Annotated in this window: 28 protein-coding genes and 1 riboswitch; of the genes, 15 read left to right on the top strand and 13 right to left on the bottom strand. The window is 70.8% G+C overall.

Features of this window, described 5'->3' with window-relative positions; translation table 11 throughout:
* The first annotated feature begins 18 nt into the window (after nucleotides 1-18).
* From K8638_RS41520 to K8638_RS41500, 5 genes are read left to right on the top strand one after another with little or no spacing between them, the layout of a single operon-like run.
* Nucleotides 19-20,622, top strand: a complete 20,604-nt coding sequence (locus K8638_RS41520) for a non-ribosomal peptide synthase/polyketide synthase (protein ID WP_370644242.1) — start codon at nucleotides 19-21, stop codon at nucleotides 20,620-20,622.
* Nucleotides 20,623-20,656: 34 nt separating this feature from the next.
* Nucleotides 20,657-21,871 carry an aminotransferase class I/II-fold pyridoxal phosphate-dependent enzyme gene (locus K8638_RS41515; RefSeq protein WP_223760317.1) on the top strand — a complete coding sequence of 405 codons (1,215 nt, stop codon included), beginning with the start codon at nucleotides 20,657-20,659 and terminating at the stop codon, nucleotides 21,869-21,871.
* 18 nt (nucleotides 21,872-21,889) lie between these two features.
* Nucleotides 21,890-22,741 (top strand): CoA ester lyase, encoded by an 852-nt coding sequence (locus K8638_RS41510; RefSeq protein WP_223760316.1) that lies wholly within the window; start codon nucleotides 21,890-21,892, stop codon nucleotides 22,739-22,741.
* Complete coding sequence (locus K8638_RS41505) at nucleotides 22,738-23,265, top strand: MaoC/PaaZ C-terminal domain-containing protein (protein ID WP_223760315.1); 528 nt, start codon at nucleotides 22,738-22,740, stop codon at nucleotides 23,263-23,265. The genes K8638_RS41510 and K8638_RS41505 overlap by 4 nt, the downstream gene beginning before the upstream one ends.
* Complete coding sequence (locus tag K8638_RS41500; protein WP_223760314.1) at nucleotides 23,252-24,253, top strand: NAD(P)H-quinone oxidoreductase; 1,002 nt, start codon at nucleotides 23,252-23,254, stop codon at nucleotides 24,251-24,253. The genes K8638_RS41505 and K8638_RS41500 overlap by 14 nt, the downstream gene beginning before the upstream one ends.
* Here the strand turns inward: K8638_RS41500 and K8638_RS41495 are convergent.
* The 4 genes from K8638_RS41495 to K8638_RS41480 form a co-directional block, all read right to left on the bottom strand.
* Nucleotides 24,250-25,356 (bottom strand): ornithine cyclodeaminase family protein, encoded by a 1,107-nt coding sequence (locus tag K8638_RS41495; RefSeq protein ID WP_223760313.1) that lies wholly within the window; start codon nucleotides 25,354-25,356, stop codon nucleotides 24,250-24,252. The two genes, K8638_RS41500 and K8638_RS41495, sit on opposite strands and share 4 nt — an antisense overlap.
* 112 nt (nucleotides 25,357-25,468) lie before the next feature.
* Nucleotides 25,469-25,894 carry a hypothetical protein gene (locus K8638_RS41490; RefSeq protein WP_223760312.1) on the bottom strand — a complete coding sequence of 142 codons (426 nt, stop codon included), beginning with the start codon at nucleotides 25,892-25,894 and terminating at the stop codon, nucleotides 25,469-25,471.
* 9 nt (nucleotides 25,895-25,903) lie between these two features.
* A complete protein-coding gene (locus tag K8638_RS41485) occupies nucleotides 25,904-26,665 on the bottom strand; it encodes a DUF2092 domain-containing protein (protein ID WP_223760311.1) in 762 nt (253 codons plus the stop codon).
* 104 nt (nucleotides 26,666-26,769) lie between these two features.
* Nucleotides 26,770-27,387, bottom strand: a complete 618-nt coding sequence (locus tag K8638_RS41480) for an outer membrane beta-barrel protein (protein WP_223760310.1) — start codon at nucleotides 27,385-27,387, stop codon at nucleotides 26,770-26,772.
* 235 nt (nucleotides 27,388-27,622) lie between these two features.
* Here K8638_RS41480 and K8638_RS41475 point away from each other — a divergent pair, with 235 nt between their 5' ends.
* Together K8638_RS41475 and K8638_RS41470 are read left to right on the top strand one after the other, a co-directional pair.
* Nucleotides 27,623-28,771: a hypothetical protein gene (locus K8638_RS41475; RefSeq protein WP_223760309.1), complete on the top strand. Its 1,149-nt coding sequence runs from the start codon at nucleotides 27,623-27,625 to the stop codon at nucleotides 28,769-28,771.
* Nucleotides 28,772-28,785: 14 nt separating this feature from the next.
* Nucleotides 28,786-29,676, top strand: a complete 891-nt coding sequence (locus K8638_RS41470) for a bile acid:sodium symporter family protein (RefSeq protein WP_223760308.1) — start codon at nucleotides 28,786-28,788, stop codon at nucleotides 29,674-29,676.
* Nucleotides 29,677-29,692: 16 nt separating this feature from the next.
* On the opposite strand, the gene K8638_RS41465 is transcribed toward K8638_RS41470, so the two are convergent.
* The 3 genes from K8638_RS41465 to K8638_RS41455 all read right to left on the bottom strand — a co-directional run bounded on the left by K8638_RS41465 (nucleotide 29,693) and on the right by K8638_RS41455 (nucleotide 33,696).
* Nucleotides 29,693-30,673, bottom strand: coding sequence for a hypothetical protein (locus K8638_RS41465; RefSeq protein ID WP_223760307.1), 981 nt, complete (start codon nucleotides 30,671-30,673; stop codon nucleotides 29,693-29,695).
* Between the two features lie 242 nt (nucleotides 30,674-30,915).
* On the bottom strand, nucleotides 30,916-32,067 hold the full coding sequence (locus K8638_RS41460) for a chemotaxis protein (protein WP_223760306.1): 1,152 nt from the start codon (nucleotides 32,065-32,067) through the stop codon (nucleotides 30,916-30,918).
* 105 nt (nucleotides 32,068-32,172) lie between these two features.
* Complete coding sequence (locus K8638_RS41455) at nucleotides 32,173-33,696, bottom strand: arylsulfatase (protein ID WP_223760305.1); 1,524 nt, start codon at nucleotides 33,694-33,696, stop codon at nucleotides 32,173-32,175.
* Between the two features lie 190 nt (nucleotides 33,697-33,886).
* A riboswitch (guanidine-III (ykkC-III) riboswitch) is annotated at nucleotides 33,887-33,947 on the top strand.
* A gap of 17 nt (nucleotides 33,948-33,964) precedes the next feature.
* Here K8638_RS41455 and sugE point away from each other — a divergent pair.
* The 4 genes from sugE to K8638_RS41435 all read left to right on the top strand — a co-directional run bounded on the left by sugE (nucleotide 33,965) and on the right by K8638_RS41435 (nucleotide 37,832).
* Nucleotides 33,965-34,294 carry a quaternary ammonium compound efflux SMR transporter SugE gene (gene sugE, locus K8638_RS41450; RefSeq protein WP_223760304.1) on the top strand — a complete coding sequence of 110 codons (330 nt, stop codon included), beginning with the start codon at nucleotides 33,965-33,967 and terminating at the stop codon, nucleotides 34,292-34,294.
* Between the two features lie 60 nt (nucleotides 34,295-34,354).
* Entirely contained in the window at nucleotides 34,355-35,527 is a 1,173-nt protein-coding gene (locus tag K8638_RS41445; protein WP_223760303.1) for an MBL fold metallo-hydrolase, read from the top strand.
* 134 nt (nucleotides 35,528-35,661) lie between these two features.
* Nucleotides 35,662-35,979 (top strand): type II toxin-antitoxin system RelE/ParE family toxin, encoded by a 318-nt coding sequence (locus K8638_RS41440; RefSeq protein ID WP_223760302.1) that lies wholly within the window; start codon nucleotides 35,662-35,664, stop codon nucleotides 35,977-35,979.
* Between the two features lie 320 nt (nucleotides 35,980-36,299).
* Complete coding sequence (locus K8638_RS41435) at nucleotides 36,300-37,832, top strand: methyl-accepting chemotaxis protein (protein WP_223760301.1); 1,533 nt, start codon at nucleotides 36,300-36,302, stop codon at nucleotides 37,830-37,832.
* A 6-nt stretch (nucleotides 37,833-37,838) separates the two neighbouring features.
* Here K8638_RS41435 and K8638_RS41430 read toward each other — a convergent pair whose 3' ends face one another.
* A complete protein-coding gene (locus K8638_RS41430; RefSeq protein ID WP_223760300.1) occupies nucleotides 37,839-39,341 on the bottom strand; it encodes an MFS transporter in 1,503 nt (500 codons plus the stop codon).
* Nucleotides 39,342-39,555: 214 nt separating this feature from the next.
* Here K8638_RS41430 and K8638_RS41425 point away from each other — a divergent pair, with 214 nt between their 5' ends.
* Genes K8638_RS41425 through K8638_RS41415 form a run of 3 tightly spaced genes read left to right on the top strand, consistent with a single transcriptional unit; the run spans nucleotide 39,556 to nucleotide 41,681 of the window.
* On the top strand, nucleotides 39,556-40,554 hold the full coding sequence (locus K8638_RS41425; RefSeq protein ID WP_223760299.1) for a polyprenyl synthetase family protein: 999 nt from the start codon (nucleotides 39,556-39,558) through the stop codon (nucleotides 40,552-40,554).
* Nucleotides 40,551-41,147 (top strand): GbsR/MarR family transcriptional regulator, encoded by a 597-nt coding sequence (locus K8638_RS41420; RefSeq protein WP_223760298.1) that lies wholly within the window; start codon nucleotides 40,551-40,553, stop codon nucleotides 41,145-41,147. Before K8638_RS41425 ends, K8638_RS41420 begins: the two co-directional genes overlap by 4 nt.
* Before the next feature lie 12 nt (nucleotides 41,148-41,159).
* Complete coding sequence (locus K8638_RS41415) at nucleotides 41,160-41,681, top strand: gamma-glutamylcyclotransferase (RefSeq protein WP_223760297.1); 522 nt, start codon at nucleotides 41,160-41,162, stop codon at nucleotides 41,679-41,681.
* A 184-nt stretch (nucleotides 41,682-41,865) separates the two neighbouring features.
* Here the strand turns inward: K8638_RS41415 and K8638_RS41410 are convergent, their stop codons facing one another.
* The 4 genes from K8638_RS41410 to K8638_RS41395 all read right to left on the bottom strand — a co-directional run bounded on the left by K8638_RS41410 (nucleotide 41,866) and on the right by K8638_RS41395 (nucleotide 46,887).
* A complete protein-coding gene (locus K8638_RS41410; RefSeq protein ID WP_223760296.1) occupies nucleotides 41,866-42,072 on the bottom strand; it encodes a hypothetical protein in 207 nt (68 codons plus the stop codon).
* Between the two features lie 588 nt (nucleotides 42,073-42,660).
* Nucleotides 42,661-44,130 carry an MDR family MFS transporter gene (locus K8638_RS41405; RefSeq protein ID WP_223760295.1) on the bottom strand — a complete coding sequence of 490 codons (1,470 nt, stop codon included), beginning with the start codon at nucleotides 44,128-44,130 and terminating at the stop codon, nucleotides 42,661-42,663.
* 100 nt (nucleotides 44,131-44,230) lie between these two features.
* A complete protein-coding gene (locus K8638_RS41400) occupies nucleotides 44,231-44,722 on the bottom strand; it encodes a (2Fe-2S)-binding protein (RefSeq protein WP_223760294.1) in 492 nt (163 codons plus the stop codon).
* 2 nt (nucleotides 44,723-44,724) lie between these two features.
* On the bottom strand, nucleotides 44,725-46,887 hold the full coding sequence (locus tag K8638_RS41395) for a molybdopterin cofactor-binding domain-containing protein (RefSeq protein WP_223760293.1): 2,163 nt from the start codon (nucleotides 46,885-46,887) through the stop codon (nucleotides 44,725-44,727).
* 174 nt (nucleotides 46,888-47,061) lie between these two features.
* On the opposite strand from K8638_RS41395, the gene sthA reads away from it, so the two are divergent.
* Nucleotides 47,062-48,459, top strand: a complete 1,398-nt coding sequence (gene sthA / locus K8638_RS41390; protein ID WP_223760292.1) for a Si-specific NAD(P)(+) transhydrogenase — start codon at nucleotides 47,062-47,064, stop codon at nucleotides 48,457-48,459.
* 67 nt (nucleotides 48,460-48,526) lie between these two features.
* Here the strand turns inward: sthA and K8638_RS41385 are convergent, their stop codons facing one another.
* Entirely contained in the window at nucleotides 48,527-49,879 is a 1,353-nt protein-coding gene (locus K8638_RS41385) for a hypothetical protein (RefSeq protein WP_223760291.1), read from the bottom strand.
* Nucleotides 49,880-50,629: the final 750 nt, after the last annotated feature.

Below are 50,629 nucleotides of genomic sequence, written 5' to 3'. Positions count from 1 at the left end.
GTGTGCGCGCCGGGTGAGGTGGGGGAAATCTGGGTGGGTGGGCCCAGCGTGGCCGGTGGGTACTGGCAGCGGCCGTATGAGTCGCAGAGCGTCTTCGAGGCGTACACGGCACGCGGCGAGGGGCCCTTCCTGCGCACCGGGGACCTGGGCTTCCTCGAAGGCGGCGAGTTGTATGTCACCGGGCGGCGCAAGGAGTTGCTCATCCTGCGTGGCCGCAACCTCTACCCGCATGACCTGGAGCTGACGGTGGAGGGGAGCCACCCGGCGCTGCGTCCCGGGTGTGGCGCCGCCTTCAGCATCGAGGTGGAGCGCGAGGAGCGGCTGGTGGTGGTGCAGGAGGTGGACACGCGCAAGCTGACGACGAGCCTGGAGGACGTGGCGGGCGCGATTCGCCAGGCTCTGGCGGAGAGGCATGAGGTGCTGCCGCATGCGCTGGTGCTGATCGAGCCCGGCAGCCTGCCCAAGACGTCCAGCGGCAAGGTGCAGCGCTACGCCTGCCGGGCGGCGTTTCTCATTGGAGAGCTGCGCGAGGTGTATGCATGGCGAGGCTCTGCGCCTGTTGGGGCTGCTGGAGTAATGGCGGAGTATGCGGAGCGCACGGCGCCGCTTGCCGAGGCGAGCGTTCCTCGTTCGGAGTCGGCCGGGGGGGCTGGCGCCCATGGCTCGGCGCCGGTGCAGGCGGCGCTGGAAGCACGCGTGCTCGCGCGAGTGGCGGCCCGGCTGGGCGTTCGCGCGGAGACGCTGGATGTGTCAGCACCACTGACGCGCTTCGGTCTGGATTCCCTGGCGGCCGTGGAACTGGCGCACGCATTGGAGAAGGAGCTGGGCGTGGCGCTGCCGGTGGAGGTGGTGCTGGCCGGCAGGAGCATCTCCGAGCTGGCACGGGAGATTGGCACCTGGCGCGACGCAGCGGGAATGCTCCCGCCCATTGCCCGCGTGCCACGCACCGGTGCGCTGCCGCTGTCCTTCGCGCAACAGCGGCTGTGGTTCCTCGACCGGATGGAGCCGGGCAGTGCCTTCTACAACGTGCCCGTCGTCTCCAGGCTGGAAGGCCGGCTGGACGCGTCGGCGCTGGAGCGCGGCCTCCAGGCGATGGTGCGGCGGCATGAGGCGCTGCGCACCGTGTTCGCCGAGGAGAGGGGAGAGCCCGTCCAGCACATCCGGGACTCGTTGCCCCTCTCCCTGGCGCAGGTGGACCTGCGCGGCCTGCCCGAGGAGGCTCGGGAGGCGGAGGCCCTTCGACTCACTCGGGAGGAGGCGCGCCGCCCCTTCGACCTCGCGCGAGGGCCCCTGCTTCGCGCCACGTTGCTGCGGCTGGGCGAGCAGCGGCACGTGCTGTTGCTGACGCTGCACCACATCATCGCCGACGGCTGGTCCATGCGCGTGCTGGTGCGCGAACTGGCCGAGCTCTACGAGGGCTACTGCACCGGACGCACGCCGGTGCTGGAAGAGCTGCCCTTGCAGTATGCCGACTTCGCGGTCTGGCAACACCAATGGCTGCGTGGGGAGCAACTCGAGGAGCTGCTCGGTCATTGGCGGGCGCACCTCGCCGGAGCGCCTCCGGTGCTGGAGCTGCCGACGGACCGCCCCCGTCCCAAGGTGCAGTCCTACCGTGGGGCGCACGTGGTGCGGCACGTGGGGCGGGCCACGTGGGAGCGGGTGAAGGCGCTGGCCCAGCGCGAGGACACCACGCCTTTCGTCGTGCTCCTGGCCGGATTCCAGGTGCTGCTGCATCGCTACTCCGGCCAGGACCACGTGGTGGTGGGCATGGACACCGCGTGCCGGGACCGCCAGGAGACGGCCGGCCTCGTCGGTCTCTTCGTCAACCAACTCCCCCTGCACGGAGACCTCTCGGGGTCGCCATCCTTCCGTGATTTTCTGTATCGGCTGACCGGCGCGGTGCTGGGGGCCCGGGCATACCAGGACCTGCCCTTCGACGAGCTGGTGCGCGACCTCAACCCGGAGCGCAGCCTCGCCCATGCACCGGTGTTCCAGGTGAAGCTGGTGCTGCAGGACGCCACGTCCGCGCCCCTTCGGCTGCCGGGCCTGTCACTGGAGAGCGCCCTGGGCGACACGGGCGCCACCAAGCTCGACCTCACCCTCTCCGTCACCGACACTGCCAGCGGCCTGGAGTTGCTGTGCGAGTACGCCACCGACCTCTTCGACGCGGACACCGTCGGCCGCATGCTGGAGCAGCTCGGCACCCTGCTGGCGGAGGCCGCCGCCGCGCCGGAGCGCCGTGTTGACGAGCTGCCCCTGCTCTCAGAGCAGGAGCGCCACCGGGCCCTCGGCGAGTGGCGCCAAACCGCGCCCGCCACTCCGGACGCATGCGCGCACCACCTCTTCGAGGAACAGGTGCACCGCACGCCCGAGGCCCCGGCTGTCTCCTTCGGCGAGCACACGCTGACGTACCGGGAGCTGGACGCGCGTGCCAACCAGCTCGCCTGGCACCTGCGCTCGCTGGGCGTCGGACCCGACGTGGTGGTGGGCGTGCACCTGGAGCGCACCCCGGAGCTGGTGGTGGCGCTGCTGGGCGTGCTCAAGGCCGGTGGAGCCTTCCTTCCGCTGGACACGGCCTACCCGCCCGCCCGGCTGGAGCTGATGCTGCGCGAGGCCCGGGTGCCCGTGCTCGTCACCCGTGAAGCGCTCGCGGACACGCTGCCCTCCCATGGTGAGATGCTGGTCCTCGTAGACGCGGAACAGGCCGCCCTGGAGCGCCAGCCGCGAACGGCGCCGGCGGTGGAGGTCTCACCCGCGCACCTTGCGTACGTCATCTTCACTTCCGGCTCCACCGGCACACCCAAGGGGACGCTGCTTCAGCACCGCGGCCTGGGGAATACCGTGCGCGCCGCCAGGGAGGCGCTCGGCCTTCGCGCGGGCAGCCGGGTGCTGCAGCTCGCGGCCATCGGCTTCGACGCCTCGGTCTGGGAGATCTTCCCCGCGCTCAGCTCCGGCGCGGAGCTCTGCTTCGCACCTCCAGAGAAGCTGCTGCCCGGGCCGCCGCTCCAGCAGGTGCTGGCGGAGAAGCGCATCACCGTCATCACGGCGACGCCCACCGTGCTGACACCGCTCGCGCCCGAGGCGCTGCCAGCGCTGGAGGTCGTGGTCTCCGCGGGTGAGGCGTGCACGCCGGAATTGGCCGCCCGCTGGAAGCCCGGACGCCGACTCTTGAATGGCTACGGTCCCACCGAGGCCACGGTCTGCGCCACCATCGACCTGGACGTGGACCCGAACCGTCCGTCCATTGGCCGCGCCCTCACAGGGGCCCGAGTGTACGTGCTGGACGCGCGGATGGAGCCGGTGCCGAGAGGCGTGCCGGGTGAGCTTTACGTAGGCGGCCCGGGGCTGGCGCGGGGCTACCTGCACCGCCCCGAGCTCACCGCCGAGTGCTTCGTGCCCGACCCGTTCGCCACGACTCCCGGAGAGCGGCTGTACCGCACGGGAGACAAGGTGCGGGCGCTGGCGGATGGACGGTTGGAGTTCCTGGGGCGGCGCGATGCACAGGTGAAGGTGCGCGGCGTGCGCGTGGAACTGGGGGAGGTGGAGGCGGCGCTGGCTCAATGCCCCGGTGTGCGTCAGGCCGTGGTGGCACTGCGCGAAGACTCGGGCGAGGCGCGGCTGGTGGCGTACGTCGTCGCCGAAGAGGCACTGGAGCCCGCGACGCTGCGGCGCTTCCTCAAGGAGCGGCTCCCGGAGGTACTGGTGCCCTCCGCTTATGTGACGTTGCACGCACTGCCCCTCACGCCGGGCGGCAAGGTGGACCGCCAGGCGTTGCCCGCGCCCGAGTCCGCGCGGCCGATGAAGGAGGACTCCTTCGTGGAGCCTCGCTCGGAACTGGAGCACCGCATCGCCACGGTCTGGGCACGGGCGCTCGGGGTGACGCGCGTGGGCCTGCACGATCACTTCTTCGATGACCTCGGCGGCAGCTCGCTGCTGGTGGTGAAGGCCAGCACGCAACTGCGCGAAGCGCTCGGGAGGGAGGTGCCCGTCACCCACTTCTTCGAGCACCCCACCGTGCACGCGCTGGCCGCTCGGCTGGAGCGGGAGCTCGCCGTGGCTTCCAGTTCCGAGCCCGAGCCGCGACCGCCGGCGTCTCGTTCTTCCGAGCACGAGGACTCCCACGACATCGCCATCATCGGCATGGCGGGGCGCTTCCCTGGCGCGCCGGACATCCGCGCCTTCTGGCGGAACCTGCGCCAGGGCGTGGAGTCCATCTCCCGCTTCACCCCGGAGGAACTGGAGCCGTCCCCGCTGTTCCCGGACTCGCTGCGGAGCCACCCGGACTTCGTCCCCGCCGGCGGAGTGCTGGAGGGCTCGGATGGCTTCGACGCGGGCTTCTTCGAGGTCTCCCCGCGCGAGGCACACTGGATGGACCCGCAGCAGCGGCTCTTCCTCCAGTGCGCATGGAACGCGCTGGAAGATGCGGGTTACGACCCGGAGCGCTTCCGGGGGCTCATCTCGCTCTATGCGGGCGCGGGCACCTCGGGCGTGCACATGATGTCGCTGCTCGGGCAGACCCAGAAGGACCCGGCCTCGCTGTTCGAGGCGCTGGGGACCACCACGGGCGAGAACGTCGCGACCAAGGCGGCCTACAAGCTGAAGCTCGCCGGTGAGAGCCTCAACGTCTACACGGCGTGCTCCACCGGACTGGTGGCCGTCCACCTGGCCTGCCTGAGCCTGCGCACGCGCCAGTCCGACCTGGCACTGGCCGGCGCGGTGAAGGTCTCGCTCCCGCAGCGCACGGGCTATCTCTTCCAGGAGGGGATGATCCTCTCGCCCGACGGGCACTGCCGCGCCTTCGATGCGCGTGCTCGCGGAACCGTGCCCGGCAGTGGCCTGGGCGTGGTGGCGTTGAAGCGGCTCGCGGACGCCATGCGCGATGGCGACCACGTCTACGCGGTCATCAAGGGCTCCGCGCTCAACAACGACGCGGCCGCGAAGGTCAGCTACACGGCGCCCAGCGTGCAGGGACAGCGCGAGGTAATAACGCGGGCACTGGCCTCGGCCGGCGTGGACGCCTCCAGCATCGGCTACGTGGAGGCGCATGGCACGGGCACGCCGCTCGGAGACCCGATAGAGATCGCCGCGCTGACCCGCGCGTACCGGGCGCACACGGACCGCACCAGCTACTGCGCCATCGGCTCGGTGAAGACCAACATCGGGCACCTGGACACGGCCGCGGGCATCGCCGGCCTCATCAAGGCGGCCCTCGCGCTCCACCACGGAGAGCTGCCTCCGAGCCTCCACTTCGAGCGGCCCAACCCGGAGATCGACTTCGAGAAGAGCCCCTTCTTCGTGAACACGGCCCTGCGTCCCTGGGAGCGCGGGGAGGGCCCGAGGCGGGCCGGGGTGAGCTCCTTCGGCATTGGCGGCACCAACGCGCACGTGGTGCTGGAGGAGGCGCCGCCGCGCGCGAAGGGGCAGGGCAGCCGGCGCAACCGGCAGCTCGTCACGCTCTCCGCGCGAAGTGCTCCCGCGCTGGATGCGATGGCCCGAGAGCTGGCCGCCCATGTGGAAGCCCACCCGGGAGTGGACCTCGCGGACCTGGCGTTCACCCGGGCCGTGGGGCGCAAGGCGTTCGAGTTCCGCCGGACGGTGATTGCGAAGGACGCGGCCGGGTTGCTGCGTGCGCTACGGGGACCCGGCAGGGCCTCCGAGGTCCAGGACCTGGAGGCGGCCCGCTCCGCCCGGGTCGCCTTCCTCTTCCCGGGACAGGGCGCGCAGTCGGTCCGTATGGCCGCCGGTCTCTACACGTCCGAGCCCCTGTTCCAGCGCGAACTGGATGCCTGCCTCGCGCTGCTTCCCGGGGCAGGACTGGCGGAGGACCTGCGCCCGGTGCTCTTCCCGGAGCAGGGAATGGAAGCCCCAGCGGAGGCGAAGCTCTCCGAGCCGCGTCTCTCACTGCCCGCGCTGCTGGCGGTGGAGTACGCCCTGGCGCGGCTGTGGATGAGCTTCGGTTTCAAGCCCTCGGCACTGCTGGGGCACAGCTTCGGTGAGTACGCGGCGGCGTGCCTGTCCGGGGTGCTGTCCCTGGAGGACGCGCTGCGCCTGGCCGTCATCCGAGGCGAGCTGCTGTCGCGGCTTCCGCCCGGCGGCATGCTGGCGGTGGGGCTCTCCCCGGAAGAGGTGATGCCCCTGCTGCCGGACGAGCTGGATCTCGCCGCGCTCAATGGTCCCGACCGCTGCGTGGTGTCCGGTCCCCGCGAGGCGCTGGAGGAACTGGAGCGCACCCTGGACAGGGACGGCGTGGGCATGGTGCGCATTGCCGCGGCGCACGCGTTCCACTCGCGCGCCGTGGAGCCGCTGATGCCCGCGCTGGAGCGGGCCGTGGCGGGCCTGACGCTGCGCGCGCCCACCATCCCATATGTCTCCAGCCTCTCGGGGACGTGGATCCGTCCCGAAGAGGCGACGTCGCCGCGCTACTGGGCACGGCAGATGCGCGAGCCGGTCCGCTTCGCCGCGGGCCTGGAGGCGCTGGTGCAGTGGGGCTGCGGCTGGTTCATCGAAGCCGGCCCGGACCAGAACCTCACCGCGCTGGCCCGGCCGCGCCTGCGCATGGAGCGCCAGGCCATGGTGGTGCCGTCGCTCCCCCGGAGTGGCAGCTCCGCGCCGGACGAGCAGACCCTGCTGGAGTCACTGGGCGCGCTGTGGTGCGCCGGCGCGGTGGTGGACTGGGACGGCTTCCATGCCCACAAGCAGCGCCGCCGCGTTCCGCTGCCGGGCTACGCCTTCGAGGAGAAACGCTTCGGTCTGGAGATGCGCCCGCTCGCGCCGCGGACCGTGGTGGCCCCTGCATCCGCGGCGCCTCCGGTGGTTGCCGCGGAGCCCGCCGCTTCCGCCCCGTCCACGCCGGCGCCGCGCGCGCCGCGGAGCGACATCGAGCAGCGGCTCGTGGAGCTGTGGCGCGAGCGCCTGGGCATCGCGGAGATCGGCCCGGACGACAACTTCCTGGCGCTGGGCGGCAACTCACTGATGGCGGCGCAGCTCCTCACCCGGCTGCGTGACACCTTCCAGGTCCAGGTTCCGCTCAGTGATTTGTTCGAGGCCCCCACCGTGGCCAGCCTGGCCGCGCGCATCGAGGCCCGGCTCCAGGAGGAGGCTCCCGCCCGTCAGGCCTCGACGGGGGAGATGCGGACCATTCCGCGCACGGGCGAGCTGCCGCTGTCCTACGTGCAGGAGCGCGTCTGGGCGCTGGAGCTCCAGGAACCGGGCAGCTCCATCTTCAACGAGCCCCTGGCGGTCCGCATCTCCGGGGCGCTCCAGGCCGCCGCGCTGGAACGCGGGTTCAACGAGGTCATCCGCCGGCACGAGTCCCTGCGCACCGTCTTCCAGCAGGTGGAGGGCAGGGCGGTGCCGCGCATCCTGCCCGAGGTGAGCATCCCGCTCCCCGTGGTGGACCTGCGCGGCTTCGCCGGGGACGTCGAGGCGGAGGTGATGCGCCGGGCCCGTCTCGACCCCGCGGAGCCCTTCCAGCTCGACCGCGGACCGCTGGTGCGCGTGCACCTGTTGAGGCTGGCGGAGACCGAGCACGTGCTGCTCGTCACCATCCACCACATCGTGGCGGACACGTTGTCCCTGGTGAACTTCATCCGGGAGGCGATGGCCCTCTACACGGGCTTCGTCCACGGCGTCTCCGTGCCCCTGCCGGAGCTGCCCGTCCAGTACCTCGACTTCGCGGCATGGCAGCGCCGGGCGCTCGCGGACGGCACGCTGGCGGCGCAGCAGGCGTACTGGCGCCAGCGGCTCGCGCGGCGGCCCGGGCCCCTCCCGCTGCCGCTGGACCGCCCCCGCGTCCCGGGGGCTCGCAGGCGCGGTGAGCGCCTCTCGTTCGCCCTCTCGCGGGAGCTGAGCGCCGCCCTGAATGCCTTCGGCCAGCGCGAGAACCTCACGGCGTACATGACGCTGCTGGCGGGCCTCAAGGCCCTCCTGGCCCGCTGCTCGGGGCAGGACGACATCGTGGTGGGGACATCCATCGGCAACCGCACCCGGCCCGAGCTGGAGCCGCAGATTGGCTATGTGGCCCATGCGCTCGCCCTGCGCACCCGCCTGGAGGGCGACCCCGGCTTCCGCGAGCTGGCGCGGCGCGTGCGTGACACCACGCTGTCCGCGTTCGCCCATCCGGACGTGCCCTACGAGCAGCTTCTCGGAGAGCTGGAGCCCGGGGAAGAGGCGCGTTACTCGCGGCTCTTCGATGCGGTGTTCCTCCTGCACGCGCAGGGTGTGTCCGCGCCCATCCTGGACTTCCCGGGGCTGCGGCTGAGCTACCTCGACGTCACCGAGCTGCCCGCCCAGTACGGCACCGCGCTCGCGGACATGACGGTGCTGATGCGCGAGGACGAGCACGGCTTCTCCGGCATCCTGGAGTACGCCGTCGACCTCTTCGACGCCGCGACCATCCGGCGAATGCTCTCGCAGATGGAGGCACTGCTCGCGGATGCGATGGACTCGCCGGACAAGCCACTGTCGCGCCTCTCGCTGACACGCGATGCTGCCCTCGCGAAGCCCACCGCGCCGCGCGTGCCGCCACACCCGCAGGCGCCGGGCGCGCGGAAGCCGCTGGACTTCAGCCTCTTCTTCTTCGCCAACGACGTGGAGGCGTCCGGCAGGGCCAAGTACCAGCTCCTCATCGACGGCGCGAAGTTCGCCGACACGCACGGCTTCAGCGCGGTGTGGACGCCCGAGCGGCACTTCCACGCCTTCGGTGGGCCGTACCCCAACCCCATCGCCACCAGCGCCGCGCTGGCCATGGTGACCGAGCGCGTGGCCATTCGCGCCGGCAGCGTGGTGCTGCCCCTGCATGACGCCATCCGCGTGGCGGAGGACTGGTCCGTCGTCGACAACCTCTCCAACGGCCGGGCGGGCGTGTCCTTCGCCGCGGGGTGGAACGTCAACGACTTCGTCTTCGCCCCCGGGAACTTCCACCAGCGGCCCGAGGCCATCCGGCGCGGAGTCGAGGAGGTGCGAACCCTGTGGCGCGGCGGCAGCGTGCGCCGCACCAACGGCCAGGGCGCCGAGGTGGAGGTCTCCATCCGCCCCCGGCCAGTGCAGGCCGAGCTGCCCATGTGGCTGACGGCCGCCTTCAACCCGGACACCTTCCGGCTGGCCGGAGAGCTGGGCGCGGGCCTGCTCACCAACGTGCTGGGACTGGGCCAGGACTTCGAGGAGCTGGCGCGCAAGATTGCCCTGTATCGCGAGGCCCGGCGCAAGGCGGGGCACGACCGGGGCCACGTGGTGTTGATGCTGCACACCTTCGTGGCCGGCAGCGTGGAGGAGGTGCGGCGTCAGGCGAGGGAGCCGCTCATCCGCTACTTCCGCAGCTCCGTGGAGCTGTTCCACGGGCTCGTGGCCAGTCAGGGGCTGGGCTTCGACCCGCGCAGCCTCACCCCGCGCGACATGGAGGTGCTGCTGGAGCAGGGCGTCTCGCGCTACCTGGAAGCGGGGGGCCTCTTCGGCACACCGGAGACGCTCGCCGCGCGAGTGGAGCAGCTGCGCCACGCGGACGTGGACGAGGTGGCCTGTCTCATCGACTTCGGTCTTCCGCATGGAGTCGCCATGGAGGGCCTGCGGTACCTGGACGTGCTGCGCCGGCGGAGCCACGCCGAACCCGCGCCGGCACCGCGCCTCCCGGAGCCACCGCGTCCCGAGCCCCGTGTCCACACGACCGGGGCGATTCCGCGCGCTCCGAGGACCGGGCCGCTGCCGCTGTCCTTCGCTCAGCAGCGGCTCTGGTACCTCGCGCAGCTCGAGCCCAACAACGTGGCCTACAACTCGCCCATCGCGCTGCGCATGAGCGGACCGCTGGATGTCGCCGCGGTGGAGCGCGGCATCAACGCGCTGGTGCGACGTCACGAGGTGCTGCGCACCGTCTACCGGCACGACGCGGACGAGCCTTCCCAGCACATCCTTCCGTCACTGGAGGTGCCGCTGGCCCGCGTGGACCTGCGGGGGCTGTCCGGGTCCAGCGCGGAGGAGACGCTGCAGGAGCGCATCCGTGAGCGCGTGCTCCAGCCGTTCGATCTGGCGAGAGGGCCGCTCATCCGGGCCACCCTGTTCCAGCTCGCGGAGGAGGAGCACGTGCTGCTGCTCATCCTCCACCACATCATCACGGACGGGTGGTCCGGAGCGGTGCTCGCCCGCGAGCTGGCGGTGCTCTACACCGCCCACCGCGCCGGCGTCCCCGCGCCCCTGCCGGAGCTGCCCATCCAGTACGCGGACTACGCGGCCTGGCAGCGTGGATGGCTCCAGGGCAGGGCGCTGGAGGAGCTGCTCTCCTGGTGGAAGCGCGCGCTGCACGGCGTGAGCGGCGTGCTGGAGCTGCCCACGGACCATCCGCTGCCGGCGCGGCCCACGGGCCGGGGCTCCAGCGTGCCCGTGCGAATGCCGCGCTCGCTCGTGGACGGGCTGAAGTCGCTGGCCCTGCGCGACGGGGCCACGCTGTTCATGGCGCTGGTGGCCGGCTTGCAGTCGCTGCTCGGGCGCTACGCGGGCCAGGACGACGTCACGGTGGGCACGCCCATCGCCGGACGGAACCGTCCCGAGCTGGAGGGGCTCCTCGGCATCTTCGTCAACACGATGGTCCTTCGGGGAGACCTCACGGGCGACCCGTCCTTCCGCACCCTGCTGGGCCGCGTGAAGGCCATGGCGGTCGGCGCCTACGCACACCAGGACGTGCCCTTCGAGAAGCTGGTGGAAGCCCTGGAGGTGCCTCGCGCGCTGCGGCGGATGCCGCTGTTCCAGGTGATGGTTGCGCTCCAGAACGTGCCTCCGGCGGAGGCGGCGCTCCCCGGCATGAGGATTCGCGCCCAGCCGCTCACCAGTCTCGCGGCGAAGTTCGACCTCACCTTCGACCTCACGGAGACGCCGGAAGGACTGGCCGGCACGCTGGAGTACAGCACCGACCTGTTCGAGGCGGCCTCCATGGTCCGGCTCGTGAACCACCTCCAGCGGCTGCTGGAGGCCGTGGTGGCACAGCCGGAGCGCCGCCTGTCCGAGCTGTCCCTCGTGTCCGAGGACGAGCGGAGGAAGCTGCTGCTCGAATGGAACGACACCCGGGCCGGCTTCTCCCGCGAGACGACCCTGCCCGCGATGTTCGAGGCGCGCGCCGCCCGGACGCCGGAGGCGCTGGCGTTCAAGATGGGCGCGGAGTCACTCACGTACGGTGAGCTGAACCGGCGGGCCAACCAGCTCGCGCACCACCTGCGCTCGCTGGGCGTCCGCGCGGAGACGCGGGTGGGCGTGTGCCTGTCGCGCTCGATGGAGCAGGTGGTGTCCGTGCTCGCCGTGCTCAAGGCCGGCGGTGCGTTCCTCCCGCTGGAGCCCACGCATCCCCCCGAGCGGCTCGCCTTCCTGCTGGGCGACTCCCAGGCCCGCGTGGTGCTCACCTCGACCGAACATCTGGACCGGCTCCCCGCGAGTGGGGCCTCCATCGTCGCGGTCGACACGGACGCGGCCCTGATTGCCAGCCGCCCGGTGCACGACCCCACGCCCCGGCCGCACGCGGAGAGCCTCGCGTACGTGCTCTACACCTCCGGTTCCACCGGCGTGCCCAAGGGCGTGCTCGGCCACTACCGGGGCATCGTGAACCGGCTGGAATGGATGTGGCGGGACTTCCCCTTCCAGCCGGGAGAGGTGTGCTGCGTCAAGACGGCGCTCGGGTTCATCGACTCCCTCTGGGAGCTCTTCGGCCCGCTGCTGGCGGGCGTGCCCTCCGTGCTCGTCCCCGAGGCGACGGTGCGCAACCCGCCGGAACTGGTCCGGCTCCTGGAAGAGGAGCGCGTCACCCGCATCCTGCTGGTGCCGTCGCTGCTCCAGGCACTGCTGGAGATGGAGGGCGGGCTCCAGGGCCGGCTCCCCCGCCTGGGATGGTGGATGACCAGCGGCGAGAAGCTGCCGGAGGCGCTGGCGCGGCGCTTCCGCGCGGAGCTGCCCCGGGCCACGCTGCACAACGTCTACGGCCTGTCGGAGATCGCCGCGGACGCCACCTGGGACGTGGTGGGCGAGGGGGACATCACCATCGGACGGCCGCTGTCCAACGTGCGCATGTACGTGCTCGACCGGGCGCTGCGGCTGGTGCCGCCGGGACTGCGCGGAGAGCTATATGTGGCCGGTGAGGGCGTGGCGCGCGGCTACATGGGCCGGCCGGACCTCACCGCCGAGCGCTTCCTGCCGGACCCGTTCTCCTCCGAGCCGGGCGCGCGGATGTACCGCACCGGCGACCGGGCGCGGTACCGCGAGGACGGGCGGCTGGAGTATCTCGGCCGCGCCGACTTCCAGGTGAAGGTGCGTGGCGTCCGTATCGAGCTGGGTGAGGTCGAAGCGGCGCTGGCGCAGCACCCGGCGGTGCACCAGGCCGCCGCCACCGTGCGCGAGGACGGGCCCCACGGCCCATGGCTGCTGGCCTACGCCGTGCCGCACTCCGGGCAGCGCCTGGACAAGAAGGAGCTGCGGGCCTTCCTCCTGCGGAAGCTGCCCGAGGCGATGATGCCCTCCGCGGTGATTCCGTTGGAGGCGATGCCGCTGACGGCCAGCGGCAAGGTGGACCGGCGGGCCCTGCCAACGCCCGAGGCACAACGGGGCGAGGTCCGCGCCCACGTGGAGCCCCGCACCGATACCGAGCGCGCGGTGGCTCGCATCTGGAGCGAGGTGCTCAACGTCCAGGGAGTCGGAGCACTCGACAGCTTCTTCGACCTGGGTGGCCACTCGCTGCTGGCCACGCAGGTCATCTCCCGCCTCCGCAACACGCTGAAGGTGGAGCTGCCGCTCCAGGAGCTCTTCGACCTGACCACCGTGGCGGCGGTCGCGAAGCGCATCGACGCGCTGGCACCGGCTGCTTCGAGCCAGGGCGCTCCCGTGGCCATCGTCCCGAGCGAGGCCGGGGGCCCGCGCCTGGCGCCCCGAGGGAGGCGCGCGGAGCTGTCCTTCGCGCAGCAGCGGCTCTGGTTCCTCGACCAGTACCAGCCGGGCAGCGCGCTCTACAACGTCCCCGCCGCGTTGCGGATGGAAGGGACGCTCGACGTGGGCGCGCTGGAGCGGGCCTTCGCGGAGCTGGTGCGCCGCCACCAGTCCCTGCGCACCACCTTCCAGGCCCGCGAGGCTGGCCCGGTGCAGGTCATCGCCCCGGAATGGACCTCCCGCCTGGAGCGGGAGTCCCTCGGACACCTGCCGGAGCCGGAGCGTGAGGCCGAGGCGCCGCGGCTGGCGCGCGAGGAGGCCCGCCGTCCCTTCGACTTGTCGAGCGGGCCGCTCCTGCGCGCGCGACTGCTCTCACTGTCGGAGCGCTCCCATCTGCTGCTGGTCACGATGCACCACATCATCTCGGACGGCTGGTCCACCGGAGTGCTCATCCGGGAGGTGGCCACGCTGTACGAGGCCTTCGCCTCGGGGCGGCCGTCACCGCTGCCGGAGCTGCCCATCCAGTACGCGGACTACGCGGAGTGGCAGCGCGAGTGGCTCCAGGGCGAGGTGCTGGAGCGGCAGCTCTCCTGGTGGAAGCAGCGGCTGGAGGGCATCCCTCCCGCGCTGGAGCTGCCCACCGACAGGCCGCGCACCGCGGACACGAACCATCCTGGCGCCACGCTGAAGGTGGAGCTGCCCGCCGGCCTCACGCGGCGGCTGCGTGACGTCAGCCGGGAGGAGGGCGCGACGCCGTTCATGGTGTTGCTGGCCGGCCTCCAGGTCCTGCTGTCCCGGTACTCCGGACAGGACGACATCTGCGTGGGCGCTCCCATCGCCGGACGCAGGCAGGCGGAGACGGAGGGACTCATCGGCTTCTTCGTCAACACGCTGGTGATGCGCACGCGGCTGGACGGCGACCCCACCTTCCGCGAGCTGCTCGGGCGCGTGAAGGAGATGGCGGTCGGTGCCTACGCCCACCAGGACGTGCCCTTCGAGAAGCTGGTGGAGGCGCTCCAGCCCCCGAGGCAGGCGGACCGCACGCCGTTCTTCCAGGTGGCGCTGGTGCTGCTCAACACCCCACAGGTGGACCTGGAGCTGCCAGGCCTGCGGTTCCGGCCGCTGGACGTCGACAGCGGCACCTCCAAGTTCGAGCTCACGCTGACGCTGGCCGAAGCGCCGGAGGGCCTGTCCGGGAAGCTGGAGTACCGGAGCGACCTGTACGCGCCCGGCACCGCGGAGCGGATGATGGCGCACCTGGCGCGGCTGCTCGACAGCGCGCTGGAGCACCCCGAGCAGCACCTGTCCGAGCTGTCCCTCCTGTCCGAGGAGGAGCGGCGCCGCGTGCTGGTGGAGTGGAACGCCACCAGCGAAGCGTCCTGGCGCGAGGCCTGCGTGCACACGCACTTCGGCGCCCAGGCCGCGCGCACGCCTCGCGCGGTCGCGGTGGAGCTCGAGGGGTTCCGGCTCACCTACGCGGAGCTGGAGCGGCGGGCCAACCAGCTCGCGTGGCACCTGCGCTCCCGGGGCGTTCGCACCGGGGACCTGGTGGGCGTGTGCATGGAGCGCTCGCTGGAGATGGTGGTGGCCATGCTGGCCGTCCTCAAGGCCGGCGCCGCCTACGTGCCGCTCGACCCCCAGTATCCCGCCGAGCGGCTGGCGTTCATGGTGGAGGACTCCGGGGCCTCCCTCGTGTTGACGCAGTCTCACGTGGCCCCGGTGCTGCCCTCGGCCCCGGGGGCACGCATGTCACGCGTGGACACCGAGGCCGGGGCCATCGCCCGCCAGCCGGGTCACGCCCCGGACCTCGACGTACCTCCCGGTTCCACCTGCTACGTCATCTACACCTCCGGAAGCACGGGCCGTCCCAAGGGCGTCGTGGTGCCCCACCGCGCCGTGTCCAACTTCCTCACGGGCATGGACGCGCTGCTCGGAGGATGCCCGCCGGGCGTGTGGCTGGCCATCACCAGCATCTCCTTCGACATCCACGTCGTGGAGCTCCTCTGGACGCTCTGCCGCGGCTATCACGTGGTGCTGCATGACGAGCATGCCGCGACGCGCAAGGGCTCCGTGCTCCCGCTGCCGGAGTTGCTGCGCCGCCACGCGGTGACGCACCTGCAGTGCACGCCGTCCTTCGCGCACTCATTGTTGCTGGCGCCGGAGACGGTGGCGCGCCTGGGCTCGTTGAAGCACCTGCTCCTCGGGGGCGAGGCGCTTCCCGGCTCGCTGGCGAGACAGCTCCGCGCGGCCCTGCCCGCGATGACGCTCACCAACCTGTACGGCCCGACGGAGACCACGGTCTATTCCACCCTGCACACGGTGGTGACGGACGACGCACCGGTCACCATCTCCATCGGCCGGCCCATCGCCAACACGCGGGTCTACGTCCTGGATGAGCGCGGAAGGCCGGTGCCGGCCGGTGTGCCCGGCGAGTTGTTCATCGGCGGCGAGGGTGTCACGCGGGGCTACCTGGGCCGTCCAGGGCTCACGGCCGAGAGGTTCGTGCCCGACCCGTTCTCGCGCGAGCCGGGTGCGCGCCTGTACCGCACCGGAGACCGCGTCCGCTGGACGGCGGAGGGCACGCTCGACTTCCTGGGCCGGCTGGACGGGCAGGTGAAGGTGCGCGGCTTCCGCATCGAGCTGGGCGAGGTGGATGCCGCGCTGCGCGATGCACCGGGAGTGCGGGATGCCGCCGCCACCGTGCGAGAGGACTCGCCGGGCGACAGGCGCCTCGTGGGCTACGTGGTGCTCCAGCCCGGCGCCACCTGGGAGCCGGACGGCGTGAGGGAGTCGCTGGCACGACGGCTGCCGGAGTACATGGTGCCTTCGGCGCTGGTGCGGTTGGAGGCGCTGCCACTCACACCCAACGGCAAGCTGGCCCGCCGCATGCTGCCAGCCCCGGACGTGGACAGCGTGCGGGGTGGGGCGCCACAGGTCGATCCAAAAAATCCGCTGGAGGCGACCCTCGCGAGCATCTTCGCGGCCGTGCTGAAGCTGCCGCGCGTCAGCGTGACCGATAGCTTTTTCTCCCTGGGTGGTCATTCCTTGCTGGCAACCCAGGTCATCTCGCGAGTCCGCGGCGAGCTCGGTGTGGAGCTGCCGCTGCGGACTCTCTTCGAATCCCCCACCGTGGCCGCGTTGGCCCGCCGCATCGATGGGAACCGTGAAATGGAGTCACTCAAGGCACGCGCGCCGGTCATCGTGGCACGCACGGAGGAAGCGGAGCTGTCCTTCGCCCAGCTCCGGCTCTGGCTGGTGGACCAGTACCAGCCGGGGAGCGCGCTCTACAACGTCCCCGCCGCGCTGCGGCTGAAGGGCACGCTCGACGTGGGCGCGCTGGAGCGGGCCTTCGCGGAGCTGGTGCGCCGCCACCAGTCCCTGCGCACCACCATCTGGGCCCGGGAGGGCCGGCCCGTCCAGGCCATCCATCCCGACATGCCCTGCGCCCTGGAAGTGACGGACCTGCGGCAGGTGTCCGAGCAGGAGCGGGAAGGGGAGGCCTTGCGTCTCGCACGGGAGGAGGCGCAGCGCCCCTTCGACCTCGCGCGCGGGCCGCTGCTGCGCACCGGGCTGCTCCGCCTCGCCGAAGAGGAGCACGTGCTGCTGGTGACGATGCACCACATCGTCTCCGACGCCTGGTCCCTCTCCGTGCTCGTTCGCGAGGTGGGCGCGCTGTACGACGCCTTCCTCACCGGCCAGCCGTCGCCCCTGCCGGAGCTGCCCATCCAGTACGCGGACTACGCGGTGAAGCAGCGCGAGTGGCTCCAGGGCGACGTGCTGGAGTCCCAGCTCGCCTGGTGGAGGCAGCGGCTCGAGGGCGCGCCGCCGATGCTGGAGCTGCCCACCGACAGGCCGCGCACCACCGATGCCCGCAACCCGGGCACGGAGGTGAACGTGGAGTTTCCGCGCGAGCTGACGCGCGCGCTCGGAAACCTGTGCAAGCGCGAGGGCGCCACGCTGTTCATGGGCCTGCTTGCCGGACTCCAGGCGCTGCTGTCGCGCTACTCGGGCCAGGACGACATCAGCGTGGGCGCGCCCATCGCGGGCCGCAGGCAGGCGGAGACGGAGGGCCTCATCGGCTTCTTCGTCAACACGCTCGTGCTGCGCACGCGGCTGGACGGCAACCCCACCTTCCGTGAGCTGCTCGGCCGCGTGAGGGAGGTGACGCTGGGGGCCTACGCCCACCAGGACGTGCCCTTCGAGAAGCTGGTGGAGGTGCTCCAGCCCACGCGGCAGGTGGGGCAGACGCCGTTCTTCCAGGTGGCGCTGGGGTTGCTCAACACGCCGCCCCTGGAGCTGGCCCTGCGCGGCCTCACCCTCAAGCCGCTGGCGGAGGTGGACAGCGGCACGTCCAAGTTCGACTTCACCCTGACCCTGAGCGAGAGCCCCCAGGGCCTCGCCGGCACCCTGGAGTACCGGACGGACCTGTTCGACGCGTCCACGGCGAAGCGGATGATGGAGCACCTCCGCGTGCTGCTGGAGAACGCCGTGGCCTACCCGGGCCGCCGCCTGTCGGAGCTGTCCCTCCAGTCCACCGTGGAGCGGCGCCGCGTGCTGGTGGACTGGAACGCCACCGCCGTGGACTACCCGCGCGACGCGAGCCTGCCCGCGCTCTTCGAGGCCCAGGTCACGCGCTCGCCGGACGCCGTGGCCCTCCAGTGCGGGGAGCTGTCGCTCACCTACGCGGAGCTGGAGCGCCGCGCCAACCAGGTGGCGAACCACGTGCGCGGTGAGGGCGTGCGCACCGGGGACCGCGTGGCCCTGTGCATGGAGCGCTCACCGGAGGCCCTCATCGCGGTGCTGGGCATCCTCAAGGCCGGGGCCGCGTACGTGCCGCTGGACCCGGCGGCTCCGTCCGAGCGGCTGGGCTTCATGCTGGAGGACACGGGCGCTTCGTGGGTCCTCACCCTCCGGGGCTCGGAACAGCACCTGCCCTGGAAGGACGGGCGCGTGCTGTTCCTCGACTCGGACCGGGAGCGCATCGCCGCCGCGCCGGACACCGCGCCGGGCGTGGAGCTCACCGGCGCCGACCTGGCGTACGTCATGTACACCTCCGGCTCCACGGGCCAGCCCAAGGGCGTCTGCGTGCCGCACCGCGCGGTGGCGAGGCTGGTGGTGGGCACCGGCTTCGCCCGGTTCGGGCCGGAAGAGGTCTTCCTGCAGCTGGCGCCGCTGGCCTTCGACGCCTCCACCTTCGAGCTGTGGGGCAGCCTGCTGCACGGCGCCCGGTTGGTGGTGCCGCCGCCCCACGCCCCGACGCTGGAAGAGCTGGGCCGCCTCCTGGACCAGCATCGCGTCACCACGCTGTGGCTGACCGCGGCCCTCTTCGAGCAGATGGCCGTCCATCAACCCGAGCCGCTGGCGCGGGTGAAGCAGGTGCTCTCCGGCGGTGACATGCTGAACCCGGCACGTGTGCGCGAGCACCTGTCCCGCGGGGGACGGCTGGTGAACGGCTATGGCCCCACGGAGGGAACCACCTTCACCTGCTGCCACGTGCTGACCGACCCCGCGGAGGTGGGGCACTCGGTCTCCATCGGCCGGCCCATCGCCAACACCCGCGTGTACCTGCTGGACACCGCGCTGCGGCCGGTGCCCGTGGGCGTGCCGGGCGAGCTGTTCATCGCCGGAGACGGCCTCGCCTGGGGCTACCTGCGGCGGCCGGACCTCACCGCGGAGTGCTTCATCCCCGACCCGTTCAGCCCCGTGGCCGGCGCGCGGCTGTACCGCTCCGGCGACCTGGCCCGCTGGTTGCCGGATGGCCGGCTCCAGTTCCTCGGGCGTCGCGACGCGCAGGTGAAGCTGCGCGGCTTCCGCGTCGAGCCGGGCGAGGTGGAGGCGGTCCTCTCCCGGCACCCGGCCCTGCGCGAGGTGTCCGTCATCGCGCGTGACGACATGCCCGGGGGCAGGGCGCTGGTGGCCTACGTCACCCCGCGCCCCGGACAGACACCGGAGTCGAAGGACCTGCGCACGTTCCTCCGCGACCGGCTGCCCGAGTACATGGTGCCCTCGGTGTTCGTGGTGCTGGACTCGCTGCCCGTCACCCGCAACGGCAAGCTGGATCGCCGCGCCCTGCCACACCCGGACGCGGTGGACTCCGGCGTGGAGCGGCGCGAGCACGTGGCCCCGCGCACGCCCGTCGAGGAGCAGGTGGCCGCGCTGGTGACCCAGGTGCTCCGGAGGGAGCGCGTGGGCATCCACGACGACTTCTTCGAGCTGGGGGGCCACTCGCTGCTGGGCACGCAGCTCCTGTCCCGCATCCAGCACACGCTGGGCGTGGAGCTGCCGCTGCGCGTCCTCTTCGAGGGCCCCACCGTGGCCGACCTCGCGCGGCGCATCGAGGGGGAGCAGCGCGCCCCGGCGCACGCGGTGCCTCCGCTGGTACGGGTGTCCCGGGACGGGCCGCTGCCGCTGTCCTTCTCCCAGGAGCGGCTGTGGAAGCTGTTCAAGTTGAACCCCGGCTCCACGGCCTACAACCAGCCGGGGGCGTTCCGCTTCGCGGGGACGCTGAACGTGGACGCGCTCCGGGCCGCGCTCCAGGCGCTGGTGGACCGCCACGAGTCGCTGCGCACCACCTTCACCGAGGAGGGCGGGCGCCCCGTGCAGAAGGTGCTCCCGTCGCTCCGGTTCGAGCTGCCCCTCATCGACCTGCGGGGACATGAGGACGCCGAGGCGGAGGTGTTCCGGCGCGTCGGCGAGGAGGCGCGCAAGCCGTTCGACCTCGTGCATGGACCGCTGATCCGCAGCGCGCTCTTCCAGCTGGCGGACGCCGAGTACCTGCTGCTCTTCAGCAAGCACCACATCCTGTCGGACGGCTGGTCCGAAGGCGTCCTCACGCGCGAGGTGGCGCATTTCTACAACGCCTTCGCCTCTGGCCAGACACCGGCGCTGCCACCTCTGAAGATTCAATACCCGGACTTCGCGGCGTGGCAGCGCGGGTGGCTTACCGGCCGAGATCTGGAGTCCCGCCTGGGCTACTGGCGCGTGGCGCTGGCCGGCGCGCCGACGCTGCTGAACCTCCCCACGGACAAGCCCCGGCCGCCGACGAGGACCTTCAACGGCACGTCGCTCCCGGTGGAGCTGGGCAGGGCCCGCAGCGACGCGCTCCACGCGCTCTGCCAGCAGGAGCGGGTGACGCCCTTCATGGCGCTGCTGTCCCTCTTCGGCACGGTGCTTTGCCACCGCGCGGGCCAGGAGGAGGTCGTCATCGGCTCGCCCATCGCCAACCGCACGCTGCCGGAGCTGGAGCTGCTCATCGGGCTCTTCGTGAACGGGGTGGCGCTCCGCGTGGACCTGCGCGGGGGCCCTACCTTCCGCCAGCTCCTCGCCCGCGTGCGCGACGTCACGCTGGGGGCGTACGCCCACCAGGAGGTGCCGTTCGAGCAGGTGGTGGATGCCATCGGCGTCCAGCGGCTGCCCAACCGGACACCGCTCTTCCAGGCCATGTTCGCGTTGCAGAACGCGCCGTCGGAGCCGGTCCAGCTCCCCGGGCTGACGCTGCTGCCCATGCCCGCCGCGGACCGCGGCGCCTCCATCTACGAGCTGGCCCTGGCACTGTTCGAGGTGGAGGACGGCTTCCGCGGCGACCTGGAGTTCAACGTCGACCTGTTCGAGCCCTCCACCATGGAGCGCCTGCGCGACGCGCTGCTCGCGCTCCTGGACCGGGTGCTGGCCTCCCCGGAAACGCCCCTGGGCCTCGGCAGCCTGCCCGGGGGGCCCCATGAGTCGAGGTGAAGTGGTTCCACCGCAGCCCGTGATGAGCGCAGCCATGAACGACAAGAACCGCTACCGCAACACGGAGTCGATGATCACCCACGGCAACCCCTCCTTCCAGGCAGCCAAGGAGGCGGGGCTGATGGACCTGTCGGTGCGCGGCACCGGCCGGGGGACGCTGGCTCTGCCGGACGGACGCGAGTTCATCAACACGTGCTCATGCTCGTACCTGGGCCTGGACTCGCACCCCGAAGTCCTCGACGGCGCCATCCAGATCCTCCAGCGCGAGAAGACGATGAACCTGGCCATCTCCCGCCTGCGCGTCCGCCTGAGTGCCATGGACGAGCTGGAGGCGGAGCTGTCCCGGCTGTGGCGCGCGAAGACGGTGGTCACCACGACGGCCAGCGCCGCCAGCGCGGGCCTGCTGCCGCTCATCGCCTCCGGCCACCTGCTGCCGGACGGGAAGCGGCCCGTCCTGGTGTTCGACAAGGCGGCGCACTTCTCGATGAACCTCATCAAGCCCATCTGCGCGGATGAGACGGAGGTCCTCACGTCACCGCACAATGACCTGGACTTCCTGGAGGACGTCTGCCGCAAGCACGCCCGCGTGGCCTACGTGGCGGACGGCTTCTACTCCATGGGCGGCGCGGCCGTGGTGAAGGAGCTGCTCGCCTTGCAGGACCGCTACGGCCTCTTCCTCTACTTCGACGACTCGCACTCCCTTTCCCTCTACGGCACGGCGGGTGAGGGCTTCGTGCGGACGCTGATTGGCGGGGACCTGGGCCCGCGCACCCTCATCATCGGCTCGCTGGGCAAGGGCTTCGGCACGGCGGGAGGGGCGGTGATGCTGGGGCCCGGCCACCATACGGACCTGGTGGGGCGCTTCGCGGGACCGCTGGGCTGGTCCCAGAGCCTCACCGTTCCGGCCATCGGCGCCAGCCTCGCCTCGGCGCGCATCCACGGCACACCGGAGCTGGCCGAGCGTCAGCAGGCCCTGCGCGCCAACATCCGCTACTTCGACGAGCGCATCCCCACCCGCACCCGGGGCGAGGACTTCCCCATCAAGGTCATCGAGGTGGGCCCCGAGGCCGAGGCCGTGGAGCGCTCGCGCCGGATGCTGGAGCGGGGCTTCTACACCTCGGCGGTGTTCTTCCCCATCGTCCCGAAGGGGCGCGCGGGCCTGCGCATCATGCTGCGCGCCAACCTGGCCCAGGCGGACCTGCAGCGGCTGTGCGACGCCCTGCGGGACGTCGCGGCCCCGGTGGCCTGAGGAAAGGGGAGGCGTCAAATGGTGACCTTCACCCCCGGCAGGACCTTCCTGGTGACGCCCGCGCTGGACCCCTCCCGCTTCGACAAGGCGGTGGAGGTGGGCGCGGACGTGGGGTTGCTCGACCTGGAGGACGGAGTGCCCACGGCCCGCAAGGCCGAGGCGCGCCGGCTCGCCTTCGGCCACCTGTCCCACGCTCCCTCGGGCGGCCCCATGTCGGTGCGTATCAACAGCCTGCGCACCGAGGACGGGCTGCGGGACGTGCTGACGCTGCTGGACTCGGGAGCACGGCCCGAGGCCGTCCTGCTGCCCAAGGTGGAGTCGCCCGTGGAGCTGCGGCAGCTCGACGAGCTGCTGGGGCCGCGACTCCCCGGCGTCGCGCTGCTGGCCATCATCGAGACCCCGCGGGGCGTCTCGGCGGTGGATGACATCGCCACCGCCACGCCGCGGCTGCGCGGGCTCATCTTCGGCGCGGCGGACCTGTCCTCGCAGCTCGGCGTGCCGCTCACCTGGGAGCCCATGCTGTATGCGCGCTCGCGCATCGCCATGGCCGCGAGCGGCGCGGGAATCCACGCCATCGACTCGCCCTTCTTCGACCTGGAGGACCCCGCGGGCCTGGAGGAGGAGACGCGCCGGGCCCGGGCGCTGGGCTTCACCGGGAAGATCGTCATCCACCCGGACCAGGTGGACATCATCCACGAGGCGCTGCGTCCCTCGGCCCACGTGGTGGCCCAGGCACGGCGGGTGCTGGCCCAGGCGGATGACGGGAAGGGCGGCATCCACGTCGTGGGTGGAAACATGATTGGCCCCCCGCTGGTGGCAGCGGCGCGGCGGGTGATGGCGAGCGTGAAGCTGGAGAGTGGAGAGACATGAAGAAGATGGTCACCGCCCACAAGAAGGTGGGCAAGCAGCGGTACCGGGAGACGTACGGCCTCTACTTCGAGGACTTCGAGGTGGGGGACGTGTTCGAGCACCGCCCCGGGCGCACCCTCACCGAGGTGGACAACATCTGGCAGTCCCTGCTGTGCCTCAACACGCACCCGCTCCACATCGACGCCGTCTACGCCAGCAAGACGGAGTGGAAGAAGCCGCTGATGTCCAGCCTGGTGACGCTGGCCATCGTCGGGGGCATGAGCCTCAACAGCACCAGCGCCAAGGGCGTGGCGAACCTGGGCTGGGACAAGATCCGCCTCACCGCGCCGGTGTTCGTGGGCGACACCATCTACGCGGAGAGCCGCGTGCTGGACAAGCGCATGTCGAAGTCACGCAAGACGCAGGGCGTGGTCTCCGTGGAGACCAAGGGCGTGAAGGCGGACGGCACCGTCTTCATGACCTTCGAGCGCTCCTTCCTGGTACCCCTCCGCAAGCACAGCGTGGACGTGGATGCGAACTACTGACACCTCGATGAAGGCCGTGCTGCTGGACGGCTTCGGCGGCCCGGAGGTCCTGCGCGTGGGCGAGCTGCCACGCCCGGAGCCGGGGCCCGGGCAGGTCCGGGTGCGCGTGCGTGCCTCGGCGCTCAACCGAGGGGACACGGTGCAGCGCGGCGGTGGTTATCCGCTGCCGCCCGGTGTCACCAGTCCGCGCCTCGGCATCGAGGTGGCGGGCGAGGTGGAGGTCCGTGGCGCGGGGGTGCGGACGCTCGAGCCGGGCCAGCGCGTCTTCGGGCTGGTGGCGGGCGGAGGCTACGCGGAGGCGTGTCTCATGGAGGAGGGGATGGCCATCCCCATTCCGGACGGCTGGTCCTTCGTGCAGGCCGCGGCCACGCCGGAGGCCTTCATCACCGCGCATGAGTCGCTGCTGGAGCTGGGCGGGCTGCGCGCGGGCCAGTCCGTGCTCATCCACGCGGGCGGCAGCGGGATTGGCACTGCGTGCATCCAGTTGGCTCGCGCGGTGGGAGCGCGGGTGTACGTCACCGTCGGCACCGAGGAGAAGCGGAGGCGGTGCCTGGAGCTGGGGGCCGACGCGGGTGTGCTGCGCACGGAGCGGAACTTCGCCCGGGAGGTGCTGGCCCTGACGGGTGGGGTGGGGGTGGACGTGGTGGAGGACTTCGTGGGCGGCGCGGCGCTGGACCGCAACCTGTCCGTCCTGAAGTTCGGCGGCTGCCTGCTGCTGTTGGGCGGGCTGGATGGAATGAGCGCGGACCTGGACCTGCGGCAGGTGATCATGCGGCGGCTCCAGCTCAAGGGCATGGCGCTGCGCCCACTGCCCCCGGAGGAGAAGGTGGCCGTCACCCGGCGCTTCCGCGAGCGGTGGCTGCCGGAGCTGGCCGCGGGGCGCCTGCGCCCCGTCATCGACTCCACCTTCCCGCTGGAGCGCGTGGCGGACGCGCACCAGCGGATGGAGTCCAACGCCAGCTTCGGGAAGATCGTCCTCGAGCTCTAGGCCCCGCCGGCGCGGCGGCGCTCCAGCCGCCGTGCCGGCCCGGACTCGGGCCCGCGCAGCAGCGAGTACGGGTCCAGCGCGTCACCGCCGATGGTCTCCAGCGCCACCGGGGTGCCCAGGCCGAGCCGCTCCGCGTGCTCCAGCAGCAGCCCGGTGACGACCTGGTCCTCCAGTGCATGGCCGGTGGAGTCGAACACGGTGCTTCGCTGGCGCCAGGCCTCGTAGCGGTCCGGGTCCTTCATGAGCGTGACCAGGTCCGGGCCGATCTTCTCGGGCGCGAGCTGCTGGCACTCGCCCTCGACGCGCGCCTGCTCCAGGTAGTCCGGGACCACGAGGCTGCGCTCCAGGAGGGCCCGGGGCAGCTCCGTCTTGCCCGGCAGGTCCGAGCCCACCGCGTTGATGTGGACATGGGGCTTCAGCTCGCGGCCGGAGATGACGGGCCCGGCACCCACGGCCACGGAGGTGGCGGTGCAGATGATGTCGGCCTGCGCCTCCAACTGCTCCAGCGTGGCGGGCCGCACGTCCAGGTCCAGGAAGCCCACCCGCCCCGCGAAGGAGAGCAGCGCTTCCGGGTTGATGTCGTAGGCCAGCACCTGCTCGAGCGGGAACAGGCGGCTGATGGCATGGAGCTGGGTGACGGCTTGCGCGCCCGTGCCCACCAGACCCAGCACGGTGCTGCCGGGCGAGGCGAGGCAGCGCGTGGCCACCGCGGAGGCCGCGCCGGTGCGCAGCGCCGTGGCGAAGACGCCGTCCATCAGCGCCAGCAGGTGGCCCGTCCGGACGTCATAGAGGCTGTTGGTGGCGATGATGGTGGGGAGCGTGTGCTCCTCGGGGTTGAGGGGGCTGTAGCCCACCATCTTCACCGTCACCGTGTGGCCCCGCTGCATGACGGGCATCCACTCCAGCACACCCGGCTGGCGCGGGTGGTCCAGCATGAAGCCCTCGCGCTTGCGCACCTCCGTGGTGGCCCCGTCGAAACGCCGCAGGGCGTCCGACAGCGCGTGGAGGAGCTGGTCCATCAGGGCGTCCAGGCCCACGGCCTCCACGATGGAACGCAGGTCGGCCTGAGTGACAAGCAGCGTCCGGGTCGAGTCGAGCTTCACGATGGAGTGTCCCCTGGCCGATTCACTCCTTTCGAGGCTAACACGTCACTACAGACTCGCGTGAAAGCCCTGGGGATACACGGTGCACTCCTCCAGCGATGGACCCGGCGGGCTACTCCGGGGCCTCGTCCGGGGACTCGACGACGTACACGAGCGTATCCCCCTGGTAGTAGGGGCGGTACATGACACTGCCGCAGCGCTGGTAGCCGATGCCTCCCACCGTCGTGGCCACGCAGCCCGCGGGAAGCGTGGAGATGTAGCTCGCGCCCACGGGCATGGCCACGGTGGCGGCGACACCCACCCCGTAACCATAACCGTAACCCGGGGTGGCCGCGCCCCATCGCCGCGAGGTCCGCCGGGACGTGCGGCGCGCGACCCGGCGTGACGTGCCGTACTGGGCCTCCACCTTGCCGGGGAAGCCGGGAATCACCAGCGCCAGGTCCTCCACCACCGGCACCTCCAGCCCCGCGCCCACGGCCAGGCCCGCCAGCAGCAGGCCCAGGGCCCGCCGCGTCCTCCTGCGTTTGTTGGTCTTCATCTCCACCTCTCACTCTTTCGGAGCGGTTCGCGAACCCGACTGCTCGCGCGAGCCCTTGTCGTCCCGCGCTTCTTTCTCCAGGAAGGACACCCGCTGCGCTTCGGCCGGGGGACGGAATACGAACTGGGAGTCCGAGAGCTGGGGTGCCAGGTCCCAGTCGGACAGGACCACTGCGTATTGCGGTGCCTGGTCGACCCGCTTGGAGGTGACGACGTACTTGCGCGGGAGCGGCCGCGGGCCGTCCTCAATCCAGATCTGCACGTCCACCTCGTCGCCCTGGAAGGCCAGGTGGTGCGTGGCCACGCCCTCCACGTTGGCGCGTCCCAGGTATGTGCCGGAGCGCATGCTCTCGCGGAGCACGGCGTAGGGGTTGCTGTAGAGCAGGTCCGCTGCTGGGGGCTCCAGCCCCAGCAGGTCCGAGGCCATATCCAGGGTGTCGTCCAGCGTGGGGGGCGCCGGCGCCGCCGCGAAGGTCTGGCTCTTCTCTCCGTACAGGGTGAGCTGCTTGCCGTCGTAGAAGAGCTGGAGATCGCTCAGGTCTCCGGTGCGGTCTACACGGAGCCGATCCGGCCGCCTCAGGGACACCAGGCCCTCGCGATGGAACTGGATCTTCTGGCCCGACTCGAGGACGGCTTCGATCGTCCCCTGCGTCCGGACCGTGAGCTGGCGTTGCCCGGCCAGGAAGTCGCTCATCTCGCGCAGGCGGCGCTCCGCCTCGGGCTCGAACTTCGCGGCCGGGGCATCGCGTTCCCGCGCCTGCTCGGCCGCCATCGAGGTGCTGGCGACCGCCAGGAAAAGAAGGATCCATGGAGCTCTGCTTGCGCGATTCATGAGCACTCCCTGCCGTGCGTAGCCGCTGGAGAACGAGCCCCGGCTCAGAAGATGAAGCCGACGTTGAGCGTGGCGTTGTAGCTGCCGCCACCCGCGAAGTTGACGTCTTCCGGATCCACGTTCGCGACCGCGGACTCGGGAGCGATCTCCTCGTCGAAGAGGACGTTGTAGTTGGCGCGGAAGTCGGCGGAGAAATCGCCGGAGTGGAAGCGCAGGCCGGCGCCCAGCGGGACGGAGCCCACGGTGTCGTCGCTGTAGCCCAGCGCCTCACCGCCCTGGCGCACGTTGTAGTCGCTCACCCCGATGCCGCCGAGGACGTAGGGCTGCACGGGCGTGGCGGTGATGCCGAAGGTGGCCACGGCCTGCGCGCCGTTGCGGACGATGTCCGGATTGCCCAGCAGGTCTTCAGCCCCATCCAGGTCGAGGGAGTTCACCGCGCCGCTGTAGCCGAGCTCCAGCCCGAGCACCCGGGAGGGCCTGATGCCCACCGTCGCGCCAAAGGCCGCGCCGGGGTCAATCCGTGGCGCCAGCCCGCCGCTGTAGCCCTCGACACCGCCACCCACGGACACCGTGATGCCCCGCATGTCGGCCTCTTTGTCCTGGGCCAGGGCTCCCGTTCCCACAAGCGCGCATGCCACCATCAGCGCCTGAATGCTCTTCATGTCCGCCTCCTCGGTACGGAACCGGTTCAGCGCAAAGCTTGGGATGCGGGCGGCGGTGTTCAACCCGGGACGTTCGGACGTTGGGAGCAGGGGGCCATCCCCCGGCCACGCCGCGCGCCCGGGACTGGATTGCGCATGCCGGAGCGTGGCCCCAACGTCGAATAGGGCGACACTGGAGTCCGCCCACGGCCGGCCAGGCAGGGCTGGCGCCACCATGCCAGGACGCCGCCACACCATGGACGTGCTCCCCCCACTGCCCGACTTCTCCGTGATGAGGGGCGGCCCGCTCTACAAGGCCGAGCTCCGGCTCCTGCGCATCCGGTCCCGGCGCTCCAACGTTCGCTGGCTCACGCTCGCCTTCGTGCTGGTGGCCTGGTTGCCCCTCGTCGTCCTCACGCTGCCGCGGGGAGCCGTGGTGACGAGCTCACTGCTCAGCCATCTCCACGTCCAGGTCCAGTTCCTGCTTGCCCTGCCGGTACTCGTCGCCGCCGAACCCTTTGTCGATAGGTACCTCACCCTGGCTGCCCGCCAGTTCCTCCGCTCGCACCTGGTCGGAGCCGACAGCAGGCCCGCCTACGAGGCGGCCGCGCGCGCGGCGATGCGGTGGCGCGACAGCAGCCTCGTCGAGGCCGGTCTGCTCGCCGTATCCCTGGCCCTTGCGTTGAGTGCGCGGCTCGGCACGGACCATGCGTGGAGCTCCCGCGGCGCGGAGGACGGCCCGTCCCCGGCGGGATGGTGGTACCTGCTGGTGAGCCAGCCGATCCTCCGGTTCCTGCTGCTGCGGTGGTTCTGGCGCGGAATCGTGTGGGCGGGATTCCTCTTCCGCGTTTCGCGGCTGCCGCTCGCGCTGGTGCCCACGCATCCGGATGTCATGGGCGGACTTGGCTTCCTGCCCATCTGCCAGGCCCAGTTCGCGCCCGTGGTGTTCGCGCTGTCCGCGGTTGCGTCGTCGTACACGTGGAGGGCGGAACGCGCCGGAATCTCCACCGATCCGATGCCCTACCTCGTTCCGCACATCGTGTTCGCGGTCATCTCGGTCGTGGTCGTCTTCTCGCCGATGATCTTCTTCAGCCGCCACCTCATCCTGGCGAAGCGGCGCGGATTCCCGCGATTCTCTTCGCTCGCGGCCTCGCACTCGCGGCGGTTCGAGTGGAAGTGGTTTCGCGAGCGGCCGGACCAGGACCCACTGGGCGCACCTGATTTCTCCTCGATGATCGATCTGGGAAGCTCCTTCTCCGTCTCGCGCGACATGCGCCTGTTCCCGTGGGATCGGCGCTCGCTGACGGCCGTCATCCTCGCGGCGCTCGCCCCGATGCTGCTCCTTCTCACCCTGGACCGCCGGCTCCTCGCCGTCCTCATCCATCTTCGCGAAGGACTGCGCTGAGCCAGGAGCGTTGCATGTTGAAATCCATCGTTCTCTTCGCGCTGTCCAACGTCGTCACCCTCTTCATGTTCTCCGCGGGGCTGGCACGGCGTCCTGGAGCGCTGCGGCAGGTGCTCCAGCGTCCGGCGCTCTACGGACGGGCGTTGGCCGTGGTCCTGGTGGCGGTGCCGCTGCTGGGGTTCGCGGTGGTTCACCTGTTCCCCCTGCCCAGGGTGGCCGCCGGCGCCATCCTCCTCACGGCCATCTGTCCCGGCGCGCCGTTGCAGGTGAACCAGGCGAAGTCCCTGGGCGCGAGCGTGACCACGTCCCTCAACCTGCTCCTGCTGCTGGCCGTGTGCGCCATCGTCACGGTGCCCCTCTGGGTGTGGGCGCTGGAGCGGCCCCTGGGCTTCGAGCTCCAGGCGGGCCCCGGCCTGGTGTTCCGGACCCTGCTCGTGAAGCTCCTGCCGCCGCTGGCGGTGGGAATGGCCGTCCACCACTTCTTCCCGCGGGCCGCGGAGGTGCTCGGCGTGTGGGTCAACCGCCTGTTCACCGTGCTCCTGCTGGTGGCGGTGGTCGTCATCCTCTTCATCGCCGGGCCCCGGTTGCTGGACCTGGGGTGGGTCACCGTGCTGGCGCTGGGCGTGCTGGTCGCCGCCGGCTCCCTCCTGGGGCACTGGGCCGGCGCGCCGCGTGAGGAGGACCGCAAGGCCATGGCGCTGGCGGCCGGCATGGCCCACCCGGTGCTGGCCATCACCATCATCAGCCAGAGCTATCCGCGCCTCCGGGCGCTCGACGTGGTGGCGGTGGTATGCGCCCTCATCCTGGTCCGGGTCCTGGCGCTGATGCCCTACAAGCTGTGGATGAAGCGGCGGAGCCGGACGGAGCGCGCCGGCCGGGTGCCCCCGGGCAGCGTGCCCACCTGAGGGCCCCGCCGTCCGCTCACCAGATGTAGCGGAGGATGAGCTGGCCGTAGCTGAGCGTCGGGTCGCCCGACTCCAACGTCTGGCCCTCCGCCCCCAGCCCGCGCTGGGGGGAGCCATTGAGCGTGGTGACCGCGCCCACGCCAACCTGGAGGTTGGCGCGTCCCGAGTAGTAGACGCCCAGCGCCAACGTGCTGGAGCTCAGCGTCCGGTCCGGCAGGCCGAAGTCCTCCTCCTCACCGGTGGTGAAGAGGTACTCGCCCATCACCGCGACGGGGACTCCGAGCGAGTCGAAGTCCACCGCGAGGGCCAGCGAGAGGTTGACGAGGAAGGCGTTCGTCTCCTGGGAGACGCGCCGCCCCTCCGCCGAGATGAAGGGCTCACGCGTGCGCCAGGCGTACTCGGTGGTCGCCGCGCCTTGCAGCGAGAAGACGGGCCCCAAGGCCTGCGCACCGTAGACGCCGCCGGTAACGGACTGCTCCGAGGTGGGCGCCACGAGGAGCCTGCCCACGTTGCCGTTCACCACGTCCTCCAGCGTCAGCAGCGGGTCGCCCAGGATGCCGTTGACGAGGTCGAGGACGGTGATGTCCTTGCCGTTGCGGTAGCCGTAAAGGGCCCGCACTGCGATCTGCGTGCCGCTGGACTCGTTGCGCCACAGCCGCACCACCGCGCCCGCCTGGCCCACCAGGTCCACGGAGGCTCCATCCGCCAGGAGGGAAGGGGTGTTGGCGCCGGTGACGATGGTGCCCCGAATGAAGCCGGTCAGCCCCAGCCAGGGGGTGATGCGCAGGCCCAGGTCGGCGGTCTGCTGGACGCCGGTGAGCAGGATGTCCCGTGTGCCCTGCGCGCCAATGGGCAGGTCCGGGATGTCGTAGCGCGCCACGCCCTCGCGGATGCCCACGTGCGTGGTGACGAACGCCGTCTGCTGGAGGATGGGGAACAGGAAGGTGTGCCCACCCAGCTTGCGCGTGTCGGCCGTCTCGCAGAGCTCGCACCTCACGGCGGCCGCGGCGCCTCCGCGTTCGGCATCCGTGGAAGGAGCGCTCTCCGCGCGAGCGGCGCCCAGGACGAGGCTCAGGCCCAGTCCCCATACAAGTGTCTTGGGTATCATCGGCGAAGACGGTGGGCAGGCGCCCCCCTTCCCGGCCATCGCCTCAAGGCGCCGTCATCCGTCGCCGACAGCACAGGCCGTGGTGGGCGGAGCGGCCGGGCGAGGCAGGGCCGGTCTGGGGCCGTGCTCCTTCACGCGCGGCGGCGCCAGGCCCGCGCGAGCATCGCCGCGATGACGAGCGCGCCCACCAGCGCCAGCCCGATCAACCCGAGCAGCCACAGGAAGACGCGGTCGACCAGCCTTGTGGCGCGGTCGAAGGCGTGGTCCGTCCATGCCACCGCCAGGCCGTCCAGTTGCTGGAGGGTCGCGATGCGCTCGGCGTGAAGGCCATTCAGCACGGCCGCTCTTTCCTGTCCCACGCCCACGAGCACGGCCTGCCGCTCACCGGTGATGAAGTCCTGCACCGCCAGCCGTTCCTGGTGCAGCGCGTCCAGTACGGCCGTGCGTTCGCGGGCCACCAGCGTGGGGGTGTTGTCCGCCAGTCCTCCGAAGCGGTCGAGGATGTCCACCGTCCGGTTCAGCTCGCCCATCGCCTCGCGCAGGGCAGGGGCGTCCACCACCGCGGATGCCATCTCCGCCGCCGCCAGCTCCGCCTGCCACCGGGCCTGCCGGGGCAGGCTGGAGGCGTAGAGGTCCACCCTCGCGACGAGGTCGCGCGTGTCCTCCAGGAGGACCGCCGCCGCGCCCAGCGGGCGGAGGCGGGACAGGTCCGTGAGCTCGGCCAGCAGCGGCGCGGTGGACTCGCGCGCGTGGATGGGGCCGGTGAGCGGGTGCTCGGCGGCCCAATGGTGCACGCGCGCCCGGGCCTGGGAGAGGTCCTCCTGGCCGGTGACCTCCTTCGCGAGGGACTCCACCTCCGCTTCGGCTTGCGTCAGCACGCGCAGCGCCCTGTCCACCTGCTCGGGAGGAGCACCCACCGTGTGTTTCCGGATCGCGTCCTGGAGCTGGGCCAGCAAGGCCCAGGCGTCGACGAGGGCGGCCACCGGGTCCGGCTGGAAGAGCACCGCCTGCAGCGTGGGCACCGCGTTGGCCTTGAACTCCAGCATCCGGAGCCGCAGCATCGCCGAGTCGGAGTGCTCGGCGATGTCGTCCGCCCCCATCTCCAGCATCCCCGGAAGCCGGCGGGCCAGGTCCCGTACGCGCACGCGCAGCACACCCGCGGACATCCCCGACTGGCCCACGCGCTCCTGGAGCTCCGTGCGGGGCGCCGTGGTGGCGCACCCGGACAGGGCGGTCATCAGCGCCGCCGCCAGCATGAGGAGCGAGGAGGAGGGGAGGTACATGGAGCGGAGCCAAGCTGCGCATCCGCCCGCGGTCCGCCGAGCGCCCCGGGGGGCAGGCGCGCGTCGGGGGCTGGACGGGAGCGCACGTCCGCGGCCCGTCCCGCCCTACCGGATCGTGAGGCCGGCGGCGAGCTTCTCCATCACCTGGTCGACGGTGAAGCTCGCGGCCTTCTGCCGGGGCGGGAAGTCCTTGAAGGACTCCAGGTATCTCCTGACGATGGCCTGGGTCGGCACCAGCAGGAAGGCGTGCTTGATCACCCAGTCGTAGTAGGTGTTCGAGGTGATGTCCGCGCGCTCGTACGGGTCGGTGCGCAGGTTGAACATCTTCGGCGCGCGCAACACGGTGAACGGCTCGGCCCACAGCCGGAGCGTCCCGGTGGCGCGCTGCTCCAGGAACACCATCTTCCAGTTGTCGTAGCGCAGGGCGACCAGGTCGCCGTCGTCGGAGAAGTAGAAGAACTCCTCGCGCGGGCCCTTCGGCTCCTGGCCCGTCAGGTACGGCAGGAGGTTGTAGCCGTCCAGGTGCACCTTGAAGGTCTTGCCGCCCGCCTTGTGGCCCTTCAGCAGCCGGTCCTTGACGTCGGGAGCCCCGGCGGCGGCCAGAATCGTGGGCAGCCAGTCGAGGTGGCTCACGATCTCGTTGGAGACCGAGCCGGCCTGGATGCGCCCCGGCCACCGGACGAGGGCCGGCACCCGGTAGGCCCCCTCCCAGTTGGTGTTCTTCTCGCTGCGGAAGGGCGTCATGCCGCCATCCGGCCACGAGTTCATGTGCGGCCCGTTGTCCGTGCTGTAGACGACAAGTGTGTTGCCGGCGATGCCGAGCTCGTCCAGCAGGTCGAGCAGGCGGCCCACGGCCTTGTCATGGTCGACCATCGTATCGTGGTAGGCGGACTGCCAGCGGCCCGCCTGGCCGCGGCTGCCGGGCTTCGCGTGGGTGTACAGGTGCATGTGCGTCGTGTTGAACCACATGAACCATGGAGTGCCGTCGGTGTGCCGTTCCCGGATCCACCGCGTGGCCGCCTCGAGGAACTCGTCGTCGATGGTCTCCATGCGCTTGCGGGTGAGGGGCCCCGTGTCCTCGATGCTCTGCCCGCCCTCCGGATTGGCCCGGCAGCGCAGCACCCCGCGAGGGCCGAACCGCTCCCTGAACTGCGGGAAGTCCTTCGGCGACGGGTAGTCGAAGCTCTCCGGCTCCTCCTCGGCGTTCAGGTGGTAGAGGTTGCCGAAGAAGGTGTCGAAGCCGTGTTGGGTGGGCAGGTGCTCGTCCCGGTCGCCCAGGTGGTTCTTGCCGAACTGGGCGGTGGCATAACCGAGCGGCTTCAGCAGCTCCGCGATGGTGGGGTCCTCGGCCCTCATGCCCACCTCGGCGCCCGGCATGCCCACCTTGCTCAGCCCGGTCCGGAACACGCTCTGCCCGGTGATGAAGGCCGCGCGGCCCGCCGTGCAGCTCTGCTCCCCGTAGTAATCGGTGAAGAGCATTCCCTCGTTCGCGAGCCGATCGATGTTCGTCGTCCGGTAGCCCATGACGCCTCTGCTGTAGGCGCTGAGGTTGGACATCCCGATGTCGTCGCCGAAGATCACCAGGATGTTGGGCTTGTTGTTGCCGTGGTTGCTCTTCTTCCCCGCCATGGCCGTCCTCCTGCCGCACTGACTGGGAGGGTAGGAGCGCGCGGGACGCACGGGAATGTGCCCCGAGGGGAGGCGCAAGCGACAGGGGGAGCGTTCGTGGGGGCGCTGCCGGTGCGTGTGTTCCGTGCTGGCTGGGGCGGGTTGAAGAGGGGCGGGCGGAAGGTTATAGCCCCGCCCGTCCGGCCGCTCATGAGGGGTGCACCGGGCCCGGACGAGGTGCGCCGTACCCGGTCAGGACAAGACGACGCGTACACGGGAGTCGTGCGTCATGTCGTGGGTCTACCTCATCATCGCCGGGCTGCTCGAGGTCTGCTGGGCCATTGGCCTCAAGTACACGGAGGGCTTCACCCGGCCCATCCCGAGCCTCCTGACGGCCGCCGCCATCATCGCCAGCATGGTGCTGTTGGGCATCGCCGCGAAGACGCTGCCCATCGGCACGGCCTACGCGGTGTGGGTGGGCATCGGCGCGCTGGGCGCGGCCGTGCTGGGCATGGTGCTCTTCCACGAGCCCGCCACGCCCCTGCGCATCTTCTTCCTGTCGCTGCTGCTCGTCGCCATCGTCGGGCTGAAGGCCACCAGCGGCGCCGAAGGGCACTGAGGCCCGGCAACACACTTCTTCATGGGCGCCGGCGGGGGCCAGGCGCTAAATGCCCGGGTCATGAGCAATGACGTCATGGCCCGAGGGCGCCCGAGAGGACGTGGACGGTGGAGGTTCGTGCTGGGCACGGCCGCGTTGCTGGCCGTGGGAGTCTCTTCGCTGGCGTGGACCTCCACGGGCCGGCTCGAGGCCTTCGGCGCCGCTCCAACGGGAGAGCGGCTGCGGCGGATGCAGTCCTCCGAGCACCACCGGGACGGCGTCTTCGTCAACACCACCGTCAACCCCAACGCCCGGAACCGTCCCGACTGGGACACGATGAAGGACCTGCTCTTCGGCCAGCAGCAGCGCACGCCTCCCGGCCCGCTGCCCATGGAGCGCGAGGTGGCCGCGGCCCTGGCGAAGCCGCCGGAGCACGGGCTGCGGGTGACGTGGCTGGGCCACTCGACGCTGTTGGTGGAGATTGATGGATTCCGCATCCTCACCGACCCCATCTGGAGCGAGCGCGCCTCGCCGTCCACGCTGGTGGGGCCCAAGCGCTTCCACCCGCCACCGCTGCCGCTGGACGCGCTGCCGGAGGTGGACGCGGTGCTCCTGTCGCACGACCACTACGACCACCTGGACATGGAGACCATCCGCGCGCTGGTGCCTCGCGGGTGGAAGTTCTACGCGCCGCTCGGCCTGGGCGCCCACCTGGAGTCGTGGGGCGTACCGCCCGAGCGCGTGGTGGAGCTGGACTGGTGGCAGGAAGTCACGCTGGGAGATGGGCGCCTGCGCATGGTGGCCACGCCGGCGCAGCACTTCTCCGGCCGGGGCCTGTCGGATCGCAACCGGACCCTGTGGACGTCCTGGACGCTGCTCGGGCCCGAGCACCGCGTCTTCTTCAGCGGCGACACCGGGCTGACGCAGGAGTTCGCCGAGGTAGGCCGCCGCTTCGGCCCGTTCGACCTGGCCATGTTCGAGGTGGGCGCGTTCCATCCGGCCTGGGGAGACATCCACCTGGGGCCCCACCAGGCGCTCCAGGCCCACGGGCTCGTCCGGGGGCGCAGGCTGCTGCCCATCCACTGGGGCACCTTCTCGCTGGCCACGCACGCGTGGGACGAGCCCGCCGAGGTGCTCGCCTCCGAGGCCCGCCAGCAGGGCGTCGCGCTGCTCACCCCGGTGCTGGGACGTCCCGTGGAGCCCGAGGCGGAGGCTCCGTCCGCGCCGTGGTGGCGGGAGGTCCGCGCCCCCTGAGACGGAGCTTTTTTCAGCCACCCCCCGGAAGGGTGGCTTTCCTTTCTACAGGACTTCAGAAAGGCGGGGCTCCAATCGTCTGATTTTCCTCAGAGCCGCTCTGGCACATGGCCTGCTTTGAGCTCCGGCCGCGTATGAGGTCTCCAAGGAACATCCACCGTCCGTTCACGGTCGAAGTCGTAACCGACGCCTGGAAGCAGATTTCACACCTGCCCAGGGAAACGTACCGTGCCATCCAGGCGCGGCTGGAGTCGCTGGCCGCGCAATCATCCGAACACGCCACGCCGCCTCCCATAGCCGGTCCGGAGGACGCGCCCAGCTTCCACATGGGGGAGCTGACCATCCACTACACGGTGGACACGCGGCGCCGCCTCATCCGGCTCATGCACATCTCGCGGGAGCGAAGCCCCCCCGCGGCGCCCATGCGCCAGGGAGAAGAAACCTCGGGCTGAGGCCCGCGGGGCCGCTCACGCCGCGGGCCACCTGGCCGGAGGGCGTGCAGCTCGCGCCGGGCGTGCAGGGCGTGGAGCGGCCGGTGCAGTAGTAATGCAGTATCACCATGCGAGTGCGGGCCGGATGCGTCGGGGACCCGCGGCGAATAGGGGGTTCCCCTGTGAAGGGGCGTGTGTGGTTGCACGGCCCCAGGGCGCTGTTCACAATGCGCCACCTCTCTGGATTCTCCAGGGGGTCCTCTTTTCCCCGTTCACGGCCCGGAATGGGCAGACCCGCGGGGTGGAGAGCGGACCTCCGATGACGTCTCCCCTGTGCTCGGATGCGAATTTCGCTGACCCAGAAGATCACCCTGGCGCCGCTGCTGGTGGCGCTGTGCTTCACACTGCTTTCGTTCGGCTACACCGTGCCCCGGATGCGCGAGTCCTTCGAGGCGCAGGGCCGGGAGATGAGCGCGGGCGTGCCCTCGGCGCTGGCCTCCGCGCTGGCGGGCCTGCTCCGGAAGGGCGACCCCGCCGAGGTCCAGGAGACGCTGGAGGCCGTGGCCCGTGACGGGAAGCTGGCCTACGTCGCGGTGCTGGATGCGCGCGGCGGGCTGGTGGCGGTGGCGGGCCAGGACGCCCGGACGGCGCGAGAGCACCGGGCGCGGCTGGCCGAGTCGACGGGCGGCCTCGTCCTGCAGGCGGGCGACACGGAGTTGCTGGACATGAAGGCGCCCATCGAAGGTGAGCAGGGCCACGTCCACGTGGGCTTCAACCGCACGGAGGCCCTGGGCCGCGTGGAGTCCGTGCTCACCAACCTGCGGCTGGTGATGCTGGGCGCGCTGCTGGTGCTGACGGGAGTGGCCTGGGCGCTGAGCCGCCGCTTCGTGGCGCCGCTGCTCCAGCTCACCCGGGCCGTGCAGCGCATCGTCGAACATGGCGACCTGCGCGAGGCGGTGAGGATTGACTCCAACGATGAGCTGGGGCAGCTCGCGCGCGCCGTCGGGATGCTGGTGGCCAAGCTGAAGGAGCTGCTACACCAGCTCCAGTCGTCCACGGAGCTGCTGAGCGACTCAGTGATGGGCCTCAACGAGTCCGCCGAGCAGCAGAACCAGATGGTGTCCCGCAGCGCGGCGGCGCTGCAGGAGACGCAGGTGACGGCGCAGGAGATCCGCCAGACGGCGCTGCTGGCGTCGGACTCGGCCCAGTCCGTCATCCAGGTGGCCGAGCGAGCCGAGTCGCTGGGGCGCACCGGCGAGGCGGCCGTCGCGCAGAGCATCGAGGGGCTCGTGGACCTGCGCGCCCAGGTGGAGCAGATCACCGAGCGCATCATGGCGCTGGGCGAGCGCACCCAGCAGATCAGCGGCATCACCGAGACGGTGAAGGACCTGGCGGACCAGTCCCACCTGCTGGCCGTCAACGCGGCGATTGAAGCGGCGCGCTCGGGTGAGCACGGCAAGGGCTTCGCGGTGGTGGCCCGGGAGATCCGCGCGCTGGCGGACCAGTCCATCCGCGCCACCAACCAGGTGCGGAAGATCCTCTCGGACATCAGCGAGGCCATCGCCGGCACGGTGGAGATCACGGCCGCGGGCACCCAGCGCATGGAGGCGGGCCTGGAGCAGGTGCGCACCTCCGGGGACACGCTGCGGCAGCTCACCGCCATCGTCCAGGACTCCACCCACTCCGCGCGGCAGATTGCCCAGACGGTGAGCCAGCAGGCCACCGGCATCGAGCAGATCTTCACCGCCGTCAGCGAGCTGAACTCGCTGATGGAGGACACGGTGAATCGCATCTCCACCACCAGTGACTCGGCGATGTCCCTGAAGATGCTCTCCGAGCGCGTGTCCCAGGTGGTGCGGGCCTACCGCGTGTGATGAGGCTCAGCCCTCGCCGTCGCCCGAGCGCGCCTCGGCCAGCGCGGGCGCGGGACGCGGGCGGGGCAGCAGCCGGGACGCCAGCTCGCCCACGGAGCGCACCGGGTGGGCACCCGGCTCGGGGATGCGCGCCGCCAGCAGGCCCGCGCCCAGCCGGGCCACGGAGGACAGCACGAAGAGCACGTGCAGGTTCACCCAGACGTGGCCGCCCAGCATGAACTGCTGCGGCAGCGCGGCGGCGATGGCGCCTCCCACGGCGGCGGCGGCGGAGTACGCCAGCCCCCCCGCGGTGGCGAAGGCGGCGAGGTAGAAGGGGCGGCCCCTGCGCGGGGCCACGGTGAGCGGCAGCGCGAAGATGGCCAGACCGTGGCCGCTCCAGAGCGAGCCGGCCAGCAGCACGTCGAACAGCAGCGGCCACAAGGTGCCCGCGGAGGGCAGCAGCCAGAGCACGGGGATGGCGCTGATGCCCAGGGAGCACGCCAGCAACACCGGCTGCGCCCCCGCCTTGTCGAGCATCCTCCCCCACAGCGGCGCGGTGAGGATGCGCACGCACGCCACCGCCGCGGCGTGCAGCGCCATGATGACGAAGGTCATCTTGAGGTTCTGCAGGCTGTGCAGCGCGAAGAATGGCGCGGACACGCCCACCGCGGCATTCCACGCCACCTGGTAACCCAGCACGCGCCGGGCCACCGGGTCCTTCAGCGGCACCAGCGCGCCCTTCAACTCCAGACGCGGGGTGGTGCCCGGCGGGGCCGGGTCATGCTGCGTGGCCATCAGCAGCGTCGTCACCACGCCCATGACGCAGGCGCCCAGCGCGAGCAGGGGCAGGCCCAGCCCCACGCCCTCGGGCGGGCGCAGCCTGTCCATCAGCAGGCCCGCGCTCAGCGAGGCGAGCGTGCCCGCCAGCGTGGTGAGCGCGGTGCGCCGGCCGAAGAAGCGGCCTCGTACGGAGCGCGGCACCAGCTCGCCCATCCACGCCACCCAGGCGTTGTTGCCCACCACGCCCAGCACCGCGGAGGCTCCGGCCACCACCAGCAGCACGTGCTGCTGCGCGGGGAAGGACAGCCCCAGCCATGGCAGCACGGCCAGGGGGAACATCACCAGGCGCGACAGGCACACCGCGGTGAGCGCCACCCGGCGGTGCCCGAAGGTGGACGTCAGCCACGCCGCGGGGAACTGCACGAACTGGGCGAAGAAGGGCAGGGCCGTCATCACCCCCACCAGGAACGGCCCCAGCTCGAGGGCAATGGCCCAGGCCGTGAGCACCGTGGCGCCCGCGCACGCGGTGAATACCTCCGCGAACATGCCCTCCACGACGGAGGCGCCCAGGCTCGCCCGGAGCCGGCCCGTGGCCCGGGTGGAGGCGGGCCCCGGCACGTCCGCGGGGGGCGCGCCCAGCAGCGGCGCGGAGAAGCCCGGCAGGGAGTTACCGGGGCGGAACAGCGGGACGGCGGAGGCGAGTGACGCGAAGCTGCGCAGGACGTAACGGCGGAAGGCGGCGGGGCTCAACGCATTCCTTCTTCGGGAGCGGCGGGGCCTCTCGTCTGTCGCACAGGCCCCGGAGGCCCTCAATCCGCCCCCGGGTGAACCCTTCGCGCACGCCCGCCCCCCAGGCGGGCCTTGCCGACATGTCGCACCCCGCCCGCCCGGCTGGAGGGGGCGCTGGAATCAGGTGCAGTTCACGTGGTCTTGAACTATATGAACGGGCGAGGAGACGGCGCACATGGAACTGGCTCGGGAGCTGACGGACTTTCTGGGGGCGGTGGAGCAGCGGCTTGGCAGCACCCTGGTGGATGGCAATGCCGGTCCGGACGTGAAGGGCGACACGCTGATGGAGGCCGCCCGCCACCTGTGCCTGGGCAGCGGAGGCAAGCGGGCCCGTCCCATGCTGGTGCGGCTGTTCGGCGGCGCCGTGGGCGTGCAGCCGGAGCGGCTGGTGGACGTGGCGGTGGCGTCCGAGCTCATCCACTCCGCCAGCCTCCTGCACGACGACGTGGTGGACGCGGGCATGTTCCGCCGCGGCCGGCCCACGGTGAATGCGCGCTGGGGCAACATCGTGGCGGTGATGAGCGGTGACCTCATCCTGTCCACCGGCCTGCACCAGCTGTCCATGCTGGACGCGCGGCTGACGCGCAGCGCGCTGTCCGTCGTCTCCGAGATGACCCGCGCCGCCATCGCCGAGGTGGAGGCCCGTGGCGACCTGGACCTGCCGCTCAACCGGCTGCGCTTCATCGCCGAGGGAAAGACGGGCTCGCTCTTCGGCTGGTGCGGCAGCGCCGCGGCCACGCTGGCGGACAACCCCGAGGCCGTGGAGCGCTTCGACGGCTTCGGCCGGCACCTGGGCGTGGCCTTCCAGATCGCCGACGACATCCGGGACATCCTCGGCACGGACGTGGGCAAGCCGCGCTACGCGGACGTGCACTCGCGCACGCCGTCCATGCCCATCCTCCTGGCGGTGGCCAAGGAGGAGTCGCTGCGCCGCAAGCTGAAGGACGCGTGGGCGTTCTCCACGATTACGCCGGAGCGCACGAAGGAGATTGGCGCGGCGATTGAAGCCACGGGCGCGGTGGAGGCCTCCATGGCGCGGATGAACGTGGAGATCGAGGCCGCGCTGGACAAGCTGGGCCACTTCGCGAAGGAGCCGGCCGGACAGGAGCTGGTGGGCTGGGCGCGCAAGCTGTCCGCCGGCATCGCCGAGCAGGTCCAGGGGCGCGCTGCATGAAGGGCTACCTGTGGACGGGGGGACCCGGGAGCCCGGCATCCGAGGCGCCAGCGGAAGAAGGAAGGCTGGCGGCCTGGGAGGCCATCGCAGTGGACGCGGTCGGCAACGTCATCGAGTTCTGGGGGTTCAAGCGCAACCAGGGCCGTGTCTGGGCCCTGCTGTACCTGCGCGGCGAGCCCCTGACCGCGGGAGAGATTGAGCGCGAGCTGGACCTGTCCAAGGGTGGCGTATCCATGCTGCTCCGGGATTTGGAGCGCTGGGGCGTCATCCAGCGGGTGCGCCTGCCGAACGACACGGCATGGCGCTACGCGGCGGAGACGGACCTGGTGCGGATGGTGACGCACGTCATCGAGGAGCGCGAGGCGGGCTTCGTGGCGCGCATCCGCGCGGACCTGGCGGAGGCGCGGCGGCTGGCGGAGACCTCGAGCGAGGTTCCCCACGAGCGGCTGGCCCGGCTGGAGAAGATGGCCACGCTGGCGGAGCATGTGGAGCGCGCGCTGCGGCTGTTCATCAAGACGTCCCGGCTGGACGTGTCCGGGGTGCTGTCGGTGTTCCGTGACGAGGGCGGAGCGTCGCGCCGGGAAAAGCGGTAGAGGAGGGCGGACATGGACTCGCACTATGACCAGGTGATGAAGGCGCGCGAGGGGGCGGACCCTTCGGCCACGCGCCTGTATTTCGCGTACTCCACCATCCTGGACCGGGCCGCGTTCGACGAGTGGAAGCAGCAGCACAGCTACGGCTTCTTCGAACTGCCCGAGGGGCGGCTGGCGGAGGCGGTGGACGTGGACCTCGTCTACGACTTCCCGTCGCGCTGGTGGGGTGGGCGGGTGGCGGGGCTGACGGACGCGGCGGGCCGGACGGTGTACGGGCGGCTGTTCGAGATTCGCGGGCAGGACTGGCCCATCGTCCAGCACAAGGAAGGCTTCGTGACGGGGATGTGCGTGGAGCGCCCCGTGCGCGTGCGGGTGGACGGGCAGGAGGTGGAGGCCACGGCGTTCGTCACGAACCCGCGGCGCGCCTCGCAAGACGGCCCGGTGAGCCCGCGCTTCGTGGAAGCGCTGGTGCGCGGCGCCCAGGCGGCGGGGCTGCCCGCTGACTACGTGGAGCGGCTGAAGCGCGGCGCGTAGTCCGGCCGTGGACACCCGCGGGCGCGCCGGGGCTTCCCCGGCGCGCGGTGATGCGCAGGTTCGGCGCGTCCATGTTCATCTTCTTCTCGAACAAGCTGGGCTGCTTCGGCAGCCTCCTCGTCTCGGTGGCCCTGAGCGCGCTGCTCTACTTCCTCTTCATGCGCTGAGGGGCCAGCCGGACGGTTCACGGATTCCCGTGCCAGAGGTCGTCCTGGTTCTCGTCTCCCAGGGGATTGACCTTCACCACGCTCCCATCCTTGTCGGGCGTGCTGCGGACCTCGTCCGCCTCGGCCGGGGTGTGCGGTGCCCGCTCGGAGAAGTTGTCGTTCTGGAGGTGGCGCTGGCGTTGTTCGCTCGTGCCGCCGTAGCCCTCGTGGATCTTCTTCGCCATCTCGGGATCTCCCTGGTTGATGCACCACGCCCAACGCTTGGGATGAGCGGATGGGGGCGCAAGCGTCGCCTCGTGTGAGTCCAGAAGTGCTGGAGGCGCGCCTGGAGGGAGAGCCGCGTTCGATGGCGCCACCGGCCGGCTGCCGAGAACCCCCTCCGGGAGTCCCGGCATGCCGCCTTGGGGCTGACGAATCGGCCGTGCCTACATGAATGGATGAGCAGTCCTCTCGCGCCGATCGGACCTGTTTGCCTGAACATGTATTCAGCCACTTTCCCGAGAGCGGTCCAGCCCGCCTGCCCACCTGAACACGGCTTCAGCCATTTTTGGTGGTCCCCTGGACGCGTCGGCGCGGGACTCCGCGGGCGTGCCGCCGACTGGCAAGGAGCGCAGCGAAATCGCCGTGCCTACATGAACGCGTCTTCAGCCATTTTTCGCGGGGCTTGAAGCACCGTGCCTACATGAACGCGTCTTCAGCGCGCGCCTGGCAGAACACAAAAAATGACAAGCAAATACACATCCCGGCAATGGCATTCATTGCAAGACAAATTTGTATTGCATGTCTTTGCCCGGGGGGCTGAAAACGCTGTTTCAGTGCGGTGCCGCCGCGTCGGCCGCGGGGACCGCCGTCCCCGAGCTCCGGGAGACGCGGGGGAAGAACAGCCCCGCGACGAAGGATGCCGCGGTGAGGGCGAAGATGAGCCAGAAATTGATGGTCAGGCCGGTGCTGAGCGCGCCGCTCAGGGTCTTCAGCATCTCCGGAGGCACACCATGGCCATGCTCCGGGCCAAGCAGTGAGTTTGCCGCGGAGACAGGGATGGTGGGGTCCTTCAGGAGCTGGGACACGAGGACTCCCCCCATCAGTCCCACCCCGAGCGCTCCGCCGATGGTACGGAAGAACATGTTGCTCGCGGTGGCCACCCCGCGCAGCTCCCAGCCCACGCTGGTCTGCACGGCGATCATCAGGGCGGTGGACGCGAAGCCCAGGCCCACGCCGAAGAGCCCCATCGCGAGCTGTGGGATGATCAAGGGCACGTCGGGCCTGAGCAGCAACGGCATCGGCAGGGTGCCGACCACCGTCAGCGCGAGTCCCCCGACGATGAGAGGGCGGAAGCTCGTCTTGAGCAGCATCCGCCCCGCGAACACGCTGGCGACCGGCCAGGCGACGATCATGGGGGTGATCATTCCTCCCGCCAGCGTGGGCGAGCCGCCCAGTACGCCCTGGACGTACAGCGGCACATAGGTGGTGGCGCCGAACATCGCCGCCGAGAAGAGCGCCCCCGCCACGGAGGAGATGGCGATGGCGGGCTGCTTGAAGATGGACATCGGGATGACGGGCTCCGGCGCCTTGCGCTCCACCAGCACGAACGCGAAGAGCAGGAGCACCGCTACGGGCAGCCCCCACAGGTTCTGTCCAATGCCCTGCACGCCGAAGAGCAAGGCCACCACGCCGGCGGAGAGCAGCGCAGCGCCCGCGAAGTCCAGCTTCTGCGGCTTGCGGTGCACCTGCTCGTGGAAGAAGGTCATCAGCAACAGCGCGGTGCCCACGCCCACCGGGACATTGATGAAGAAGACCCAGTGCCAGGAGAGGTACTTCACGATGAGACCGCCCGTCAGCGGGCCAATCAGCCCCGCCACGCCCCAGACGGCGCTGAAGGCGCCCTGCACCTTCGCGCGCTCCTCCAGGGAGTAGATGTCCCCGATGATGGTGAGCGCGACGGGCTGGATGGCTCCCGCGCCCAGCCCTTGCAGGGTTCGGAAGGCGATGAGCATGTTCATCGACGTGGACAGGCCGCTGGCCATGGACCCGACGAGGAACAGCCCCGTGCCGAAGAGCAGGATGGGCTTGCGCCCGTACAGGTCCGCCAGCTTTCCGTAGATGGGCACGGTGATGGTGGAGGACAGCATGTACGCGGTGAAGACCCATGCGTAGCGCTCGATTCCGCCCAGTTCGCCGACCACGGTGGGCATGGCCGTGGAGACGACGGTCACCTCCAGGGCCGCCATGAAGAGGCTCAGGGCGAGGGCCAGGGTGGTCAGGGGACGATGGGTCTTTCGCATGCTGTCGGGTCGGCGCCGGAGACAGGCCCTTGTAATGAGCCCGCTCCGAAGCCGCCACCGTCAAGCGGGCGTACCGTCCAGCATCAATGTCACCACACGTTCAGCGCGAGCCTTCGCCAGTCGCTCCGCCTTCACGGAGCGCGCGAGCGGCACGTTTGATGGCGGCGCGGATTCGCACGTAGGTGCCACACCGGCAGACGTTGTCGCTCATGGCGGCGTCGATGTCCGCGTCGCTCGGGTCGAGGTTCTTCCGGAGGAGCGCGACGGCGGCCATGATCTGCCCGGGCTGACAGAAGCCGCACTGCGCCACGTCCTCGGCGATCCACGCCTGCTGGACGGGGTGGAGTCCCTCGCCGCCCAGTCCCTCGATGGTGGTCACCCGGGTGCCCGCCACGCCGCTGACGGGCTGGATGCAGGGGCGGAAGGCCTCGCCCTCCAGATGGCTGGTGCACGCGCCGCACACGCCCACGCCGCAGCCATACTTCGGGCCCGTCACGCCGAGCATATCGCGCAGCGCCCAGAGGAGCGGCAGGTCCGCGGGCGCCTCCACCGAGACCGTCTGGCCATTGAGGATGAACTGGTAGGCGGGCATGGTCAGACTCCCGGGTCGAGCAGCGGAAAGCGGGTGGGCATGGTGCCGGCCGCCCGCGCGATGGCGTTGGTCAGGGCCGCGGCCGCGCTGGGGTAGCCGAGCTCGCCCACGCCCCCGACGCGGTCGTCCGACCTGACGAGATGGACGGAAATCTCGGCGGGGGCGTGCTTCATCCGGTGCCACAGGTAGTCGGCGAAGCTGCCCTCGCGCACGGCGCCCGAGTCGATGTGGATGCCGGCGCTCAGGGTCGTCGAGAACGCGTCGATCGCGGCGCCCTGGAGCTGGGCTTCGATGCTCTTCGGGTTGATGGGCAGGCCGACATCGGCGGCGATGACCACGCGCAGCACCCGGGGTGCCGCTCCCGTGACATCCACCTCCACGAGGTGGGCGACGGCGCTGTCCCACTCCTCGAGGACGGCCACCCCCTGGGCGACGCCGGGCGGCAGCGCTCGGCCCCACTGTCCTTCGAGCACCACCTTGTCCAGGACGGCCTGGAGCCGGGCCGACTTGAGCTGGGAGCGCCGCAGCTCGACGGGATCACGCCCGAGCTCGCGAGCGAGCTGGTCGACGAAGACCTCGTTGGCCACGCCCACCTGGCTGGTGAACACGGACCGGAACGACGCGGTGGGGATGGGGATGGAGACCTCGCGAAGCTCCTGTGACACCCATCCGAACCGGTAGGGCACGTGCTGCGTCAGCTCGAAGAAGACCTGGCTGGTCACCTCGGGAAGCACGGTGCCGAGGATCGCGGTGAGGGCGTCTCCGAAGCCATGGGGGAACTCCACGGTGGGGATGGCGGCGCGGTGGTTCCAGCCGAGGATGGAGCCGTTCGCGCCCAGATACGCGAGAATCCGATGATGGCTGGCCGGCCGGTAGCGCCCGTGCCGCATGTCATCGTTGCGGGTCCACATCAGCTTCACCGGCCGCCCCAGTGCACGAGACGCGAGCGCGGCCTCCACGGCCGCCTCGGCGAAGAACCTCCGGCCGAAGCCGCCACCGGCCCGGGCGGTATGCACGGTGACTCGATGCGGGGTGAGGGCCCAGCCCAGTGCCTCCGCGACCTCTCGCTGGGCGAACTTCGGGTCTTGCGCCCCCAGCCAGAGCTCGGCGCGGTCTTCCGTCACGCGGGCCACGCAGCTCTGCGTCTCCATGGGCGCATGAGCCAGGTAGGGGAAGTCGAAGCGCCCTTCCAGCGTGCGCGCCGTGAAGAGCGGGGGCAGGGGCCTCGCGCCGATGGCATCTCGCAGCCGGTTCCGGATGTCGGCGTCGGAGAGATGGCTGGCGGGCCCGGGTGCCCAGGAGATTCGCAAGGCATCCCGGGCCGCGAGGGCGTGGGCGTAGGTGTGGGCCGCGACGGCGATGCCCGTGGGCAGGCGGGTCACCCCGAGGACTCCCGGCATGGCCAGCGCCGCCGAGGCATCGAAGTCCCGCACCGTCCCCCGCAGGGTGGGCGGCCGGGCCACGACCAGGGGGACGGCCTCGGGGACGTCCAGGTCGAGCGTGTACCGCGCCGCCCCGGTGACGATGTCCCGCGCATCGATGCGGCCCGTGGGCTGGCCGACCACCGTGTACGTGCTCGGGTCCTTGGGCGCGGGGGAGACGAGGAGCAGCAGCACTCGCGCCGCGTCCCCGGCCAGCTCGCCATAACCAGCCCTGCGGCCGTCTGGGGCAATCACCTCGCCATGGGCCGTGGTGAGGGTGTGGGCCAGGACGTGCCACCGGTTCGCGGCCGCGGTGACCAGCCGTGCCCGGGCCGTGGCGGCCGCGGCGCGAATGGGGCCGGCGAGGTAGCGCATCGTCGAGGACATCCCCGTGAGCTGGATGACCCAGCGCGGGTCCGCGTCGGCGGTGCGCACGTCCACCGATTCGAGCCGGGTGTCGAGCTCCTCGGCGGTGAGCATGGCCACACCCGTGGTGATGCCCTGGCCCATCTCGGTCCGGGGCAGGGTGGTGACGACGCGCCCATCGGGCTGGATGGCGATGTAGAGGTTGAGCGCGGTCTCTTCCTGCGCCTCCGCGGCGCCGGCCTCGGGAACGTCGAGCCCGAGCCTCGCCGCGACGACCAGGGCGGGCGAGGCCACCACCCACGTCAGGAACCGGCGACGATCAACCACCACGGAGACGGGTTCGTTCTGCCTGGGCCTGTCCGCCATGCGCGAAAGCATGTCACACATCCCGGGGGAGGGAGAATCGGATTTCCAGGAATCCGGGGGCTGTTCACCTCCTGTCACGAGGTGAACGTGACGCCTGGGCCGGGTCGCACCTGGGCGCATGAGCGGAACCAGCGAGCCTGATGGACGTTTCTTTCCATTCGGCCCGTCTTGGGAAAACCTCCGGCCATGACTGTTCGGCAGTTCGACGTGGTGGTGATCGGCTCCGGTCCTGGCGGAGAAGGGGCTTCGATGAAGGCGGTGAAGTCCGGCCGCCGGGTGTGCACCGTGGAGCAGAGCCCCTATGTGGGCGGCGCCTGCACGCACACAGCGACCATTCCCTCCAAGGCGCTGCGCCATGCCGTCCAGCGGCTCGTGGACGTGCAGGGAGACCATCCGGAGCTGCGCGCCGAGCTGGCCCGCACCAGCACCCTCAAGGACATGCTGCGCACCGCCTCCTCGGTGGTGACGCGTCAGGTGCAGCTGCGCAGCACCTTCTACGAGCGCAATCGCGTGGACCTGGTGGTGGGCCGGGCCCGCTTCCTGGATGCCCACACGGTGGAGGTCGCCGAGCCTCGCGGCTCCCACGATCTGCTGTCGGCCAAGGCCTTCGTCATCGCCACCGGCTCGCACCCCTACCACCCGCCCGGGGTGGACTTCAGCCATCCGCGCATCTTCGACTCGGACACCATCCTGAAGCTGCGCGATGCGCCGCAGACGATGATCATCTACGGCGCGGGCGTCATCGGCTGCGAGTACGCCTCCATGTTCCGGATGCTCGGCGTGAAGGTGGACCTGGTGAACACGCGCGACCGGCTGCTGTCGTTCCTGGACGACGAGATCTCCGACGCGCTCTCCTACCACCTGCGCGAGCAGGGCGTGCTCATCCGCCACCAGGAGGAGATGGAGAAGGTGGAGGCGCGCGAGGACAGCGTGGTGCTCCAACTCAAGAGCGGCAAGCAGCTCAGGGCGGACGTCTTCCTGTGGGCCAACGGGCGTACGGGCAACAGCAGCGGCATGGGGCTGGAGGCGCTCGGTATCGCCGTGGACTCGCGGGGCTGCATCCAGGTGAACGACGCGTACCAGACCGCCGTGCCCCACATCTATGCGGTGGGCGACGTGGTGGGCGCACCGTCACTGGCGAGCGCCTCGTATGACCAGGGCCGGTTCGCCGCCACGCACATCGTCGAGGGGCGGCTGGAGCACAAGCTGGTCAAGGACATCCCCACCGGCATCTACACCAGCCCGGAGATCAGCAGCCTGGGCCGCACCGAGCGCGAGCTGACCATGGCGGGCGTGCCCTACGAGGTGGGCCATGCCTTCTTCAAGAGCCTGGCGCGCGCGCAGATCACCGGCCGCACCGTGGGCATGTTGAAGCTGCTCTTCCACAGGCAGACGCACGAGCTCCTCGGCATCCACTGCTTCGGAGACAACGCCTCGGAGATCATCCACATCGGCCAGGCCATCATGGCCCAGGACGGCCCGGGCAACAGCATCGACTACTTCATCAACACCACGTTCAATTACCCCACCATGGCCGAGGCCTATCGCGTGGCCGCGCTCAACGGCATCAATCGCCTGTTCTGACGCGGGGGCGGGAGGCGCGCGCCGGGCTCCTCTTCGGAGTGCTCCGGCGCGCGTTCCGGGCCCGCGGTCAGTCGACGGCGGCCTGGTCCACGTAGAAGACCACGCGCCCACCGAGCGCCGGGCTGGTGGAGCCGTTGTAGCCCTCGGTGACCGTCCACAGGTTGGTGCCGCTGCCGGTGGCGTGCATGCCCTCGGGCATCCGTGCCCACTGGCCGTTTCCCGACAGGTACGCCGTCCGGGATGCGCCCGTGGACACCTTGAAGAGCGCACCGCTGTAGCGCGTGGAGCTCAGCCAGTATGACGTGGTGGCGGTCGTGGTCATGATGGGAGCCACGCCCTGCACGTTGGGCTCGTTCATGATGTAGGCGCGCTCGGGGGTGACCGAGCCGCTCACCGTCTTGAGCCGGTACGTCGAGGAGTCCACCGGCCAGCGGTAGAGCCGCCCTCCGAGCCCCGGCGTGGAGCCGTCGTAGGGGCACTGCGCGTCACCGCTGTTGCAGTACTCGCCCGAGAGGACCACGTCCGTGGTGCCGCGCGTGTCCTTGCCGAGGAAGGAGAACTTGGGGCGGCAGGGACTGGTGATGGTGGAGGGCACCACGTACGCGCTCACCTGCGGAAGCACGTACTTGTACCCGTACGCACACCACACCGAGCCGTAGCTGCCAATCCGGGTGTCGCAGGCGGTGCTGGTATCCACCTCGCGGATCTGCGTGAGGTCGAACACGCGCATGCCCTGGGACGTGTCCGCCAGGTAGAGGTAGTTGCCGAACCAGGCCAGACCTCCGCCGTGCACGGGCACGGTGGTGAAGTTGCCGGAGCTGGTGGGCCGCACCAGCAGGACGTGGCGGTAGTTCACCGCGCTGGCCGACATGTCCGAGATGTCCGCCACGGAGATGCGCACGCCCTTGTCCGGGCTGGTGAGCGAGTAGTGCCAGGAGACGATGGCGACGTTGGTGCTCCCGGACACACCCGCGGTGAGCGCCTGGGGCACCCAGTCCGTGGTGGTCATGTCTCCGTCGTTCCAGCGGAAGCCGCCCTTGTAGCCCACGGCCGGCGGGTGGTTGGTGGAGGTGAGGACCGGGCCCACGCGGTTCAGGTCCGCGAGCACGCCTGGCATCCCAACGGCCGGCCCCACGGGCGTCATGTACGAGGCGTAGCTCGTCCAGGTGTTCTGGTCCTGCAGTCGCAGGCAGCTCGCATCATGAGCTGTCAGCGGAGCCCCCTCCGTGAGGGCCTGCTCGAGACTGCCGGCGGTGTCCTCCTGGCCGGCTTCGGGAGCGGGGCCACAGCCCGCGAGCCCCGTATTGAAAATCCACGTGGCGATGCAGATGCCGCGAACACTCTTCGGGAACTGAAGCAGGAGTGCCTCCTGGAGAGAGGTGGAGGTCTTGAAGTTGTTGGGACTAAACGGGAAATACAAGACCCGTGAACCCACAGGCCTCACGGGTCGGCTGGTACCGGAACGCGGCCTCCTCCCCGGCCGGCAAGGGAGGAGCCAGCGGTCTCACCGGCCGCCGGCCCTGCTCGCATGGCACTGAAGAACGGGGAAGCGGGAGTCGATCGCCGCGGTTGACTCACTACGTGGAGGCTCGAGTTCGAGCCGTGCCGCTCCCGACTCCGGTTGATGGGCCGTCCTGGTCCACTGATGCCGGAAGAGGGGAGGAAGAAAGAGTCGACCGAAAGGGTTGACTCACAACACGGCGGTGGTAGAAGCCGCGCCCCTTCCAACGGGCCCCGAGCGCGAGCAGCCAGCGCGAGCGAGCACCAGAAGAGGGTGGAAGAAAGAGTCGACCGAAGTGGTTGACTCAAAACGCGGCGGTGGTAGAAGCCGCGCCCCTTCCGACGGACCGGGTGGCCAGCAGCAGCGGCCAGGCGGCTCAGCAGCACGGAAGAAAGAGTTGACCGAAGTGGTTGACTCGAAACGCGGTGGTGGTAGAAGCCGCGCCCCTCGCACCGAAGCCCGCGCACTGGCGCGGAAGGCACTTCGGAGGCGAGCAGCAGCAAGCGAAATTCGGAATACGGCGGTCAACGAGGCGGTTGACACACGACGCGGCGACGAAGTAGAAGCCGCGCCCCCGACGAAGGGAAAGCCCGGAAGAAGTTGAACGGGCGACTCGGTCGGGAAAGTCAACGAAGCAGCGGTTGACACGGGATGCGGCGAAGCGGTAGA

The organism is Myxococcus sp. RHSTA-1-4, from assembly GCF_020037125.1.
GTDB lineage: Bacteria > Myxococcota > Myxococcia > Myxococcales > Myxococcaceae > Myxococcus.
The sequence above is the reverse complement of the archived record's forward strand: the minus strand, read 5'-3'. Positions and strand labels throughout refer to the sequence as shown.

Coding starts and splice junctions, on each gene's coding strand:
- K8638_RS41515 (WP_223760317.1), top strand. CDS start 20,657: ATGAACGACAAGAACCGCTACCGCAACACGGAGTCGATGATCACCCAC.
- K8638_RS41510 (WP_223760316.1), top strand. CDS start 21,890: ATGGTGACCTTCACCCCCGGCAGGACCTTCCTGGTGACGCCCGCGCTG.
- K8638_RS41505 (WP_223760315.1), top strand. CDS start 22,738: ATGAAGAAGATGGTCACCGCCCACAAGAAGGTGGGCAAGCAGCGGTAC.
- K8638_RS41500 (WP_223760314.1), top strand. CDS start 23,252: ATGCGAACTACTGACACCTCGATGAAGGCCGTGCTGCTGGACGGCTTC.
- K8638_RS41490 (WP_223760312.1), bottom strand. CDS start 25,894: ATGAAGACCAACAAACGCAGGAGGACGCGGCGGGCCCTGGGCCTGCTG.
- K8638_RS41485 (WP_223760311.1), bottom strand. CDS start 26,665: ATGGCGGCCGAGCAGGCGCGGGAACGCGATGCCCCGGCCGCGAAGTTC.
- K8638_RS41480 (WP_223760310.1), bottom strand. CDS start 27,387: ATGAAGAGCATTCAGGCGCTGATGGTGGCATGCGCGCTTGTGGGAACG.
- K8638_RS41475 (WP_223760309.1), top strand. CDS start 27,623: ATGGACGTGCTCCCCCCACTGCCCGACTTCTCCGTGATGAGGGGCGGC.
- K8638_RS41470 (WP_223760308.1), top strand. CDS start 28,786: ATGTTGAAATCCATCGTTCTCTTCGCGCTGTCCAACGTCGTCACCCTC.
- K8638_RS41460 (WP_223760306.1), bottom strand. CDS start 32,067: ATGTACCTCCCCTCCTCCTCGCTCCTCATGCTGGCGGCGGCGCTGATG.
- K8638_RS41455 (WP_223760305.1), bottom strand. CDS start 33,696: ATGGCGGGGAAGAAGAGCAACCACGGCAACAACAAGCCCAACATCCTG.
- sugE (WP_223760304.1), top strand. CDS start 33,965: ATGTCGTGGGTCTACCTCATCATCGCCGGGCTGCTCGAGGTCTGCTGG.
- K8638_RS41445 (WP_223760303.1), top strand. CDS start 34,355: ATGAGCAATGACGTCATGGCCCGAGGGCGCCCGAGAGGACGTGGACGG.
- K8638_RS41440 (WP_223760302.1), top strand. CDS start 35,662: ATGAGGTCTCCAAGGAACATCCACCGTCCGTTCACGGTCGAAGTCGTA.
- K8638_RS41435 (WP_223760301.1), top strand. CDS start 36,300: ATGCGAATTTCGCTGACCCAGAAGATCACCCTGGCGCCGCTGCTGGTG.
- K8638_RS41425 (WP_223760299.1), top strand. CDS start 39,556: ATGGAACTGGCTCGGGAGCTGACGGACTTTCTGGGGGCGGTGGAGCAG.
- K8638_RS41420 (WP_223760298.1), top strand. CDS start 40,551: ATGAAGGGCTACCTGTGGACGGGGGGACCCGGGAGCCCGGCATCCGAG.
- K8638_RS41415 (WP_223760297.1), top strand. CDS start 41,160: ATGGACTCGCACTATGACCAGGTGATGAAGGCGCGCGAGGGGGCGGAC.
- K8638_RS41410 (WP_223760296.1), bottom strand. CDS start 42,072: ATGGCGAAGAAGATCCACGAGGGCTACGGCGGCACGAGCGAACAACGC.
- K8638_RS41405 (WP_223760295.1), bottom strand. CDS start 44,130: ATGCGAAAGACCCATCGTCCCCTGACCACCCTGGCCCTCGCCCTGAGC.
- K8638_RS41400 (WP_223760294.1), bottom strand. CDS start 44,722: ATGCCCGCCTACCAGTTCATCCTCAATGGCCAGACGGTCTCGGTGGAG.
- K8638_RS41395 (WP_223760293.1), bottom strand. CDS start 46,887: ATGCTTTCGCGCATGGCGGACAGGCCCAGGCAGAACGAACCCGTCTCC.
- sthA (WP_223760292.1), top strand. CDS start 47,062: ATGACTGTTCGGCAGTTCGACGTGGTGGTGATCGGCTCCGGTCCTGGC.